The sequence below is a fragment of the Frankia sp. ACN1ag genome (assembly GCF_001414035.1).
GTDB classification, from domain to species: domain Bacteria; phylum Actinomycetota; class Actinomycetes; order Frankiales; family Frankiaceae; genus Frankia; species Frankia torreyi.
Window position 1 is genome coordinate 1 of record NZ_LJPA01000027.1, and the last position, 57671, is coordinate 57671.

Genomic DNA, 57671 nt, shown 5'->3' on the forward strand with positions numbered 1-57671 from the left:
GCGGGTGCCGTCGGGGCTCCAGGCGCCGCCGGTCAGCCAGTCGGTGTGGCCGGTGAAGGACAATATGCGGACGCCGGCTTGCCGCGTGGTCGCGTTCGGTGCCACCAGCCAGCCTCGGCGGCGGGCACCGTCGACCGGGCGGCACAGCAGCGCCTGAGTGGCATATGCGTGGGAGCCGCTCCAGCGTGCGCCGGTGAGATCGCAGCCACGGAACATCGTTCCCGTGAGCTCGGCGCGGCGGAGATCGGCCCCGTCCAGGCTGCTGTCGTGCACCTCAGCGCGGGTCAGGTCCGCATCGGACAGGTCGGCCCCCGACAGGTCTACGTCGCGCACCACGGCGTCGGTCAGCCTGGCCCCGGCCAGAGACACCCCGCGCAGGTCAAGCCGCCCGCCGCCACCGTCGATCTGCCAGCCGGCCAGACCGGCGCCGGTGAGGACGGATCCCGACGGGGCGTGGCTCGGATGGCCCGCCCGGGTCGCCGCCAGGCAGTACGCGAACGCCAGCACTGCCGCCGCATCGGCCCGCCCGCCTGGGGCCTGTGCGGCCATCGAGGCCAATGCCTTCATGCACCGCCCGCGCTGCGCCTCGCCACGTCCCGCCAGCCACTGGCCGAGGAAGTCGAGCGTCTCGGGGCTCGGCACCGGCAACTGCCAGCCGGCCCGAGCCTGCTCCGCGGGCAGCTCCAAGGCCCGGGCGAGATGGCGGGCGAGGAAGTACTCGCGCAGCGACGTGTGCGCGAAACCGAACGTCTCGTCGTCGCGGCGTACCAGGAACGTCGCCGTGCGCAGGTCCTCCTTCCACAGGTCCGGGGCCCGCGCCGGGTAGTGCAGCTCCAGGTCTGGCCGGCCGGCGAGGAACTCCAACAGCCACTGCTCGACCTCGTCCACCTGCCACGTCGCCCGTCCGGAGCGCCACAGCCGCGCAGCAAGGTCCTCCATCAGGAGCTGCTTGTGCGCCGGGAGTAACGAGTGCTTGCCGTCGTCGCGTTCCAGCCACTGNGCGACGAACGACGCGTACAGGTCCACCGAGCGCACGGTGCGGCCGTCGAGCTTCGCCTGCTCCACCGTTCTCAGTTGCTCGGCAACCATCCGTAGGGTCAGCGGGCGCTCGGCGATCTCCCGCAGGTTGTGCACGCTGTCGAGCAGCTCCAGCAGCCGGTCGGCATCGGCGCCGGGCTCGTTCGCCGAGAGATACGCGCGTACCTGATCCTCGCCGAACGGCAGCATCAACAGGGCCAGATAATCGGCGCCATCCGGACCGTCGCGGTGCTGGCCATTGAAGTGTGTGGTCTCGTGCCGGACGGACCGGAAGTAGTGGGTCCGGCAGGACAGCAGCAGCCGGCTCGGCCGGGCTCCCCGCCGGTCGGCCGTCCGAGACTGCCAGGTGTCCTCAGTGGCGCGCCACAACATCCGGGTGAACATCTGGCCGGCGTGCGGCTCCAGGTGCACCAGCACCTCATCGAGTCCATCGAAGATCAGCACGCAGCCGCCTTCGGCCACCATGTCCAGCACCTGCGCGGCCGACGGGCCGGCGCTGGCGCTGGCGCTGCCGGCGTCCAGCAGCGCCTGCACGATCCTCGTGAGACTGGCTCCCTCCCGTGCCACCGCTGGCGGCAGATCCCGCAGATCGAGCAGGATCGGCAGCGGCACCGCGGGGCCGTGCTGCCGGCGGCGGTCCAGCAGCGCCTCGGTAAACAGCTTGACGGTGGTGGTTTTGCCCATCCCGACGTCGCCGAGCAGCGTGCACAGGTGACGGGCGCCCGGCGACTCGTCGACCGCCCAGCTCAGCAGGCGGGCCACCGCCCTCGTCNGTTCGCCCAGGTGCCGCGGCATCGGGTCGCCGGGGCTTCCCGCGGCGAGCGAGGTCTCACCGGCCACGGGGGGCACTGGCGTCACGTCCAGGGGCCGCCGGCTCATCATCTTCCGGGCCCATGCCTCTCGGCCGGAGCGGTCCCAGGCATGGGTGCCGGTGCGGCCCGTTGCCGCCGGCTCGTAACGCGCCCACGCCGGCGCTTCGGCACTGGGCCATGGCTCCTGCCTGGCCGGAAGGGGTTCCCGAAGGCGGTCGTCGACCATCGCCAGGACCGTCGTGACGAAATGCAGCCGGGCGACGCGATCCCGGCACTGGCTGAACGGTCGGTCGGCACACAGTGCGGCGTTCCCGGTGACGGATGCTCGCGGAACGACGCCCTCCAGGGCGAATCGGAGCGGCCGACGAGCGGTCGCGCCCCGCGGGGCATACCTCCGGGCGGCGGCGCTGTCGAGCTCCACCACCACGTCGGCCGCCTCGCGCAGCCGTTGCCGCTCAGCCCCGACGTTGACGCCGAGCGGGATGTCGAGTGGGCTGGTGACTCTGTAGCCGGGGAGCGCGGCGACCTGCTCGGTCAGCAGCTCTATGAACAGCCGTTCCCGCCTGCGGAGCGCCTTGGACGCCTGCGGAGCCGTCTCTACGTGGACGACCGGTTGGAGCACCTCGGATACCGACGCCGCCACCGGCTCGTCGCCGGTTCGTCGCCTCGCCTCTCGCTGGGAACGCTCGGCCAACTCCTCGCCGGTGACGTCGGCGCCCTCGAACCAGCAGAACCGGTCGGCCGGCGGAGCCTTACGTCGGTCGCTGACCAGCCGCAGGTCTACCCCGGCTGCGGACGCCGCCTCGTCGAGGGCGGCCCGGAACTTGCGGAAGGTGTCCTGCGCCTTCACATCACCGCCGCCGGGTGTGGCGACGTCCAACGCCTGCGGCATCGGGATTCGCCCGTCGTCGCCGATCAGGTCGGCCAACGCCCGCAGCCGAGCCAACTGCCGGGGCGTGAGATCGTCGGCGAGTCGATCCAGGTGCCGCAGCACCGCCCGACCGGGCAGCCGCATCAGGCTGCGTCGCTCAGCACGCGACGCCGGATCTCGGTCGCTAGATCCAATGCGAACCTCTCCCGGCTCGGTCCGCGGGTCTCGGTGAAGCAGCGCCCCTTGGAGGTGAAGATGTGCCGGGTGTCGACCCCGTGCAGGTCCCACGAGCCGTCGATCGGGACCCGCTTCAACATCACCGGCAGGACCTTGTCGACGTCCGGTCCGAGCAGCCGGGGGAGCTCCACGTCCAGGATGAAGCGGCTGGCGAAGAAGCCGGGGCTCAGTAACAGCAGCCCGTAGTCGCACTTGGCGAGTTGGTCGAGCGTCTGCCGACGCCAGTCCTCACCGATCTGCAGGTGCGAGTCCTCCCACCATTCGGCCCGCACCCCGGCCAGGCCATCGAGGTGTAGCTGGCCGAGCAGCGCCTGCTTGGCGTCGGCGTCGCTGTGGCACCAGCTNAGGAACATCGAGACCTGGACCCGCTCGCCCATCGAACCGCCCCCGTTCGCATTTTTCCGGATGGCTTCACGATAGGGCGTGATCACATCACTCGATCTTCCGGGGTACCCGCGATCGCGGTTCAGTGGCAGACGTCCAGCCCTCATGGCGCGCTGCGCATCACAGCCGTCTCAGGTGCTGGAGGTTGGATCCGCTTCGGGCGGCGCGGTGGTGGGGAGGGTCCGTATGGCGGTCGGTTCCTTGATCGAGACGCCGCTGATGCCTAACGTGCGCATCGCATCGATCAGGCCGGTGATGCGCTCAACCGCCTTCGCCGGCGGGAGGCCGCGGCGGTGGATGTTGGACAGGAGGTTGCGGTCGGCGTCGGTGTGGCCCGAGCGGGGGCGGTGGGCCAGGTAGGCGGAAAGGCTCTCGGCGGTGGCGAGGCCGGGGCGCTCGCCGATCAGCAGCACGATCACCGTGGGGCGCAGCAGGTCGCCGATGTCGTTCATGATGCCGACGCGGCACTGGCGCACCGCGAACGGCTGGCCGGTCGACCAGCCTGCCTCGGCCGCCGCGGTGAGCAGCGCGGGCAGCAGCGTCGGGACCTGGGCGTCCACCGCCGCCGCGGACAGGCCGTCGCCGATCACGACCTGGAGATCCGCGCCGGGCGGACAGCGGGCGGCGACCTGCGCGCGCCCCTCGTCGGACAGCCGCCGGCCCAGGTCCGGCCGGCGCAGGTACTGGGCGCGGTCGGCGGCGGCCGATCCCACGGCGAACAGGCCGTACCGCTCGGTCGTCGTGGTCAGCGCGGGGCCGGTGAGGTCCAGTTCGGCGTCGACGGCGTCGCGGGCCGCGGCGTGATCGGCCCGCAGTGCCAGCAGGTTCGCCGTTCGGTAAGACGTACCGGTCCGGCCGACGAACACTCGCGCCGGCGTCACTGCCCGGACCCGCTCGGCCAGCGCCGCGAGATCCACCGGCACCACCGTCGACGCCTCGGGTTCCCGGCCCGGCCTGGTCCGGTCGGGGGATGCGGTGCCGGCAGGTGGGATGGCGTCGGCCGGCGTGACGGAGGCGGGGTCGGGGTCGGGGGCGTGGCCGGGGGTCATCGGGTCGGGCCCGAGGGGACGGCGGGTGGAGTGGGGAGGGTGGCGAGGGCGCCGTCGAGACCGGCGGTGAGCAGGGCGGCCACGGGGCCGGTGGGGTCGGCGAGGTGGCCGTCGACAAGCAGGCCGCGGTCGGTGAGCCAGGCGGTGAACTCCGGCGTCGCCTGCAGGTTGAACAGCTCCCGCATGCCGGCGGCGTCGTGGTAGCTCGTCGACTGGTAGCCGAGCATGACGTCGTCGGCGCTCGGGACGCCCATCACGAACGTGCAGCCGGCCGCGACGAGCAGGACGAGCAGGTCGTCGTTGGTGTTCTGGTCGGCGTCGACGTGGTTGGTGTAGCAGACGTCGCAGCCCATCGGCAGGCCCAGCAGCTTGCCGACGAAATGGTCCTCCAGGCCGGCGCGGGTGATCTGGCGGGCGTCGGCGAGGTACTCCGGGCCGATGAAACCGACCACCGAGTTGACGAGGAACGGGTCGAACGCCCGCGCCACCCCGTGCGCCCGTGCCTCGCAGGTGAGCTGGTCGACGCCGTGGTGGGCGTCGGCGGACAGCGCGCTGCCCTGCCCGGTCTCGAAGTACATGACCTGCTCGCCGACGAAGTCGCCCGGCCGGTCCTGGCGATGGTGCGCGAGCACGGTCTCGCGGCCCTCGGCGAGCAGGTCCAGGGTGATCCCGAAGCTCCTGTTCGCCGCCTCCGTGCCGGCGACCGACTGGAACAGCAGGTCGACGGGGGCCCCCGCGGCCAGCGCGGCTAGCTGGGTAGTGAGGTGCGCGAGCACGCACGTCTGCGTTGGCAGCGCCAACGCGTCGACCAGAGCGCCGAGGCCGCGCAGGATCGTCCCGACCTGCTCGACCGACTCGCGCGCCGGGTTCACGCCGAGCACGGCGTCGCCGCAGCCGTGTAGCAGGCCGTCGAGCACCGACAGCAGGATGCCCTCCAGGTCGTCGGCGGGATGGTTCGGCTGCACCCGCACGCCGAGGACGCCCGCCTCGCCGATCGTGTTGCGGCAGCGGGTGACCGTCCGCAGCGGCTTCGCCGCGCAGATCAGGTCCTTGTCGCTCATGATCTTCGCGGTAGCGGCGGCGATCTCGGGGGTGATCGCGCGGGCCAGGCCGTCATCGCGCCAGCGCGCCGGGAACGACGGCGACAGCACGAGCTCGCGGAACTCACCCACGGTGAGCGAGACCAGCGGGGCGAACAACGCGGGGTCGTGGCCGCGCAGGATCAGGTCGGTGACCGCGTCGTCGATCAGCGGCGCGGCGATGATCTCGCCGAGCGTGACGTCGGCGAGCGCGAGCTTCGCCGCGACCCGCTCGCGCGCCGACCCAGCGGCGATTCCGGCGAGCTCGTCGCCGGACTTCATCTCGTTCGCCTTCGCGAACAGGGTCGCCAGATCGGCGAACACATGCCGCTCGCCGCGCAACGTCGCCCGGTAGGCCAACGCGGCCACCTCCCGTCCCCGGCGCTGCCCGCTCGCCGACGCACTCCGCTCGCCGACGCACTCTGAGGCTCGCCGACGCATGTCGCTCGCCGGCACACTCGCTCGCGTAACGGTACGTATCTTTGCCCGGACGGACGATCGAGCCGTATTACGGTGCTCCCCGTGCCGGAGGACTGGAACAGGAACGCGGGCGCCGCTGCGCCCGGCGCGGCGGGGGCAGCGCAGGCGGGTCGGTGGGCGGTGCGATGAGCGCAACCTCGGTGGAGGGGCTCATCGGGCTGGACGAGACCGTCGACGAGGTGCTTGCCGCCTACGATCTTGGCCCGGCGCCGAAGGCCACCCTGCTACACATCTCGGAGAACATCACCTACCGGGTGGACGACTTCGCCGGCGGGCGTCGCTGGGCGCTGCGCCTGCACCGCCCCGGCTACCACAGCCTCGCCGAGATCCACGGCGAGCTCGCCTGGGTGAGCGCCCTGCGCGGCGACGGGGTCGTGCGGACCCCGCCCGTCGTCCCGACCCGCACCGGCGCCTCCGTGGCGACCGCGACCGCCCGACCACAGGGCACCCCGAGTGATGGCGCGGGCGGTGGCGCAGGTGGTGGTGCGGGTGGTGGAGGCGACGCAGACGGCGGCGCCGAGCGGCATGCCGTGCTGTTCGAATGGGTTGACGGCCGCTCGCCCGAGGCGCTGGAACCGGCCGCGCTGCGAGGGGCGTTCACCCAGCTCGGCGATATCACCGCGCGGCTGCATCGGCACGCCCGAAGCTGGGCCCGCCCACCGTCGTTCGCCCGCTTCGCCTGGACGTGGGAGAGCACCCTCGGCCCCGCCGCCCGGTGGGGGAGCTGGACGTCCGGCCTGCATACCGCGTTGGGCGAGGCCGTCGTCATCGGCGCGGATGCAGCAGCGGGCGTGGACGATCCGGGATCGCGGGGTGCCGCCGTGCTGGGATCGCGGGGTGCCGCCGCGCGCGAGGCGGTGGAACTGCTGGGCCGGGCCGCCACCGTCGCCGAGGGACGGCTGTCGGCCTTCGGCAGGGGGCCGGACCGGTTCGGGCTCATCCACGCGGACATGCGCATGGCGAACCTCCTCGTCCCCGACGGCGCCGGAACCATCGCCGCGGCGGGCGCGGCGAAGGCGGACGAAGTCTGCGTCATCGACTTCGACGACTGCGGCTTCGGGTGGTACCTGTGGGATCTCGCGGCGTCGCTGTCGTTCATCGAGCACCTCGACTCCGCTGGTGATCTCGTCGCCGCGTGGCTCGCCGCCTACCAGCGGCGGCTGCCGCTGACCGCCGCGGACGTCGCGATGATCCCGACCTTCGTGCTGCTGCGTCGGTTGCTGCTCGTCGCGTGGCTCGGCACCCACCCGCATTCCGACGCGGTGCCCAGCATCCCGGCGTACGCCCGCGAGAGCTGCGATCTCGCCGAGGCCTACCTGACCGGGCGCCTGCTCGCCGGCTGACTGCGGCCGGGCCTGATGGTGCGCTGGCGCCGACGGCGAGCCGGACCGGACGAGGAGTCGGGACGGAGGGTAAGTCGGGCCGCTTGAACGTCCCGCCCGCCGGGGACTATGCGGACATCACCCCGCATCGACGAAAGGACGTGCCACATGTTCACCTCGGTCGCGGGTCGGACCGTTGTGGTCACCGGCGGGAGCAAGGGGATCGGCAAGGGCATCGCCAGGGTTTTCGCGACGGCGGGGGCGAACGTCGTGCTCAGCGGCCGGGACGTCGTCGCCGCGGCCACCACGGCCCAGGAGCTCGACGAGCTCGGCGAGGGCACCGTCAGCTTCGTGCTCGCCGACGCGGCCAGCGCCGAGGACAACGCGCGGCTGGCCCGGACCGTCGCCGAGCGGCACGGCGGGGTGGACGTCGTCTGCGCCAACGCCGGGATCTTCCCGTCCGCGCCGCTGGCGACGATGACGGAGGCCGACATCGACGAGGTGCTGGGGACGAACGTCAAGGGCGCCATCCTCACCGTGCAGGCGTTCCTACCGGCGCTGGTCGCCTCCGGCCGCGGCCGGGTGATTCTCACCTCGTCGATCACCGGGCCGATCACCGGCTATCCCGGCTGGTCGCACTACGGGGCGTCCAAGGCGGCGATCCTCGGGTTCATGCGCACCGCCGCGGTGGAGCTCGCCCGGGATCGGGTCACCGTGAACGCGGTGCTCCCGGGCAACGTCCGCACCGAGGGGCTCGACGAGCTGGGCGCGGACTATCTGAACTCGATGGAGGCCGCGATCCCGATGCGCCGGCTCGGCGAGGTCGACGAGATCGGTCACGCGGCGCTGTTCCTCGCCTCGGACGAGGCCTCCTACATCACCGGGCAGGCGCTGGTGGTCGACGGCGGGCAGATCCTGCCCGAGTCGCCGGCCGCCCTGCAGATGTCGTGAACGCCGCCCGCGCCGCCGCCGGCGGCGGCTCTCAGGCCGTCACGGACAGCGGGGTGCCACCGGTGACCCGGACGAGCTCCTCGTAGGTCGTCGGGAAGACGGTGTGCGGGGTGCCCGCGGCGGCCCAGATCCGGGGATGGTCCGCGAGCGTCACGTCGACGACGGTGCGCAGCGGTGCCGGATGACCCAACGGGGGGGCCCCGCCGATGGCCTGTCCGGTCGCCTCCCGCACCTGGGCGGCGCTGGCCCGGGACAGGGCTGCCACCCCGAGCCGGGCGGCCAGCGCGCCGGTGTCGACGCGGTGGCCGCCGCTGGTCAGCACCAGCACCGGCCGCGCGGCCTCCGTGACGAACACCAGGCTGTTGGCGATCGCGCCCACCTCGCAGCCGACCGCCGCGGCCGCTTCCGCCGCCGTCCGCGCCGAGTCGGGCAGCTCGCGGATAGCCCGCGCGGACTGCTCCGCCCCGGCCGCGTGCAGCGCTTCGGCGACCAGACGGCTGCGCGGCGGCAGCCCGGCGAAATCGGGTCCGCCCTGGCTTGGGGCCATGCCGGCCGGACCGGTCTCGGTGCCGGCCCCGGTCTCGGTGCCGGCCCCGGGATCGGTGCTGGCCCCGGGATCGGTGCTGGCCGGGGTCTTGGTGCCGGTCTGAGCCTCGGTGCCGGTCTGGGTCACGGTGTGGTCTCCTGACGATCGTCGGCTTCGAGGTTCGGTGCCGTGTCGGAGTTCGGTGCCGTCCGCGGAGCCGGGTGCGAGTATCGCGCGAGCAGTTCGGTTGCGATGCGCCGTAGGTGCGCGGCGACGCCGTCGGGTTGGCCGGGCGGCTCGTCGACGATGACCCGCGCGCCGAACCCGGCGAGGTCGGCCGCGGCGACGGCCGCGCTCGGGAACGAGGCGCACAGCGCCGTCCAGCCGGCGGTGCCGCCCACGGCGCCAAGCGGGTCGGCCGAGTCGACCGGGTTGGCCGAGTCGACCGGGTTGGCCGAGTCGACCGGGTTGGCCGAGTCGACCGGGACAAGCTCGGTGCCGGCGGCGGTGCTCTCACCGGTGGGGGACGACCCGGCCGGCGGTTCGATGCGGCCGCGGGCGCTGAGCACGCCGAGCAGGATCGGGACGATCGCGGGGTCGGCGCGCAACCGGACCCGGTAGGCCCACATCCGTTCCTCGACCGCGCGGCGCGACTGTGCCCACAGGGCCGGCAGGTCGAGGTCGGCGGGCCGGTCCGCGGGCTCGTCGAGTTCGGCGACCGACTCGATGCGGGAGACCCGCAGGGTGCGCGGGCCGGCGTCCGTCCCGGCGACGAGGTACCAGACGTCGCCCTTCTGCACCAGGCCGTAGGGGTCGACGTCCCGGTCGCGGGCGGGCGTGCCGGCCGCGCGGTCGGACCGGCCGGCGTAGCGGACTCGGGCGCGGCGGCCCGCCCGCAGGATGCCGGCCAGCGTCGCGAGCTGGGCGGGCGGTGTCACTGCGGGGCCACCCCAGCGGCCCGGGTCGACGAGCAGGGTGGCGGTGACGGCCTCGGCGTCCGGGCGGGTCGCCGCCGGCAGGGCCGCCAGCAGCTTGCGCAGCGCCGAGTCCACCGCGGGCTCCAGCCCGAGCCCGGGACGCGCCGCCGGACCCGCGACCAGGAACAGTCCGTGCGCCTCGTCGGCGGTGAGCCCCGACAGGTCGCTGCGCCAGCCGTGGACCAGCCGCCACCCACCGCCGTGTCCCCGCTCGGAGTACAGCGGCACCCCGAGTTCGCCNAGGACGTCGAGGTCCCGGCGGACCGTCCGATCGCTGACGCCGAGCCGCCCGGCGATCTGCGCGGCGGTGAGCCGCTCGTGCGCCTGCAGCAGCATGATGATGGCGATCAGCCGACTCGCTCGCACCCGATCACCGTAGGCCGGCCGCGGTGCGCGGCATCGGGCCGGTGCCGGTGCCGGTGCCGGGCTGGTCTGGCGGGGTGGCCCGCGGCCGTGAACAGGACAGCGTGAACAGGACAGGAGGTGACCTGTTCGGTGGCTACCGTCGCCTTCGATCACGCCGCGACGACCGAAGGAGCACCCGCATGAACCCGCTGGATGACCCGCGCCCGCTGCTCGACCGCGCCCTCGACCAGGCGGGGCGGCTCGTCGCCGCCGTCGAGCCGGACCAGATCGCGCTACCGACCCCCTGTTCCGAGTTCGACGTCACCACCCTGGTCGGGCACCTGTTCACCGTGGTCGCGCGGATCGCGGTCGCGGGTCGGGGTGGCGACCCCCGGGAGCTGCCTCTGGTGACAACCGGGGTGCCGTTGGACGGCTGGGCGGAGCGCTACGCGAAGTCCGCCGCCGACCTGCGCGCGGTCTGGTCCGACGACACCCTGCTCGACCGGCCGCTGCAGTTGCCCTGGGCGGTGCTGCCCGGCCGGGTCGCCGCGGCGGCCTACACCCAGGAGCTGACGATGCACGCCTGGGATCTGGCGGTCGCGACGGGCCGCACCGGCGAGCTCGATCCCGAACTCGCCGTCATCTCGCTGGAGATCGCCCGGCGGGCCGTACCGATCGAGGGGCGCGAGGAGATGCCCTTCGGCCCGGTGGTCGAGGTGCCTGCCGACGCGGACGCCTACCGCCGGCTGGCCGGCCACCTCGGTCGTGCCGTGTCCTGACGTGCCGTGTCCTGACGAGCCGCCCCGCGCGGACGGGGCAACACAGGAAAAACCGCCCTTTCCCGATTTCGGATGTGCCGATCCAGGCGCAGGGCACAAGCAGGGTTTCAAACGCCGGACAACGCGGTTCACGTAGTGGCGACGACGTGGCGTACCGACGGTTGTGCGGAGCGTGGCGAGGGTATTCAGCAGGCGCGCCGGGGAGAGCTTCCCGACGGGAGATCCGAACGGTCGGGGTGTCGTGACGGCGCATCTGCCGAAGGGATGGCCATGAAAATCATCAAGCGTTGCAGATCTCTGGTCCTGGCTGTCGTCCTTGCCTTCGCCGCATTCCTGGTGGCCGCGCCCGCCGGCGCGGCCACGCCGTCACCGGCAGGCCCAAGTCCGGCCGCCACCACACCCGCGCCGCCGCCTCCGAAGGCGGTGGAAAAGCCGCACGAAGGCCCCAAGGAACACAAGGGGCAGCACCGTATCTTCCACCCCGGATACTGGGAACCCGGATACTGGATTCCCGGTTACTGGTGGCACCACCACTACTTCCCCAAGGTCTGGCATCCCAAGGAATGGCACCCCGGCTTCTACTACTGGGGTACGTGGCCGACCGCATGACCGGTGGCTGCCCGACCTGCTGACCGCGGGGTGATGCCGCGGCGCGCCGGGTTCCCGCCGTCGGCCTGACCTGAGGGCGGCGGCGGGAACCCGGCCGTTCGCGCGGGCGTGGTCACCCGGCCCGCGGGGTCATCGGGCTCGTGCGGTCATCGGGATCGCAGGGTCATCGGGCTCGCGGGGTCACCCGGCCCGCAGGATCCGCCCGCAGCGCGGCTTGCCGGGCACCGGGACGAACTTCTTACCGTCCTGGGTGACCTGGACGTAGTCGTAGCAGGGCGCGATGTTGGCCACGCCCTTGCTCAGGTTGATCGGCGCCGGCAGCAGCCCGTCGGCGTCGAAGCGGGTCTGGCTGCGCAGGCCGGCGAGCACGCCCGCGCGGGTCGGGCAGGCGCCGGCGGCGGTGATCCCGCGCAGCAGCAGGTCGGCGCTGATCCAGCCGATCAGCGCCGTGCCGTCCGGCAGCGCGGCGGCCTGCGGGGCGTAGGCGGCCATCGCGGCGAGGAACCGCCGGTGCGCCGGGGTGCTGACCTCGAACGGCGTGTAGTCGAGGAACGCGTACGCCCCCGCTGCGGAGTCCCCGAACCGGGCGAGCTGGCTGCGGTCGTAGCTGGTCGGGTTGCCGAGGATCGCCTTGAGGTCGACGCCGGCGTCCTGCACCGCGGCGACGATCTGGTAGAAGTTCGGCGCCGGGACGAAGGCGATGAGACTGTCGGCGCCGGAGTCCCGGACCTCGTCGGCGAACCGGTCGGCGTCGAAGGGCCCGCTGGGCACCTGCAGGTTGTCCGCGACCTTCAGGCCGGCGGCGAGCACGCTCCTGCGGGCGGCGTCGGCCATCGACCGGGTGGCCGAGGACAGCTCGAGGGAGACCGTGACCGCGCGGTGCGCGCCTCGGTTGGCGAGGAACTCGCCCCAGCCGCTGGAGGTGGGTTCCTCCACCGTCGGCCGGGAGTAGCTGAACACGTTCGAGCGGAGCACCAGTGACGGATCGGTGATCTGCCCGTCGACGACGGGCACCCCGGCGGACTCCAGCAGGTGCGCCGATCCGGAGGCCGCCACGCTGAACTGGAGGAGGCCGAGCGCCTTGTCGCGCTGCGCCAGGGCGCGTCCACCGACGGCGTTCAGTTCGGGGGCCGCCTCGTCGTCCTCGATGCTGTAGGAGAGCCGGCGGCCGTAGATCCCGCCCTTCGCGTTCTGCTCGCCGAGGCGGGCGTCCACGCCCGCCCGGAACAGCGCGCTGGGGTCGCCGTCGTACGGCGAGCCGGAGTACAGTAGGCCGAGGCTGATCTTGCCACGGTCGACGCCCGCCGTCGGCGCGCACGGGTCCGCCCCACCGTGTCGGGCCTGGCTCAGGATGTCCCCGCCGTTCCCACCGCCCCCGCCACACGCGGTCACGCCGACGACGATGCTGGCGACCGCGGCACCCGCCGCGACGAATGAACGCAGGCTTCTTCTCATTCCCTACCATCTCTGTGCCTTTGTGCGGCGGACCGACCCTTTCGGGCCCCAGTGCCGGCCCATGGGTGGCGGTCGGACCGGTTCCCGGTCAATGCCGGCGGCCGGGCCAGGAGCAGCACAAGGTATAGGGCAGCACAAAGACGGATTCGTCGTGTTCTGATTCCGGTCGCCGGTGCTACGCCTTTCGGGGTGTAGCTCGCGGCGCGGTGCGGCGTCGGGATGGTCCGGCCCGCGGGCGGTGGGCGCCTCGGCCGGGTGAATGCGTGATGCGTCTCATCAATCGGTGATGGCCGCCGCCCCGGTCGGTGCCATCGGCCCGGCCGAAATACCGGTGTGGGGGCGCGGTGATGCCGATCCGTCCTGCGGACACATGCTGTGTCCCGGGCCCCGGAGATGCGCGGATGCGCGCGGAGGCCGCTGTGACGGCCGCATTCCGGGTTCCGCGTCGGCCTGATTGGCCGCGGGTAAACATTCCTGCATATCGGCTGGCGGCTCGGGCGGCAAATACGCCCCCACCCTCGGTGGGCACCGCGGACCGGGCGGCGCCCACCGGCTGTTCGGCGGGCGCGCCGCGGCGGCCTGGCGCGCCGCCCTCGGTCCTGTTCCGCGCCGAAGCAGGTGACCCGGGTCATGCCCGCGGGGAGCCCCGTCGATCATGCCCGGCGGGGAACTCCGTCGGGCTGGTGCGGGCGTAGAGGAGCCCGGCGGCCGAGGACGACCGAGGCGATGACGATCACCGCCGTCCCGACGCCGAGCGGTGTCAGCGGTTCACCGAGCAGCAGCGCCGCCCAGATCAGCGTCAGCACCGGTTGGGCGAGCTGGAGCCGCCCGACCCGCGCCACCCCGCCGAGGGCGAGCCCCCGGTACCAGACGACGAAGCCGAGGAACATGCTCACCACGCTGACGTAACCCAGACCAGCCGCAGCGCCGGCTGTCACCTGGCGCGGCGGATGCACGGTGAGGCCGATCGCGGTCAGCGGCACCGTGACCGGCAGCGCCGCCAGCAGCGCCCAGCAGATCACCGCCGCGCCGTCGAAGCGCCGCGAGAGCACCCCGCCCGCGGCATAACCGAGGCCGACGAGCGCCACCGCGGCGAGCACCAGCAGGTCGGCCAGCCGCGGCCGGCCCGCACCCTGGACCGCCGCGAAGGCCAGCACCGCGGCGAGCCCGACGCCCAGGGCCGCCCAGTAGGGCGGGGTCGGCCGCTCCCCGGCCAGCACCACCGCGAAGCCGGCCGTCGCCGCCGGCGCCAGGCCCACCACGACGGCGGCGTGCGCGACCGGGACGTCCGCGAGCGCCCACGAGGTCAGCAGTGGGAACCCGACGACCACGGTCGCTGCGATGACGATCGTCGCGACCCGCCCGTCCGGGGGGCGCAGGGGCAGGCCACGGCGGCGCAGCAGGGCCGCCGCGAGGCCGGCGGCCAGCACGGCGCGCCCGGCGCCGACGGTGAGCGCCCCGAAGGCGGGCTCCGCGGCCCGGGTCGCGACCAGCGTGAGGCTGAACGCCACCACCCCCGCGGCGCCCGACACCAGCCCCCGCGCTTCCCCGCTCCCGACGAATGCGCTTTCCTTGGCTTTCATGTACGAGGATATCGGCGGAAGCGCTGACGGGTCAGCGGCCGGGCCGGGCAGCCGTGTGGGAGAGCCGGGCCGCGGGGGAGGGCAGGCGGGGATCGTCGACGAGCTGACCGCGCTGTGTGCCCGCCTGCCCGCGGGCTCGGCGTTGCCGAGCACCCGGGAGCTCCAGCGCCGGCACCGGGCGAGCGCGCTGACCGTGCAGCGGGCCCTCGCGGCGGTCGCCGCCCGCGGGCTGCTCGTCACCACGCCCGGTCGCGGCAGCGTCGTCGCCGAGCCGCCGGCGTCGCGGTCGACCGACCTGAGCTGGCAGACCGCCGTGCTCGGAGCCCGCGACGACCTGCCGCACGACATGACAGACCTCTACTCGCCCGTCCCCGACGGCGTGCTCGACCTCGCCTCGGCCTACCTGGATCCGGCGGCCCAGCCGGTGGGCCTGCTCGCGGCGGNGGCCGCCCGCGCCGCGCGCCGGCCCGGCGCCTGGGATCGCACCCCGGTCGCCGGCCTGCCCGACCTGCGCGGGCTGATCGCCGGCCTGGTCAGTCCCTCCCACACCGCATCCGACGTGCTCGTCACCAGCGGCGGGCAGGCGGCGCTCGCGCTGGTCTTCCGTGCTCTCGGCCGGCCCGGCGAGGCCCTCGCGGTCGAGCACACCACCTACCCGGGGGCGCTGGCCGCCGCGCGGGCCGCCGGGCTCGTCCCGGTCCCGGTGCCGGCGGACGCCGCCGGGGTGCGCCCGGACGATCTTGCCGACGTTCTCGGCCGCAGCGGGGCCCGCCTGGTCTACCTCCAACCACGGCACGCCAACCCCACCGGGGCGGTGCTCGCCCCGGACCGCCGGCCGGCGGTGCTCGCCGCCCTGCGGGACCACCGGGCGTTCTGCGTCGAGGACGACTGGGTGGCGCCGCTGGATCTCACCGCGGTCAGCCCGCCCCCGCTGGCCGCCGCCGACCCGGACGGCCACGTCGTGCACGTGCTGTCGCTGTCGAAGAGCGTGTCGCCGGGCCTGCGGATCGCGGCGGTCACCGCCCGCGGCCCGGTCGCGGCCCGGCTGGCCCGGGTGCGGATCACCGACGACCTGTTCGTCGCCCCGGTGCTCCAGCAGACCGCGGTGGAGCTGCTCAGCACCCCGGGCTGGCGCCGGCACCTGGCGTCGCTGCGCCGGGTGCTGCTGGCCCGCCGGGCGGCGTTGCTCGCCGCGATCGCGCGGGCCCTGCCCGCCTGCGACCCGCCGCAGCCGCCCAGCGGAGGTGTGCACGTCTGGCTGCCGCTGCCGCCCGGCGCCGACGATCGGCTCGTCACCGCGGCCGCCCGGCGGGCGGGCGTCGCCGTCGGCCCCGGCAGCGCCTACACCGTGGGCGAAGCCGTCGCCCCGCACCTGCGCCTGACCTACAGCCGCACCCCGGGCGAGGGTCTCGTCGCCGCGGTCGACCGGCTCGCCGCGGTGCTGCGCGACGGGTGAGGTCCGGGCCCCGGGAACGCCGTGGTCCCGCCTGGTTGTCCAGGCCGGACCCCGGACCGGGGGTCACGCTCAGCAGCGGTCGGGGTGGTTCGGTCGGATCTGGGCCGCCGGACGGGCATAGGTATCGGGGGGCCGAGGGGCGGACCGCCGCGGTGACGCCGCGCTCGGCCGGGTTGGACGGTGACGTTCAGATGGGGGATGAAGCGCGCGCGCCCGCGCGGGCCCGCCCGCCCGGATTCGGGGGGCCACCCGTCGCCCGGTGGTGGCGGCGGACGGCGCTGGGTGTCGCCGTGGTCGCCGTCGCGGTGGCGCTGGCCACGCTGACGCTGCCCGCCCGGGCAGCGTTGATCATGGTGCGGGCCGCCGCGCTGGCATCGACGACGTCCGGCACGTTGGCCTGCTTCGTGACCGCAGCCCGGAGCGAGGGCGCGGAACGCACCTGGCGCGTGCTCGTCGGCGTGATGGTGCTGGCGCTGTCGGGCACGGCGCTCGCCTCGCTGCACGACGTCGTCCATGGCGGACAACCCGTGCCGCACATCACCCTGCCCATGCTGGCGCTGCTGGTGCCGTGGCTGTGCGGCCTGGCCGGAGTGCTGCGCTACCCGACCGATCCGTTCGACTCGCTCGCGCGCGGGACCGCTCGGCAGCGGCGCTGGTACCTGATCACGGTGCTCGACAGCGTCATCGTGACCGGTGCCGTCGCGTTGCTCGCCTGGGTGACGGTGCTGGAGAACGGCATCAAGGAGGGCGATCATCCCGTCTACGACATCCTGCCCGCCCTCGTCGTGACCGCCGCCGCGCTTGTCACCGCCGTGACGATCATCCTGATCGCCACGTTCCGCCGGCCGCGGTCCCTGCTCGGCCTCAGCCTGCTGGGCTCGGGGCTGATGGTCTTCGCACTGGCCATCATGATCTACCTGTACGCAACGACCCGGGACCTCGCCGACCTTCCGCGCATCCTGGACCTGGGCTTCGTGACCGGCCCGCTGCTGGTGGGCCTCGCCGCGCTGTTGCCGCCGGGGCAGCCGCCCCTCGCCGTCGTCCCGGCGGCGCAGTGGACCGCCACGCAGTACCGGCGGCGCTGGTGGCACGTCATGCTGCCCTACCTGCCGCTGCTCGTCGCGGGCGCCGTCGCGGTCGTGCGGGTGGTGGGGACCGATCTGGCCGGGCAGGAGGAGATCTGGGCGTTGCTGTGCCTGCTCGTGCTGGCCCTCCTCCGGCAGATGACGACGATGGCCGACAACGTGCGGCTGCTGGAGCGGTTGGAGGACAACCAGGGGGAGCTGCGCCGGCTGGCCTTCCACGATCCGCTGACGGGCCTGGCCAACCGGGCGCTGTTCGCCGACCGGCTCGACCAGACCCTGGCCCGCTATGCCCGGGTGCCGCACCCGGTCGCCGTGGTCTTCTGCGATCTCGACGACTTCAAGCAGGTCAACGACGCGCTCGGGCACGCGGCCGGCGACGAGCTGCTGCGCGTCACCGCCCGCCGGCTCACCGCGACCGTTCGGGCCACCGACACCGTGGCCCGCTTCGGCGGGGACGAGTTCGCCATCCTGCTCGAATCCGCCCCGGCGGGCGACGCCGAGGACCCGGTGGTGATCGGGCACCGGCTCGCGGAGGCGGTCCGCCTTCCGGTCCGGCTCGCCGACACCACCTACGCCGTCGCAGCCAGTTTCGGGCTCGTCGTCGTCGGCCCCGCCGACACCGCGATCACCGCCGAGACCCTGCTGCATCGCGCGGACCTGGCGATGTACTCGGCCAAGTCCGGCAAGAGCGGACTTCTCACGGTGTACGACGCCGACCTCGGCGCGCCGGACACGATCCCCGCCCTGCAGGCCGCCCTCGCCGCGGCCGCCCGCGACGACCCGAGCGGCGGCCGGCTCGGCGTCTGCCTGCGGCCCGTCGTGGACCTGGCGACCGACGAGGTGCCCGCCTACCAGGCCCGGTTGGAATGGCACCACCCCCGGCTGGGCGTGTTCCGTCCGCAGCGGCTGGCCGTCCTGGGCGACACGGCCGGTGTCGGGCCGGCCCTCGACCGGTTCCTGCTGCGCCACGCCCTGGCGTGGGTCGCCCGCCGGACGCCGTCCGGTGCGCGACCGGCAGCGGTGCACGTGCCGCTGCTCGCCGAGCGGGCCAGCCACGAGGGTCTGCCGGCGGAGATCTCCTCGGCGTTGGCCGACGCGGGGCTGCCGGCCGGTGCGCTCGTCCTCGACATCCGCGGAACGAGCCGGGACCGCGACCCCGACACCACCGCTGAGGTCCTCACCCGGCTGCACCGCGCGGGCGTGCGGATCTCCCTGGCCGAGGTCGGCTCGGCGGACACCACCGTGGACAGCCTGCGGCTGCTGCCCGTCGACATGATCACCCTGCACCCCGCCTACACGGCGCTGTGGGTCGACCGGTCGACCCCGGACCGGCTGCGCATCCTCACCGACGCCTTCCTCGCCACCGTGATCGACCTGGGGATCGAGGTGATCGCCGACGGTGTCGACACCAGGTCGACGGCACGCCGCCTGCTCGAACGCGGCTGCCACCTCGCCACCGGCGACATCGTCGACAACCGTTCCCCGCCACCCGCGACCGCCGCCCGTGTGTGAACCGGACCGCCCGGCGCAGGTCGGGTCGGTCCGGGTCGGTCCGGGTCGGTCCGGGTCGGTCCGGGTCGGGCCGGGTCGGGCCGGGTCACTGCGGCATCCGGCGCGCGATCGATGCCGGTTCCCGGCCGGCGAGTAGCCAGCCGGCGGCCGTGGCCGCCGACGGGACTCCGACGAGGAAGATCAGCGGGTAGATCGCCGGCACGTGGCCGAAGGCCGCCAGATCGCTCCGATACACCGCGACCAGGCCAAGACCGGCGCCGAAGGTGCCAAGCAGCACGCCGAGCAGGGCGAGCCCGCCCGCCGTGGCCGCGGTCAGGGTCCGCCTGATCCCGGCGTCCGCCCCGGTGGCCGTCAGGGTGCGCAGATCGGCGGCGCCTTCGCTGCGGATCAGGCCGACGGTCATGGCCAGGACCGCGAGCGCGAGGACCAACCCGCCCGCCGTGGCGCTCGCCCGGACCGTCTGCACGGCGGCCTGGCCGTCCCGGGATTCGATGGTCAGGCCGGCCCGGGCGGCGATGCGGCGGGCCGCGGCCACCTGCGGGCCGGTGAGGTGCTGCCCGGACTCGATGAGCCAGCCGGCCCGGACCGGCACCAGCTGGCGGCGGGCCAGTCCGCCGACGGTCAGCAGCGTGTCCGGGAGCGAGGTGTACCGGGGTCCGGGAACCCGGATGGTGGGGGGATGCTCCAGGTCGCGGGTCCTGGTCGGCGCGAACATGACCAGACTCCGCGCTTGGCCGGTGACCACGTCGACCGACCTGGGGATCGCGGCCGGATCGGCGCCGGCGAGCCGCAGGAGTGCCGGACTGGCGACGTAGGCCGGGGCCATCGCGAACTCGCTGTCGCCCCTGGCGCTGCCGAGTTCCTGGGCGTGCCGGACGGGTTGACCGGTCGTGGGGCTGAGCTCCGGTGGCGCCGCCGGGTCGTAGGCCAGGTCCAGCGGGAGCACCGTCGAGGCCGGGAGGGCGGCCGCCATCTCGCCGACCCGGTCGGCCAGTTCCCGCAGCCGGCTCGCGGAGCTGATCGGAACGAGCGCCGGCGGGTCGCCGGGCTGCGGGATGCGGACCAGCACCTGGCGATCGCTCAGGTTCCCGGTCGCCGGGGTCGCCTGGGCGGCTGTCGCGACGACGACGGCGGCGACCGGGATGGCCAGCGCCAGGCTGATCGCGGCCACCGCCGCGCCGGATCTCGCCGGGTGTCGGGCCAGGTCGCGCAGGGCCAGCCGGGCGGCGACGGGGGTCCGTGCGCCGGCTGCCGCGAGCAGCCTGATCGCGGGCGGGCCCGCGAACAGGATCGCCAGCGCCGTGGCCACCGTGCCCACGACGATCAGGATCGGGTTCCGCCGGTCGCTCGTCGCCAGGCAGCCCAACCCCACGGCCAGACCGACCGCGGCGAGCGCCGCCGGTCGGTGCGTGGATCTGGGCGCCGGCGGCCGGCCGGAGAGCGCGAGCGTGACCGGGAGGCGGGAGACGGCCCAGGCCGGCCACCAGGCCGCGGCGGCCGACATCGCCATCGCCAGCACCACGATCGCGGCGATCAGCGGCCAGGGAAGGTCGAACCGGTCGATCCGGTGCCCGATCGTGGGCTCCAGCCGGCCGGCGGCCAGGGGCCAGAACAGCAGCCCGACCGTGGCCCCGACCCCGGCCGCGACCGTGCCCACGAGCAGACCGGTGGCGGTGACCACGAGCCGTACCTGCCGGGCGGTGGCACCGATCGCGGCAAGCATGCCGAGCTGGCGGAGTCTGCGCCGGGCGAGGACGGCGAAGCCCGCGGCGGCGACGAACGCGACCAGCAGGAGCAGGACGGTGGTGGCGGCCAGGACCAGGGCGGTGATGACGACCTGGTCGGTGTTGCCCCCCTGCCCCAGCCGCTGGCTCACGGTGGTCAGCCGTGGGCCCTCGCGGCCGTGCCGGTCCCCGAACACCGACACCGACCGCGGCGGCGGCCCCCCGGCGGGCGCCACGAGGACGAAGTCGTCCGTCAGGTCGCTGGGGTTCTCGGCGATGCCGACGATCGTCCGGGGGTGGCCGTCGAGGGCGATCGAACCGCCGAGCCGCAGGCCGAGGAGCTTGGCGGTGCCGGTGGTGACCGCGGCCTCGGTCGCCCCGGACGGATACCGACCGCGATGGATGGCGAGCAGGTGCCCGGTGTGGGTTCCGCCGAGCGGCTGCGCCCGGTAGTCGACCGGCCGGGCGAGCCCCGGGGCCCGTTCCGGGGTGTGGCCGACCATGTCGACGGTCCCGTAGGCCCTGCGCAGCGCGGCGATGTCGGCGGTCATCGCCGGTGGGTCCTGCCCGTTGAGCACCCAGACGTCGCGGGCCGTGCCGAGGGTGGGATCGGCGGGCGGGGGTGCGTGGTAGAGGGCGGTGCCGCCGCAGACGGCCACGGCCACCGCCACGAGGAGCAGGAGGGTCACCAGTATCTGCGACCGCCACTCTCGGCGTAGCATCCGCCAGGCCCACCGCACCATCGCCCGGCGGGCGGGCAGCCCGCCCTCGGCGCGGGCCACCGGCCGTAGGGGTGCCGCGACCGTCATCGCGATGGCTCCGTGCCGGCGGCCAGGAGCGACTCCGGGCCGGCCGGCGGGCGGGACTGGTCCACCGCCACTCCGTCCCGGACGAACACCACGCGGTCCGCCCACGCGGCGAGCTGGGCGTCGTGGGTGGCCAGCACGGCGGCCGCCCCGCGCTTGCAGGCGTCGCGCAGCAGCCGCATGACGCTCTCGCCGGCCTGGGTGTCCAGCGCCCCGCTCGGCTCGTCGGCCAGTAGCAGCCGGCGTTCACCGACCAGGGCGCGGCCGATGGCGATCCGCTGGCGCTGCCCGCCCGAGAGCTCGTCCGGGTAGGCGCCAGCGCGATCCGCCAGTCCCAGTTCGTCCAGGGCCCGCCGCGCCGCCGCGGTCGCTGCCCTCGCCCTGACGCCGTCCAGCTCGAGCGGCAGCGAGATGTTCTCGGTGGCGGTGAGCCCGGGCAGCAGGTTGAAGTCCTGGAAGACGAAGCCGACGTGCCGGCGCCGCAGCCGGGCCCGGTCGGCCGCTGACATGCCCGCCAGGGGGGTGCCCTCGACCAGGACGTCGCCCGTCGTCGGCTGCTCCAGGCTGCCCGCGATGGTCAGCAGGGTGGATTTGCCCGATCCGCTGGGGCCCATGACCGCGACCATCTCCCCGGCGTTCACCGACAGATCGACGCCGGTCAGCGCGTGCACCGCGACCGCTCCCGAGCCGTACACCTTCGTCACGGCGCGCAGTTCGAGTACGGGTGTCATCGGCCGGCCCTCGCGCCCCGCCGCGTCCGGGTGGATGCCGGGGTGGGCGCCAGGGTGGATGCCGGGGTGGGCGCCGGGTCGGCGGCCGGCGGCGGTCGGTGACGCAGGCGGGCCTGTGCGGTGTCCAACCAGCGGACGAACGCCTCCAGCCGGAAGATCTCGGCGTCGGTGACCAGGAGCAGCCCCAGGTCGTCCTCGGCTGCGTCCTCCTTCAGGCGGGTGTAGCGGCTCATCGTCTCGATCAGGTGCCGCCGGTGCGTCTGGAGGAGCTGGATGACATCCACGCCGGGCAACCGCGTCGCCACCAGCACCTTGATGACCAGCTCGTCGCGGGGTGGCACGTCGGCGGCGGGCGGCGTGGCGAGCCAGGCCGCGAGCTCCGCGCCGCCCTCGGGAGTGATCCGGAAGCTCTTCTGCGGGCCAGGTTCCTCACCGTCGTCGGAGGCGACCAGGCCGTCGCGCTCCAGCCGCTGCATGGTCGTGTAGACCTGGCCGACATTGAGCGGCCAGACCTCGCCGGTGCGTGCCTCGAACTCCTNACGCAGTTGCAGTCCGTACTTCGGGCCCTCGCTCAGCAGGGCCAGCAGGGCATGTCGCACGCTCATGAGCACCCGTCCCGTCGGAGAATACCCAGTATCATACTCGGTATAAATCCGCGCCTGGCAAGCCCGTCAACCGCGATGGCACCGCGGGTTCCGTCGGGCCCGGCACCCACTACCTCCGCCGGCCACGTCAGCCGGAGGACCTGTCGTGGAGACCGTGTTCGCCTGGCCCGGGCCGGGAGAATCCGCTGACTCTCCCGGCCCGGGGCGCGGGCTCAGCGGCCGGTGAAGCGGGGGTCGCGGCGCTCGGTGGTGGCCCGCACGCCCTCGGCGAAGTCGGTGGTGGCCCGCAGGATGGCCTGCTCGGACGCCTCGCGCGCGGTGGCGGCCTGGATCGCGGGCACGAGGTCCGCCCACATCGTCTGCCGGATGCTGCGCACCGCCAGGGGCGCGGCCGCGGCGATCTCGGCGGCGAACGCGATCGCCGCGTCGCGCAGCCCCTCCGCCGGAGCGAGGCGGTCGGCCAGGCCGATCTCGAACGCCTCCTGCCCGCCGACCCGGCGGCCGGTGTAGAGCAGGTCCAGCGCCTTCTGCCGGCCGACGACCGCCGGCAGCGTCACCGACAGGCCGAAGCCCTGGTGCAGGCCGAGCCGGGAGAAGTTCGCCACGAACCGGGTCTCGGGGCTCGCCACCCGGAAGTCCGCGGACACCGCGAGCCCCACCCCGCCGCCGATCGCGCTGCCCTGCACCGCCGCCACCACCGGGATCGGGGCGGTGAACAGGCGCAGCGCCGCCCGGTAGAGAGCCGGCGCCCCCTCCTCGGCCGAGACCGCCGCCGCCGTGCTGGTGCCGGCGAAGTCGGCGCCCGCGCAGAAGTGCTTGCCCTGCGCCGCGAGGACGATCGCGCGGACCTCGGACCCGGCCGCGAGCTTGTCGTAGGTGTCGGCGAGCTCCTCGATGAGGTGCACGTCGAAGTAGTTGTGCGGCGGCCGGCGGATCTCGACGACCGCGACGTGGTCGGGCCGGGTCTGGACGGCGACGTCGCCGGACTCGCTCATGCTGATCCTCCGTTGTGCTGGTCGGTGCCGGCGGTTGCCGGGGGCCAGACGCCCCGTCCGACATCCTGGCTGATCCGCCGGCCTGGGGCGCGCCGTACCGGCGGCGTCGAAACCGGGTGACCGTCGCCCCCGCCCGTCCGGCCGGGCTTATACCGCATCCGCCGCATTGCCGGGCGGTGACCGCTTCAATTCCGCCGGTTATGCGTATCGCTGGCGTGTCACCGGCCGATCACCAAGAATAGTTCCCGTCGGCTTCCGAGGATATTCAGTGGCCTCGGAGCCGAGTGCGGTGTGCCCTTCCTGGGCGCTCCGTGCTGTTTATCGGCGATCCACCTGGGGTTTCTTTCGTGGTGGGGTGGATCGGCCCGGTGGAATCCGTGAACCCGTGCCGGGGAAAGGAAGATCATGACTGTTGACGATCTCGACTCGCACACGCTGGTCGGGCGGCCGGCAAGCGCCGCGAACGCTGCGGCGCAGGCACCGGGCCAGCCCGCCCCGGACGGCCGAACCTGGGCCCGTGGGGACTACTCGGTGATCGCCCGCCTGCTCGTCGGTCTCGGCGGCGACCTGGTCCGGGCCGCGGGGGTCGCCCCCGTCAACCGGGTGCTCGACGTCGCCGCCGGCAGTGGCAACGCGGCCATCGCGGCCGCGGAGCTGGGCGCGGACGTGACCGCCTCCGACCTCACTCCCACGCTGATCGAGCGGGGCCGGCAGGCGGCGGCCGAGCGCGGCATCAGCCTGGAATGGCTGGAGGCGGACGCGGAGCTGCTGCCCTTCGCCGACGACGACTTCGACGTGGTGCTGTCCTGCATCGGCGCCATGTTCGCGCCCGACCAGGCGGCGACGGCGCGGGAGCTGGTGCGGGTGTGCCGCCCGGGCGGCACGGTGGCGTTGGCGAACTGGACCGCTGGCGGGGCGATGGGACGGCTGTTCGCGTTGCTGGAGCGGCACGCCCCCACCCGTGCGCAGGGTGCGCCGGCGCCGACCGACTGGGGCGATCCGGACCACGTGCGCGCCCTGTTCGGTGATCGGGTCACCCGACTGGAAACGCACCGCCGCACCGCCCGCCTGGACTTCGCCGGCTCGCCGGCGGAATGGTGCGCGCTCTACCGGGCATGTTTCGCCCCGGTGGTCGAGACCTACGAACGTCTCGGCACGGATCCGAAACTCCTCGCCGCGCTCGACGACGACCTGCTGCGATTCGCCGCCGGCGAGTATCTCGGCCCGCTCGGCGGTCCGGGGCGTTACGAGTTTGAATATCTCCTGGTGTTGGCCGAACCGGCTGCCTGACGGCGCTTTCCAGGTCTCCTCGGCCGGCTCCCCGGCTCCCCGGCTGACTCTTTGACCCGGTGTGGGTTCAGCGGCCGGGGGCGGGCCAGAACACCGCCTGCGGGACCGGAGAGCTCGCCGAGCGGGACGAGCCGACGATGATCCCGGTGGGGGTGACGGCCCACGCGTTGCCGTAGGAGCCGCCGAGGGTGGCGAGCTGGGTGAGCCGGCCGGCCTGCCAGCGGAACGCGCGCGTGGTGCCGTCGGCGGACGCCGTCACCGTGCCGCAGGCGACCCCCCGGTCGTTCAGGTCGACCGGTTCGACGGCGCCGCCGGCCACCCGCAGCGGGGTGCGGCGCCCGGCCTGCCAGAGGAAGGCGCCGTTCGTCGTCCCGTACGAGCTGACGAGCACCTGCCCGGCGTTGTTGATCGCCACTGCACTGGAGGTGGTGTCGCCGGGCAGGGTGCCGAGGTCGATCGCGCGGCCCCGGTCCCACAGCGCGGCGCGGCGGTGGCCATCCGCGGTCTCGCTGTGGCCGACGATCTGCCCGCGCTCGTTGACGGCGACGGCGGTGCTCGACGAGCCGCCAAGGGTGCCGAGGTCGTGGATGGCCCCCCCGAACCAGACGACGGCGTGCGACTGTCCGGCGGCGGTCGCGCTGGAGCCGACGATGTGGCCCGCGGCGTTCACGTCGACGGCTTCGCTCGACGGGCCGCCGAGGGTGCCGAGGTCCTGCGGCCGGGGGTCCCACCACAGGGCGGCGTGCTGCGCGCCGCTGTCGGTGCTGCTGTAACCGACGACGGCCCCGCTGCGGTTGACGGCGTTCGCGCTGCTGCGATAACCGCCGATGGTGTTGGTGCCGCCGAGGAACCCCAGACGCTGGTAGTTCCCGTTGAACCAACGGAACGCCTGGCGGTCGTAGTGGCTCACCACGTCGCCGACGACGACGCCGGCCTCGTTCACGGCCGCCGGATCGTTGCTGCCGTCGAGGAAATGCACGGTCCCGTCGCGCCAGATGCCGCCGATGGCGCTGTACGGGGAGTCGTCCCAGCTACCGGCGAGCAGCCCGGCGGCGTTCCCGGCCCTGAGCCGGCCCGCGCTGTAGGAATTGGGGCCGGGGACGAGCACCGGCGGCCGCCCGAGCGGGGAACGGGGTAGCGGCACCGCGGCCGGCGCGTTCCCGGTCGCGGCGTCGCCCGTTGCTGCCGCGACGGGCGTGACCGCGCCGAGTGCGAGTGGAGCGGTGGCGCCGGCCAGCGCGGCCAGGCGGATGAATGTCCTGCGGTCGTTCGGCATGCGGCCCGCCTTCTCAGTCCGCCCGACGGAGGACCTGGCGTTCTCCACCGCGCAACTACCCTGTGGAGTTGGATGGTGGCGCTAGGTTGTGATGTCGTCAATGAGCGACACGCCCCGTCGGCCGGCGGGACGGGCGGGACGGGGCGGGGCCGGCGGGACGGGCGGTGGTCAGCCGGGCGGGGGTCAGCCGGGACGGGCGGCGGTCAGCCGTGGAAGCAGGGCTCCGACCGCGAAGCAGGCGGCGGCCGAGATGATGGTCAGCGAGACGTCGACGGCGGTGGTGGGCGACAGCAGGCGGGTCGCGGAGAGGGCGAAGACGCCGAACAACCCGACCGCGCAGCCGGCGGGCAGGAACCGCAGCCCCCGCTGCCACCAGGTGGCCGGCGCGGCGTGCCGGCCGAGCGGGAGCAGCGCGACCGCCCACAGCAGCCCCATCAGGACCAGCAGGCCGAGTCCGAACAGTCCGTAGATGGACAGCAGCGAGCCGTGCACGCTCGCGGTTCCGGTCGCCTTCGCGACGGTGTGCAGATCGGTGTCCCGCAGCGCCACCTCGACTGGCATCAGCCCGGTGGCCCGCCCGTCCAGGTCCCGGATGTCGAGATCGACCGTCCAGTTCGCCGAGCCGCGGGCCGGCACCGTCGTGCGGACGCGGGTGTCGTAGTCGAAGAAGGTCAGGCCCAGCACGGCGCCGCTCAGCCGCACCGAGTCGACGTCCACGTCCGACCGGCTCAGGTTCTGCACGCCGACCACCACTCGGGCTACCGCGCCGGCGTCGAGGACGAGATCGCCCCGACCGAGCGGCTGGCCGTCGACGGTCACGGCCAGCTCCACGCCACCCCCCGGCGCCGCACGGGCAGCGGGTGCCGAGGACAACATGAGCCAACCGAGGCACGCCGCCAGGCAAACAGTGCTAAGAATTCTTTCCCGAACCGACCGCCCGGCCGGCATTGCGATTGTCACTACTTCCCCCCGCGACCGGGATGCGCGGCCGGTCGGCTGTTATTCTAACGATCGTCGTATGGTGGGACTTCCGCCAAACGTGCATCACGTGTTTTCGCGGGTCGTGGGGACGGGCCGGCCTCAACGTGTTGCCGGTCGCACCCGGGGGGGCGCACTGGTGTCTGGCCATCGATCGGCTGACCGGCTCATGAGGCGGTCCCGGCGCGGCGTCGTGCCGACCGTCTTTCTCGGTGTTCTGCTCCTTTGTGTGGGAGTGGGGGTGTCCGGCGGCCTGGCCGGGCCACCCCGGCTGGCGGATGTGAACGCCGCCGCGACGGCTACCGACGCCCCGCCTCATTCCGCCGGCGCGCAGGATTCGGCAGCCGCGACGGATTCCGCCGATTCGTCGGGTTCCGCCGCTGTGTCGGGTTCTGGTGCTGTGTCGGGTTCCGGTGCTGTGCCGGGTTCCGGCGGGTCCGGAGGCGTTTCCACCGGCGGCTCGTCGGGTGGCACGTCCCAGTCGGGTGGCACGCCGCCGAGTTCCGGCGGCGCGACCTCGGGGTCTCCGACCACGGATCCCGCGCCGCAGCCCCCGCCCAGGCCGACGACTCCGGCGCCCGCGCCGCAGACACCCGACGGCGAGGGCTCCCCGTCGCCGAGCGGCCCAGGGCCCTCGGCCACGCCCAGTCCTACCGGCCCGACGAACACGCCCTCCGCCTGCCCGAGCGGGACGACCGTCGCCGCCGGCGGGAACTGCACGCGCACGCCCACGGCCTGCCCGGCGCAGGCCGGTGCCGGTGCCTGCCCGACGTCTCCGCCGGTGTGCCCGACCGGCGCCAGCCCCGGCCCGGACGGGAACTGCGAACCCACCTCCCCGCCGCTCTGCCCCTCGCCGTCCCGCGACGTCCCCGCCGGCAACTGCCACGCGCCGCCGCCGCCGACCTGCGGCCCGGCGACCGCGCCCGCGGCCCCGGTCATCGTCGACATAGAGCCGTCCGCCGATCCGTGCTCGACCCCCTGCCCGACCGGATCGTCGCCGGCGCCGGGTTGCGACAAGCGGCCGCTCTGCGCGAGCACGGCCCCGGCTCGCCCCCGCGGCCTGGCAGCGGCCGCCGCCACGCCCTGCCCGTCGCCGACCGCCACCCGGACCGACCAGGCCGCGCCCACGCCGACCAGCGGTTCGCCGTCGCCGCACGCCTCGGTCACCTGCCCGGACGGGTCGGTGCGGGACACCGCCGACCAGTGCCCGCTGCCGCAGCGGTTCTGTGCCGGCTCGCCGGTCGGCGTGCCGGTGGGCGAGGCGTGCCCGGCGCCGACGCCGTCACCGCCGGTCCCGGTCGTCTGCTGGGACGGCTCGGTGCGGGCGGCGACGCTGGACTGCCCGGCCGGGCGGCGGCTGTGCCCGGGGGGCGTCGCGGTGCCCCTCGACGAGCAGTGCGCCGTCCCGGCGCCGCCGCGCTGCGCCAAGGGCACGGTCCGCGTGCTCGGAAAGTGCACCCCGGTGCTTCCCGCCGGGGCACCGGAACCGCCCGTCGGCACCCCGGTGGCGCGGGAGGCGCAACCCGGGGAGCTGTTGTTCGACCGAACCGTCGTCACCGCGGGGGACACCCTGTTCGCCCGGGGCGCCGGCTGCCGACCCGGGGCGCCGGCCGTGCTCACGGCCAGCGGCGAACTCGTCGGGCGGGCCGTCGCCGACCAGGCCGGTACCTTCGAGACTGTCGTCCAGTTCGCCAGCTTCCGGCCGGGTTACCGCCCGGTCAGGGCGGACTGCGGCAAGGACCTCGACGCCGGCATCGACATGGTGCTCGTCTCCGCGGACACCAGCGCGACGGCGCCGTCGGTCCTGCTGCCGCTGTTCCTCGCGCTGTCCTTCCTGGCCGTGCACTACCAGCTCGCGGCTCGGGGGCGGCGCCGGGCCAGGGCGCAGCGCCGCTAGCCGCCGGCCGAGCGTTGGCCGGCTTCCTCCGACCAGGGCGGGAGTGACGCACCGATGTCCCACCCATCCGGTCACGGCGCCACCGCCGACGGCGCGCACGACCGCCGTGGCGGGCCCGGGTCCGGGGAGCCGACCCAGGTCGGCCCCTACCGCCTGCTGCGTCGGCTCGGGGCGGGCGGCATGGGCACGGTCTACCTGGGGGTGAACCCCACCGGCGGGCAGGTGGCCGTCAAGCTGATCCGCCCGGACCTCGCCCGTCTCGCCGAGTTCCGGGCGCGGCTGAAGCAGGAGGCCGACAACGCCCGCCGGGTGGCCCGGTTCTGCACCGCCGCGGTCCTCGACGTCGACATCACCGCCGAGCAGCCCTACCTGATCACCGAGTTCGTCGACGGTCCGACGCTCGCCGAGGCGGTGGTGGGGCGCGGCCCGCTGAGCACGGCGGAGCTGCACCAGCTCGCGGTAAGCATGACGACCGCCCTGATGGCCATCCACCGGGCCGGCATCGTGCACCGCGACCTCAAGCCGTCCAACATCGTGCTGTCCCGGCTCGGCCCCAAGGTCATCGACTTCGGCATCGCCCGCGCCCTGGACACCGCCACCAGGCTCGATCTCGACCACGGCGGGGACCGCCAGCTCGGGACGCCGGCCTTCATGGCGCCCGAGCAGGCCAAGGGCGAGCAGGTCACCTCGGCGGCGGACGTCTTCGCCTGGGGCGGTGTCCTCATCTACGCCGGGACCGGTCGCTACCCGTTCGGCAGCGGCCCGACGCCCGGGCTGCTGTTCCGGACCGTGAACGATCCGCCCATGCTCGACGGGTTCGAGGACAGCCTGCGCCCGCTCGTCGAGGAGGCGATGCGCAAGGTCGCCGCGGACCGGCCGCGCGCCGAGGAGCTCTACGCCCGGCTGCTCGACCTGCGGGCCGACGCGCCGGTCGCGGTGCCGCAGCCGCCGCTGTCGCTGTCCGAGGTGACCGCGCTCATCCGGCCGCTGAACACCACCCCACGGGGCACCCAGCCGCCCCCCACCCCGGCCGCCGCGGGCCCCCTCACCCCCGTCACCCCCATCACGGATCATCAGCCCGTCGGGCCGCCGCCCGACTTCCCGCCGACGCCGGCGCGCGCCGACCTCTCCGGCTCCCTGCCGCCCGCGGACCGGGGCGATCGCAGCGGCCGGTCTGGCCCGCCGGCCGCGACCGCCGGGCCCGCACCGTCCGGGCCGGTCGGGGAGGCGTCCCCGTCAGGTCAGCATCCCGTCTGGCAGCCGGCCGAGCGATGGCGGGCGAGCTCGCCGGACGCCACCGACGGCCTGGTCACAGTCTGGACCGAGGCCGAGTCCCGCGGCGGCGTGGGCGAGCGCCTGGCGGGCGACGCGGCCGGCCACACGCCGGCCGGCGTCGCCCGAACTCCAGCGCCGGACCCCGGCCCCGCGCCCGCGGCCAGGGCCGCATCCGGGCTCGGGGCCGCATCCGGGCTCGGGGCCGCATCCGGGCTCGGGGCCGCATCCGGGCTCGAGGCTGGATCCGGGGCAAGAGCCGGGGCCGGCGGTGGGGACGTCGCGGGCTGGCCAGCCGACGGTGCGTCCGGTGCGGGCGCCGAGGACGCGGCACCGGCGTCCGCGCGTGGGCGGCGTCGCTCGGGGCGGCCGTGGCTGATCGTGGCGGCGGTGGCGGTCATCGCCGTCGCCGCGGGCCTGATCGTGGTCCTCGTCGGCCGCGGCGGGAACGGGTCGGCCGCGTCGAACGTGCCCGACTCGGTCGCCACCCGCGCGATCACGCTCCAGGACGACGACAGCGGGCTTGCCCGCCGCCTGGCCCTCGCCGCCTACACCGCCGCGCCGAGTTCGCCGGCCACCCGCAGCGCGATGATCGCCCTGTTCGGCGCCGACGTCGCCCCCACCACCGTCGACGCCGGGCCCGGCGCCGTGCTGTCGGCGGCGGTCAGCCCGGACGGGAGCCGGATCGCCACCGGCGGGACGGACGGCGTCATCACCCTGTGGGAGGTCTCCGAGCGGACCAGACTCGTCCGGCTCGGCTCGGTGCGGAGCACCGGCTGGATCGGGGCGCTGGCCTTCAACGGCGGTGGCGACCTGCTCGCCTCCGGCGGCACCGACGGCGCGGTGCGGCTGTGGAACGTGCACGACCCGGCCCACATCCGCCGCTGGTCCGTCGCCAGCCTGCACACCGACACCGTGCGCACCGTCGCCTTCAGCCCGGACAGCAACACCCTCGCCTCCGCCGGGGCCGACGGCGTCCTCGCGCTGTGGGACGTCACCGACCCCGCCAACCCGACGCAGCGCTCCCGCGCCGACACGTCCACCGGCGGGGTCTACGCCGTCGCGTTCGCCCCCGCCGGCCGGACCTTGGCCCTCGCCGGGGAGGACGGCACGGTGCGCCTGTGGGACATCCGGGATGCGGCCCACCCCACGCCGGGCGCGGTCCTGCGCGGGCACAGCCGCGCGGTGCGCGCCGTGACCTTCAGCGGTGACGGTGGCCTGCTCGTCACCGGCGGCGTCGACGCGACCGTCCGCCTGTGGGACGTGCGCGACTCCGGGCATCCCGTCCCGCAGGCGACCGTCGCCGGGCAGCTCGGCGGGGTCTCAAGCGTGGCCCGTGGCGCCGCCCCCGCGCTCGTGGCGTCCGGTGGCGACGACGAGACGGTGCGCCTGTTCGACGTCACCGACCCCGCCGCGCCGGTCACGCTGACCCAGTGGCACGGGCACACCCGCCCGATCAGCACGGTCACGTTCGTCGCCGGCACCGGCGTCGTGCTGTCCGCCGGGTACGACGGCACGCTGCGGCTGTGGGAGGCCGACCCGGGCCGGCTCGCCCGCGCCGCCTGCGCCGACCCGACGAACCGGATCACGCAGGGGGAGTGGGCCGATGCGTTCGCGTCGATGCCCTACCACCAGTCCTGCACCTGAGGCGGTCCTGCACCTGAGGCGGTCCTGCAGCGGACGCCGACCAGCCGGCCCGCGCGCTTTCGGCGCCCGGCCGGTGTTCAGACACGGGTCGGGTGCGAAAGACTGCGGGTGTGAGCGCTGAGATGGGGCCATCGGTGATGACGGTCGAGGACTTCGGGCCGGCCTGGCAACCGGGGCGGTTCGAGCTCGGCACGGATGGCCCGCGGGCGATCCTCGCCGGCGTGGACGGCTCTCGCACGGCGATGCGCGCGGCGGCGTTCGCCGCGGGTCTCGCCCGGCGGCAGACGTCCCGGCTCGTGGTCGTGTACGTGGCGTCGCCGTCGGTCTGGGCGGCGCTGTCTCCGGCCCCGGCCGGGGAGGCGGTCCAACAGGTCATCGACTCGATCGCCGACGAGGTGCGCTCGTCGATCCAGGAACGCTCCGAGGAGCTCGGCGTGCCCATCCGGTTCCTCGTGCGCGCCGGTGACCCCTTCGACGGGATCAAGCGGAGCGCCACCGAGGTGCAGGCTGACATGGTCGTCGTCGGCGCGTCCGAGAGCGCCGGGCACCGGCTCATCGGCTCCCTGGCGAGCCGACTGGTCCGCAGCGGCCTGTGGCCGGTGACGGTCGTCCCGTAGGCGGTCCTCCGGTAGCCCGTCGCCTCTCCGGTAGCCCGTCGCTGCCGGCCCGCTGCTCGCGCCGCGTCTGCCGTCGGCTCTCGCCCGGCCGTGCCCCGTCAGTTCCGGGCGACTCGTCGGCGCGGGCGCGGCCAGGCGCGGGTGTCGCGTGGTTCCACGTACGGTTCGACGCCCTCGTCGAGGCCCGCGGCGATCGCCCGCGCCCGGGCGATCTCGGCGTCGAACTCCAGGCCGAGCAGGATCGCCAGGTTCGACAGCCACAGCCACACCAGAAACACGATGACGCCGGCGAGCGTCCCGTAGGTCTTGTTGTACGACCCGAACGTGGCCACGTAGACGGCGAACGCCCCCGACGCGATCAGCCAGATCACGACGGCCAGCACGCTGCCCGGGGTCAGCCAGCGAAAGCCGTGCGGTCGCACGTTGGGCGTGCTCCAGTACAACAGCGCGATCATGGCCGTGACGATCAGCACGAGGACCGGCCACTTCGCGAACGACCAGGCGGTGATCGCCTCGTGGCCCAGGCCGATCGCGGTGCCGGCCTGTTCGGCGAGCGCCCCGCTGAACACGACGATCACCGAGCTGACCGCGAGCAGCACCACCAGGGTGATCGTGATGAGCAGGCGCAGCGGGGCGATCTTCCAGACGGGTCGGCCCTCCGGCATGTCGTAGACGGCGTTCGCGGCGCGGATGAACGCGGCGATGTATCCCGAGGCGGACCACAGCGCGCCGGCCAGGCCGAGGATCGCGACGACCCCGCCGGACCCGGCGCTGTCGCGTAGCCCGGTCACGGCGTTGCGCAGGATGTCGCGTGCGGCGCCGGGCGTGAGCTGCTCGATGTTGTCGAGCAGGCGGTCCGTCGTCGACCTGCCCAGTAGTCCGACCAACGACACCAGCACGAGCAGCGCGNGGAAGACGGCGAGCACCGCGTAGTAGGTCAGCGCGGCGGCCCGATCGGGGAGGTCGTCGTCCATGAACTCGCGGACCGTGCGGCGCAACACCCCGAACCAGGAGCGCCGGGGCAGCTCGGTGACCTGCCCCGACTCGTCGGCCGCCCGCACGGCCGCCACCGCCTGATCCCGCAGCACCGCCTGGTCCGGCACCAGCACCGTTCCCGGTGCCTGTCCGGTTCTGGCCTCCGAGCCGGTCCCGATCGCGGACGGACCGCCGACCTCGTCACCGGCACCGGGGTCCGGTGCGGCGGCGGCACGCTGGCCGGTGTCCCGGTCGTTCCCCTGGCGCCCTCTCATCGCGCGTCGGTCACCGGGCCGAGCGGTGCAGCAGCCTCTTGGCGGCCCTGCCGGCCGGCGGATCCGCGGTGACCGGTCGATCGTTCGAGCCGGTCACGCCGTTCGAGCCGGTCACGCCGGCCGAGCCGGCCGGCACGGCCGCCGTGCCGCGCCGGGCCACCTTGCGGAGCTGGATCATGCGGCCGACGCCGGGGATCGCGACGAGAAGCGCGCCGGCGACCGCCGAGAACAGCATCGCGACGGCGAGCGGGATCGACCCGTGCGCCCCGAGGAACGACAGCTTCACATCGTCCTGGTTTTGCAGGATGAAGATCAGTAGAAGGATGAGGACGAGCGCGAACAGCACCAGCGTCGTCCAGACGCGGCTGGTGCGGGTCACCGGGATGTGCGTCCGCTCGGCGCGCCCGCCCCGCCTCGGATCCGACCGCCGTCCCGCACCCGGCGAGGGGGTCGGCGGGGGCGATGATCCTGGCGCGGTCGCCGGCGAGGTCGGCGAGCCGGGCGCGGCGGGCGCGGCGGTCGGCGGCGGGTACTGCCCGGGCGCCGCGCCGGGCGGGGGCGCCTGGCCGTACGGGGCGGCGCCGGGCTCGGGCGGCACCGGGAACGCGGCGGCCGGCGGCGGCGCGCCGGTCGGCGGCTGGGTGGCGGGAATCGGCTCGGTCGTCGACACCGGCGTGCCTGGAGGGCTCGGCACAGGTCGCTGGGCACCGCCCTCGGGCGATGCGGGGGTGGGCGGTGTGGTCATGGCCGGTCTCTACCCAACCGAACGGTCCATATCCCACTTTCGGGTGGCCATGCGTGGTCTTTCCATAGTCTGACGTCGTGCGACTACGGATGGGGTCGGGTTACGGCTGGGTGGTCGTGCCCGACGAGCCGAGGCCGAGAGTGGCGGTGGGTGCCGGCACGGTGGCGCCCGGCGTCGCCGTGGTGCCGTCCGATCGCAGGCCCGAGCCGGTGTCAGCGGTCGCGGTCGGGGAGAGGGGGGTCGACGGCGCGGTGGGGATCGCCGTGGCCGCCGGATCCCCGGTGGCGGTGGGTGTCGGGGTCGGCGTGGGCGTCACGGAGCCGGTCGGCGTCGCGGTGGCGCGATGCGGCTTGGGCGTCCTCGCCACGCCGCTGCCGTCCGACCCGCCGGTCACGGTCGACTGCGTGGTCTGCGCCGAGCGGCGGCTCTGCACGACGCGCTCGGGCGTCGGGCGGACCAGCAGGTACAGCGCGACGGTCAGCAGGAAGAACACCACCAGGGCGATGGTGGAGCGGCGCATGTGGATCGACTGCAGGAACTGGACCGGCCGCAGCGAGGACAGCGTTGTCAAGCTCGGCACCGCCTGATCGGATCGGGGCGCGCCGTGGGGCCGCCGCGGGTCATGAGGCTGGGGCGGGTCATGAGGCTGGGGCGGGTCACGAAGAGGTGGGGGCGGCGGTGTCGAGATCGGTGGGCACGATGATGCCCTCCCGCAGCAGGGCGGTGCCGATGCGCGCTCGCAGCGTCCGGCCCACCTCGAACTGCCGGCCCGGCTGGGTGCGGGCCACGACCCTGATCTTGAACTCGTCGAGGTCCATGCTCTCCACGCCCATCACGGTCGGGGCGTCGAGGAGCAGGGCGTGCAGGGTCTCGTCCGCGTAGGCCTCGGCGCCGACCCGGTTGAGCAGGTCGCTGACGGTGGTGAGGTCCGCGGTCGCCGGGATGGGCACGTCGACGATCGCACGGGCCCAGTCCCGGGACAGGTTGATCACCTGGACGATCTGCCCGTTGGACGTGGTGACCACCTCGCCGCTGGTCGTCCGGATCCGGGTGATGCGCAGCGTGACCTCCTCCACCGTGCCGGTCGACCCGGCCGGCGGACCGCCGGCGACGAGCAGGCGGACCAGGTCACCGAACCCGTACTGGCGTTCGGCGATGATGAAGAACCCGGCGAGGATGTCCTGCACGACCCGCTGCGCACCGAAGCCGAGGGCGACACCGACGATCGTCGCCGGCGCGACGAAGNCGGTCAGGGGCACGCCGAAGCGCTGCAGTACCAGCACCGCCGTCAGGCAGTAGACGATGACGAGCACGACCCAGGTGACGACCTGGGCGACGGCGTGCCGGTGCTTGGCCGCCTCCGTGCGCACCACTCGGTCCGTCCCGGTGGCGGGCACGTCGATCCGGCTGGTGACGCGGTCGCCGAGCCAGGTTGCCAACCGGGTGAGCAGCACCGCCCCCGTCACCAGCAGCACGACCTCCAGGCCGCTGCCGCGGGCCCAGTGCCCGATGTCNCTCAGTGGAGCGGAGGCCGTGATCACGGTCGTGGACGTGCCGGCGGCGCCGATCATGCGGCTCGACGAGGCGGGCGCGGGCCGTCCGGGTAGATCACCCACGCGGGCGACTGCCGGCCCGGATGAGGGGCGCGCGCCGCTGACCGTCCGCCCGGGCCACACCCTGGGGTGGGCGGCCGCACGCGGGTCGTCGCCGGCGGCGCCGGCCGGGGCTGTCGAACTCCGCTCACCTCCCCGAACCTACCCTCGGTCTACCCAACGGGTACACACCGGCTTGAGGTCACACGAGCGTTCCCCACATGCCGGTCCGCGTCGACACCGGCCGGGAGATCGGCGATCCTGGACGGGTTGCCAGGTGGAGAGGGCGGTCGGGATGTTCGGAAGGTTCGGCCGCAACCGGCTCGGCGCCGCCGCCGATGCCCGATCGGACTATCCCGCGGGCGTCCCCGCCGGCCACCGCGAGCCGACCCCCGGGCCCTACGACCTCGCCGACGCGCCGAACGACCGGGTTCGCCGGCTCGATCTGGGCTCGCTCATCGTCCCCGTGCCGGCCGGCGTCGCCGTCGACCTACGAGCGGATCCGGGCACCGGCCGTGGCGTCGCGGTCGAGGTGAGCGCCGGTCGGGCGGCGATGACGCTCGCCGCGTACGCCGCGCCGAAGAGCCAGGGTCTGTGGGAGGGGACACGCGCCGAGCTGCGCGCATCGCCCGCCGAGCTGCTCGCGGACCTCGTCCCCTGGATGGGGCCGAGGACCTGCGGGCCGGTCGTGGAAACCGTCGGCGACTGCGGGGCGGAGCTTCGACTCACGGCCGAGACGGCGCCCGGTGNGGAGACGGCCCCCAGCGCGGAGACTGCGCCCGATGCGGAGACGGCACCCGATGCGGAGACGGCACCTGGTGCGGAGACGGCATCTGGTGGGGCGGCGGCATCTGGTGGGGCGGCGGCGTCCGGCGCGGGGGCGGGAGCTCGCGGGGAGGCCTGGCTGGTGCGCGTGCTCGGCTTCGACGGGCCGCGCTGGCTTCTGCGGGCAGTGGTCACGGCGCCGGCCGCCGCGTCGGCCGATGCCGACGTCCTCGTCGACGAGGTGCTGCGTGGGGTGATCGTGCTGCGGGGCGGGCGGGCGGCCCCACGCGGCGCGGCCCTGCCGCTGCGCCGGCCCACCGACCGGGACGGCGATCCACCCATCGTCCCCGGCGCCGCCCGCCGCGGTGCCGATGGCGATGCCGGCGCCGAGGACGCCCCCGGCGGCGACCGCGCCGGCGCCCCCGGTGCTTCCGGCGGCGGCACCGACGGCGACCCAGACGGCGACCCGGACGGCGAGCTCGGTCGGATCCGACCCTCCGGCGCCATCGTCCTGGACACACGGGGGATCAGCCGGGAGGTGATCGGCGCGCCGGTCGGTGGCCTCAGCCGCAACCTCACCACCTGGGGCTGACCCGGGAAACGGCCCTCAGGGCGGGGCCCCTGCCGCGCTCCGCCTCCTGGGCGCCTCACCACCCGGGCTGGCGTCCGAGCGCCGCGGGCCGCCCGCCGTTTCGCGCGCGCTTGTGCTGATCGGCCCGTGGGTGTCGGGTTGTTCCGCCTGTACACAGGGGCCTTCGGGCGGCCGATCCGGAGCGTGGCAGCAGCGATGCTAACAGGGTCGGATCCGACCGTGTTGGGAGGCAGCGATGCTCCGTCACAGTTCGACGCCCGCGCAAGTCGTGGTGCGCGATCTGTCCGCCGACTTCGTCACGGAGGACGGTGCGCGCGCCTCCGTGGCGGGCACCCTGCGTTACGACCCGGCAGATCCGTTCGCGGTGGAGCTGATCCTGCGCCCCGGCCGGGAGTCCATCACCTGGATCTTCGCGCGCACGCTGCTGGCGGAGGGGACGCAGGGCCCCACCGGCACCGGTGACGTGCGGATCCGGCCGACCCGGTCGGAGGGGCGAGCGGTCGTCACCGTCTCCCTGTCCAGCCCGTCCGGGCACGCCGACCTCGAACTGCCCCGCTCGATCGTCACCCGGTTCCTCGCGGAGATCGAGGAGAAGGTGCCGGCGGGCCGGGAGGGCGAGGGCATCGACTGGAACGCGGAGCTGCGCACCCTCCTGCGCACCCGCAACCCCTGACGGCCCGAGCCCCCGCTCTCCTGACGGCTCGAGCCCCGCGCCTGACGGCCCGAGCCCCCGACGGTCCGGGCTCTTGACGGTCCGGGCTCTTGACGGTCCGGGCTCTTGACGATCCAAGCTTCTGGCGGCCCGCCTGCTCAGGCGGGCGTCCCGGCCGGCTTCGCAAGGAACATCATCTCGATGCCGCCGTCGACGGCCCGCCCGGTCTCCCGGTACCCGCGGCGAGTGTAGAGGCGGATGTTGTCGACACTGCGGGCGCCCGTGAACAACTCGAAGCGGGCGGCGGTGGGATGGCGGAGTTCGATCTCGGCGAGCAGCCGGCTGGCGAGCCCCCGGCGGCGCAGCCGCGGATGGGTGACGAGCCGGCCGACCCGGCAGATGTCGCCGTCGAGCCGCCCGCGCACCGCCGCCACCACCTCCCAGCCGCGCCGCGCGACGAGGACGACCGTCGCGCCGTCGCTCCGCCCGTCCCCGCCTGCTGCGAGGATGCCGCGCAGCTCGGCGACGGTCTCCGTCAGCGGCGCGATGGAGTAGTCGCCGTACAGCTCGGCCTCGGACTGGTAGCAGAGATACTGCAGCTTGACGATCTGGTCCGCGTCCTCGTCCCGGGCAGTTGCGAGGGCGATCCCGTCCTCCGGCGGCGAAGCCGGAAGCGCGGCGGCGGCGGGGCGTGGATCGGGAACGGGGCGTGATCCGGTGTCGGGCACGACCGTCATCCTCCCAGCGCTGCCGGCAGGCGCGGGGAGGGTGCCGGGTGGCTCAGGGTGCTTCGGGGGCGCCCTCGGTCGGTTGCCAGAAGGGGATCTCGGGCGGGTCGACGACTCCGGCGTCCCGCATGAGGATGTCGAGCGCGGGCGGGTCGATGAAGAACTGGTGGAAGGCCTCGGTGGGCCGCCAGACGTCGAGCACGATGAGCTGACCGTCGCCGGCAACGAAACGATGGGGCACGACGCCTACCTTTTGCCGACTATGCGATGGGTTCCCGGCCGAGGTGACGAAACGTCCGGTCGGCCGGTGGCCCGTCCCGGCGCCGTCACGACTGCCGTCGCTCGATGATGCCCCGCAGAAACGCCGCCTGGCCGACATGCTGGAGGTCGTCTGAAACGACGCTGATCAGGCGGACCCCAAGGGTGACGGGTGGTTCCCACCGTTCGTCCACCACGCGGTCGAAGTCGCCGCCGGTGAGCGTGGCGAGGTAGCGGACGGTCTGGTCGTGGACGGCCTGGTGGTAGCCGACGAGCAGCGCCGGATCGGCAACCCGGACCGCGTCGACCTCCTCGGTCGTGTGCCCGTAGCCGATCGACGCGACGGGCAGCGCCAGCGCGAACCGGTCCGCGAAGCCGCCCGCGGTCCAGACCTGCTCGAGCCCGGCGACATCGGCGACGTGGTCGTCCTGAACCCGGGTCAGGTGCCACACCAGCCAGCCGATGGAGTTGGACGTCCCGTCGACGCGGTCGGCGAGTTGGTGCGCGTCGAGCCCGGCGACGGCGTCGCGCACCTCGTCCTGGATCCGCCCGAAGGCATCGGCGAGAAGATCGGAACCGTTCATCGCGCGGGCTCCCTCACGTGGTCGATGCGACGCCGACGGCGCCGGTCTCGATCTTAGTGAGGACGGGTCGGTCCCGGCGCGCCGCCGATGCTCGTCGGCCGGCCAGGGCGGGTCAGGAGTCCGCCTTCCTTGCCCTTCTGGAGGCTTCGGCGTCCGTTTGTCACTCCAGAAGGGCAAGGAACGTGGGGTCGTTACATCGGCGTGAGGTCAGCCGGCACGGCGGCGGGAGGCGGGGCGCAGCGAGGGGTTGCCGCTGTAGTGCTCGATGCCGGCGACGTCGGTGCCCGGCGGGACGACCTTGTCGATCGCGTCGAGCGTGGTCGCGTCGAGGGTGACGTCGGCGCCGGCGAGCACGTCGTCGAGCTGGGCCAACGTCTTCGGCCCGATGATCGTCGACGTCACCGCCGGATGGCTGTCCACGAACGCCAGCGCCAGGTGGGTCAGCGAGATCCCGGCCTGCTCGGCGATGGTGGCGAGCCCCTCCACCGCGTCGTAGCGGGCCGGCGTGCTCGGGTCCTCATCCAGCCCGGCACCGCCGCGGCGGCGGGCGAAGACCCCCTCCGACCCGAAACGCGAGCCCGACGGGATCTCGGCGTCGCGGCGGTACTTGCCGGTCAGCCAGCCGCCGGCCAGCGGGCTCCACGGGATGACGCCCACGTCGTGGCGCAGCGTCGCGGGCAGCACCGCCTCCTCGATCGACCGGGCGAAGATCGAGTACTGCGGCTGCTCGCAGACGAACCGCTCGCTGTTGCGGCGGCGCGCGGCCCACTGCGCCTCGACGATCCAGTCGGCGGGGTACGACGACGAGCCCAGGTAACGGACCTTGCCCTGGCGGACGAGGTCGGTCAGGGCGCCGAGGGTCTCCTCCAGATCGACGTCCCAGTCGTGCCGGTGCACCTGGTAGAGGTCGATGTAGTCGGTGTCGAGCCGGCGCAGGCTGTCCTCGACGGCGCGAATGATCCAGCGCCGGGAGCCGCCGCGGTGGTTGCGCTCGTCGCCCATCGGGGTGAAGCACTTGGTGGCCAGGACGATGTCGTCGCGGCGGCCCTTGATGGCCTTGCCGACGATCTGCTCGCTCTCGCCCTGCGAGTAGACGTCGGCGGTGTCGACGAAGTTGATGCCCGCGTCGAGCGCGTGGTTGATGATGCGTTCGCACTCGTCGTGGTCGGTGTTGCCGAAGGCGCCGAACATCATGGCGCCCAGGCACTGGGTGCTGACCTCGACGCCGGTCCGGGCGAGCTTGCGGTACCGCATGGGTGAAGCCTCCTGCACTGTCGTCGCTGACCCTGCATGTGTCGCGTGACTCTGCATGTGTCGTCGCCGATCCCGCGCGGCCGCGACCTCCCCGCACTGCCTGTCCGGATGGAGGCAACGGACATCGCGGGCTTCGGACAAGCAGGGCTCGTCGCCCCGCAGCCGACCGTAACGATGAGAGCGCACTCGAAGTCAACCCGGTTGGCGAGGCCCGGTTCGGGGGTCGAGCCTGGCGCCGATGTGTCGAAGTCTGTGGACGTAACGTGACGGCGTCAATATTGTGATGGCTGCCACATTCGGATCCGCTCGAATGGCCACGCCGCATCGGCATCAGGGAGAGCGCATGTACCCGGGGGTGTTCGCCGAGCAGTCTCCCCACAAGCCGGCCGTGATCGTCGCCGGCACGGGTGCCGTGCTCACCTATGGCGAGCTGGAGGACGCCTCGAGCCGGCTCGCCCGCCGCCTGCACGAGGTTGGTCTGCGCCGCGGGGATCATCTCGCCCTGCTCACCGACAACGACCCGCGGGCCTTCGAGGTCTTCTGGGCGGCGCTTCGATCGGGTCTGTACATCACTGCCGTCAACCGGCACCTCGTCGCGGACGAGATCGCCTACATCATCGACGACTGCGGCGCGCGCGGCCTCGTCGTCTCGGCCGCCCTGCTCGACGTGGCCGAACAGATCGTCGAGGCGACCCCCCAGGTCGGGATCCGGCTGGTCTACGGCGCGGACGCGGGTGCGTCGAGTACGTATGGCTCGTACGACGAGGCGCTGGCCTCGGTGCCTCCCGGCCCGCTGCCCCACCAGCCGTGCGGCACGGACATGCTGTACTCGTCCGGCACCACCGGCCGGCCCAAGGGGATCCGGGACGACCTGCCCGAGCGCGAGGTCCACGAACCCGGCGACCCGCTGGTCACCCTGTTCGGGTCGATGTACGACTTCGGCCCCGACACCGTCTACCTCTCGCCCGCACCGATCTACCACGCCGCGCCGCTGCGGTTCGGCGGCTGGGTGCACCGTCACGGCGGGACGGTCGTGCTGATGGACCGCTTCGACGCCGAGGGCGCACTCGCCGCGATCGAGCACCACCGCATCACCCACAGCCAGTGGGTGCCGACGATGTTCGTCCGCATGCTCAAACTCGCCCCGGCTGTCCGGGAGAAGTACGACCTGTCCAGCCACCGGGTCGCCGTCCACGCGGCGGCGCCCTGCCCGCCCGAGGTGAAACGCGCGATGATCGACTGGTGGGGGTCGATCATCTACGAGTACTACTCGTCGACGGAGAAGGCCGGCGCCACGTTCATCACGACCGAGGAATGGCTACGCAAGCCAGGCTCGGTCGGCCGCCCCGGGATGGGGATCGTCCGGATCTGCGGCGACGACGGCGCCGAGCTGCCCACGGGCCAGGTCGGCACGATCTTCTTCGAGCGGGACGTCCCCGCGTTCGAATACCACAACGATCCGGCGAAGACCGCCGCCGCCCGCCACCCCGACCACCCCACCTGGTCGACCACCGGCGACGTCGGCTACCTCGACGAGGACGGCTACCTGTTCCTTACCGACCGCAGGGCGTTCACCATCATTTCGGGCGGGGTCAACATCTACCCGCAGGAGATCGAGGACAGCCTGACCCTGCATCCCAAGGTGCTTGACGTCGCGGTCATCGGCCTGCCCGACGAGGAGATGGGGGAGCGGGTCGTCGCCGTCGTCCAGCCCGCCCCGGCCGCCGTCCCCGGCCCTGAGCTGGCCGCCGAGTTGCTGGACTTCCTGCGCCCCCGCCTCGCCGGCTTCAAGATCCCTCGTACGGTCGACTTCGTCGACGACCTGCCGCGCACCCCTACCGGCAAGCTGGTCAAGCGCCAGCTCCGCGACCAGTACCTCAACACCGTCTGAAGCCGTGACCGGGCGGGTTCACCGGACATCCCGTCGGCCGCGGAATCCCGGCGATACCGGGAAAAGACGAGGAGTCACCCAGATCGGCCCGGGATGATCGTGGCCGGACGCGGGAGCGGAGGCCGGGCGGCATCCGTGTCAGGGCGCAGCCGTGTCAGGGCGCATCCGTTTCTGGGGGTACCAGGCCGGCGGCGGGCGGCCTCGGGCTCGGGGTGACGCGCCTGCGCCGGCCCGGGGGGATTCGGCGTGGCTTCGGGGGCGCGGTGAGCGTGGTGGCGGACGGCACTCTCGCCGTCGTTCTGGACGGTGCGGCGGCGCCGCGGTCGGTCGCCGTCGTGACCGGGCTCCTCGCGCTGCTGGCGGTGCTGGTCAGCAGCGTCCCGGAGCATCTCGACACCGCGGTCCACGAGGGCGGCCATGCCTTCGCGGCCTTTCTCGCCGGCCGGCGGGTGGGCGGCGTCTGGGTGGAGTCCGACGGGAGTGGCCTGACCTATTCGTTCGGTCGGCGCCGCGGCGTGGGGTTGTTCGCGACGCGGGCGGCAGGTTACGTCTTCCCCTCCCTGATCGGGGTCTGCTCGGCGCGACTGCTGGCGGCGGGCAAGGTGACCGCCGTGCTCATCCTGGCGGTGGTGGCGCTCGCCGCGTTGCTGCTCGTGATGCGCAACGGCTTCGGGGAACTGGTCGTCCTCTCGGTCGGCGCCTCGCTGGTCCTCGCCGGCCGGTACGCCCCGGGCTGGGTCCAGCTCTGGTACGCCTATCTGCTCACCTGGGTGCTGCTGTTCTCCGGCCCGCGGTCGGTGCTGGTCCTGCACCGGGCCCGCCGGCGCGGCGCGGTCGGCTCGGACGCCGACAAGCTCGCCGAGAGCACCCACCTTCCCGCGCTGTTCTGGGTCCTCGCCTTCGCCGCTTTCAGCCTGTGGTGCGCCCTGAAGGGCACGGTCCTCCTGCTCGCCTGACCTCCGGGCAAGCGGAAGGTGTCCCGTCAGCCGGCCAGGGCACCGCTGTCCGGGGCACCGCTGTCCGGGGCACCGCTGTCCGGGGCACCGCTGTCCGGGGTGCCGCCGGCCGCGGCCGTCTCGACGCGGGCGAAGTGGTCGTCGATGGCGGTCAGCCACGCGAGCGGACGGCTGACCTGGGGGCTGTGATCGGCGCCGGCGATCACGGCGAGATGGGCCCCCCGGATGTCGTGTGCCAGGGTCTGCGCACCCGCCCGCAGCGTGGAGTCGTGCTCGCCGACGATGACGGTCGTCGGCACGGTGATCTCGCCGAGCCGGGGAACGAGGGAGGGATAGCCGCCGAGTTCCCGGCCCAGCGCGGCGAGCGCCTCCGGGTCCGCCTGGCCCAACCCCGCCACCTGGCGCTCGGCGGGGTTGCGATGGTCGTGGACCGCGCCCACGCTCTCGCCGCCCTGCGTCGCACCACCGCCGCCCCGCGCCGCACCACCGCTGCCCGACGCGATCGCCGCCGCTCCCTCCAGCACGGCCGCCACGATTCGCCTCGCGACCGGACCGGTGGCGGCGGCCGGCGCGGCCGCGGTGTCGACGAGCACGAGAGAACGCACCCGGTCCGGATGCTCCAGCGTGTACCGCAGCGCGATCACCCCGCCCAGCGAGTGGCCGACGAGATGGACCTTGGCCGGCCCGAGCGCCGCAACCAGGGCGGCGAGGTCGGCGAGGAGCAGGTCGAAGGTGTAATCCGCCCGACCGCCGGGTGCCCGGCCGCTCGCGCCGTGCCCCCGGTGGTCGTAGGCGACGACGCGGCGTGACGCGGCCAGCTCGGATGCCACCGCGGCCCAGTCCGCGGTGCTGCCGGCGATCCCGTGGACCAGCACGACCGGGCTGCCCCAGCCGCCGGCCCCGGTGTCTGGGGCCCCCGGCGCACCAACCTCGGCCGGTGGTACGCCGACCTCGGTAGGCGGGGCATCCGCCAGAGCCGTCACGCCGGGCGGGTGGTCGTCCGGCCGCACGTCCTCGACGTGCAGCTCCAGTCCCGCCACCACCGGCAACCGCCACCCGCTCGCACTGACCACGCGCACATCCTCCCTGGTTGGGCCCGCTCACCTGGTCGGCCGGTTCCCCTCGTTGCGCTCGCTCACCTGGTCGGGTTGGCCCGGCGGTCGGCGGGGCGGTCCCGCGGCGGCGCGATGTCGTAGGGTTCGGTCTCGCCGGCGGTGATCACCGCGTCGAGCACCCGGCGGGACGCGGCGAGATCGTCGATTCGCGCGTCGATCCGGGCCCGCTCCCGGGAGAGGTCCGCGACCAGGCCGGCGCACGGCACCAAGCGGCCCCCGTCCTCCCGCACGCAGGGCAGCACCTGAGCGATCAGCGTCGTGGGCAGGCCGGCGGAGAGCAGCGTCCGGATCCGGCGGACCTGATCGACGTCCGATTCGGCGTACACCCGGTAGCCGCTGGGCAGCCGCGCCGGACGCAGCAGCCCCTGCTCCTCGTAGTAGCGCAGCAGCCGCTCGCTCACGGCGGTGCGCCGGGCCAGTTCCCCGATGCGCATCGGTGATCCTCTTCTCTCGAATCGGCCGGCTTGACTCTCACACCGATGTCAGACTTTAGCGTCGCGCTCATGAGCAGCGCACCGATCGAATCCGCCGACTCTGCCTCCAGGCCGCCCACCGCACCGGCTCCGCCGGCGGCGGTCCGTGATCCGTATGTCTCGCCTCTGGCCGGCAAGGTCGCCGTGGTCACCGCCGCCTCCCGCGGAATCGGCCGCGCCGTGGCGCGCCGACTCGCGGCGGACGGCGCCGCCGTCATCGTCAACTGGCACACCAGCGCCAGCGCGGCCCGCGAGGTCGTCGCGGGCATCGTCGACACCGGTGGCCGGGCCGTGGCCGTCCGCGCCGACCTGGGCGATCGCGGCGGGCCCGAGACGCTGTTCGCCGCGGCCGAGGAGGCGTTCGGGGGAGTGGACATCCTGGTCAACAATGCGGGCATCGGGGCGGTGGCGCCGACGGCCGATGTCGACGAGGACGCCTTCGACCGGCTGTTCGCCGTCAATGTCCGTGGCACGTTCCTCGCCCTGCGCCTGGCCGCCCGCCGCCTGCGTGACGGCGGGCGCATCGTCAACATCTCCACCGGTTACACCCGGGCCACCTTTCCGAACGTCGGCGTCTACGCGGGGACGAAGGCGGCCGTCGAGCAGATGGCGCGTTCGCTGTCCCGTGAACTCGGCCCGCGTCGGATCACCGTGAACACGGTGCTGCCCGGGCTCGTCGACACCGACGGTCTGTCCGCCGACGTCCGGGCGAATCTCGACGCGTTCGTCGCCGCCACGCCGCTCGGCCGGATCGGCGAGGCCCGCGACATCGCCGACATCGTGGCCTTCCTGGCGGGGGACGACGCCCGGTGGGTGACGGGGCAGGACATCGTCGCCGCGGGTGGCCTGGTCTGAACCGCTGAACCGCTGAACCGCGAGGAGAGTCTGAACCGCGAGGAGATCCGACCTGGTGGCGCGGCCCGGCGAACAGCGGTCCGGTGAACAGTGGCCTGGCCGGAGGCGTTCTCCGGCATCCCGGCCACCGGGCCAGTAGGGTGAGGCCGCCGCGTCCTCGACCGGAAACGGCCAGTTTGGCCGGAGCGGGGCCAGGTCCGTCTGGGACTGGCCAGCCGACAGGTCTGGTCCAGGCCAGGCCCGCGGGGGCGGGTGGTGGCTGACGTCGGTCCGCCCCGTGCGGATGACGCCCGGGGTCGGGCCCGCACGGGCGCGCGGGGATGGGAGGGACGCGGTGACAGCCGAGAAGGCCACGACCGAGGGGACGACGGCCGGGGGGACGGCGGCGGACTACCGGCCGCGCCGGTCGGTGCTGTACATGCCGGGGGCGAACGAGCGGGCGCTGGAGAAGGCGAAGGGCCTGCCGGCCGACGCGCTCATCCTCGACCTGGAGGACGCCGTCGCCCCGGCCGCCAAGCAGGACGCCCGCGCGCGGGTCTGCGCCGCCGTGGCCGCCGGCGCCTACGGCCGCCGCGAGGTGGCGATCCGGATCAACGGCCGCGACACCCCCTGGCACGCCGACGACCTGCGCGCCGCCGCCCAGGCGGGACCGGACGCCGTCGTCGTGCCGAAGATCGGCTCGCCCGAGGACGTGCACGCCGTCGAGCGGGATCTGGCCGCCGCCGGGGCCTCGGCGCGCACCCTGATCTGGGCGATGGTCGAGACGCCGATCGCGATGCTGCGCGCCCTGGAGATCGCCCAGTCCTCGCCGCGCCTGGCCGTGCTGGTCATGGGCACCAACGACCTGGCCAACGAGCTGCGCGCGGAGCATGTGCCCGGCCGGGCGCCGCTGCTGACCGGTCTGGGGCTGTGCCTGCTGGCGGCGCGGGCCAGCGGCAAGGCGATCCTCGACGGCGTCTACAACGACGTCCGCGACGCCGAGGGTTTCGCCGCCGAGTGCCGGCAGGGCCGTGAGCTGGGGTTCGACGGCAAGACCCTGATCCATCCCGGCCAGGTCGAGCCCTGCAACCAGGCGTTCTCGCCGTCCGCCGAGCAGCTCGCCGAGGCCGCGGAGATCGTGCGGGCCTGGGCGGAGGCGGCGGCCGCGGGCCGGGGGGTCGTCACCGTCAACGGGCGGATGATCGAGAACCTGCACGTCGACAACGCCCGCCGGCTGCTCGCCGTCGACGCCGCCATCGCCGAGCTCACCGCCGCCCGCTAGCGGCCGTCCGCGGGCCGCATCGCCGCCCTGCGCAGAGGCCCCGACGGAGGTGCGGCCCCGGATCGGTGGACGACGCAGGACCGCAGGACCGCATCGCCGGGTCGACCGGCGATCCCCTCAGACCGCTCGGACAAACCCCAGAATGGTCTTTTTGCCCGAGCCGCGGCCGGTGGAGGGCTGCCAGACATTGAGCCTCACGCGCGAGGAGCGCGCGAACTCCCTGTTGGTGCGGCCGGTGCCGCCCCAGTCACCGTCCGCCGTCACCACCACGTCGTTGGGTTGGACGTCCACGACGAGACCGGTGTGGTGGGAATAGATGACCGCGTCTCCGGGCGCGAGAGCGGACAGGTCCGTCGACCACCGCTGATGCTTGCGTCCCCACGCTGCCAGACTCGCCACCCAGGCGATGCGGTCGATGTCGATGCCCGCGCGCTGCCAGGTGTAGGTGACGAAGTCGGCGCACCACAGCTCGGGCGGTCCGGGCACGCCCCACCGCTCACCTCCCGCACCGCGGTAGTCGAGGCCGACCCAGCCGAGGGCGAGTGCCGCCGCCCGTCGGCCCCGCGTCGACGATCGTCGGCCCCGCGTCGACGCGGCCGACGATCGAGCCCGGTACCGGACGTGGCCGGCAGACGTTGCGTCGCCGAAGGCGTAGACCCTGCCGTCGACGGTGGACAACCAGTAGCCGTCCCCGCTTGACGTCCGACAGATCGCGTTGACACCTCCCGTCGGCGCGCTGCCCGACGCCGCGTCCGCCGGCTGGGCATCCCCGAAGGTGAAAACCTCGCCTGCGATCGTGACCAGCCAGTATCCGGCGCCGGACGGGGTCGCCGCCATCGCGGTGACCGGATCCTTGGGCGGTTGGCCGCCGAGCGAGCCGTGGAAGTCCAGCGCGCCGAAGGTGAACACGCCACCGTCGCCGGCGACCTCCCAGTATCCCTGCCCGGCCGGGGCGGCACTGATCCCGGTGACCGAAGCATTCAGGGGATGCCGCGCCATGCTGCCCCGGAACTTCGCGTCGCCGAAGGCGAAGATTCCGCCGTCGGCGGCGGCCAGCCAGTAGCCGTCCCCGCTGGGGGTGGAGGCAATGCCGACGATGGGCGAGTCGAGACGCCTGCTACCCAGCGAGCCGTGGAAGTCGGCGTTTCCGAAGGAGAACACGCCGCCGTCGGCGGCGGCCAGCCAGTATCCTTTGCCGCCGGGAGTCGCCGCGATGCCGACGACGGGCATGTTCAGATGCTTGCCGCTCATCGAGCCATGGAAGCCGGCGTCTCCGAAGGAGAACACGCCGCCGTCCGAGGCGACCTGCCAGTAGCCCCTGCTCGACGGAGTGCGGGCGATACCCACCAGCGGAGCGGCGCTGGTGGGAACCTCCGACGCCGTGTCGGCCAGGGCCGGGGACGCCCGAAACGCCGCCGCCGTGGGAAGGACCCCGACGGCGGCGGCACCGGCCGTACCGCGTAAGATTTCTCGACGAGACACGTGTATCATGGCGCACCTTTCCTGAGTCGGCCGCCCCCGTTCAGCCGGCAGCCGCGCCGGACACGTCTCGGAAACGCCGCGGCTCTGCTTCGAAACGCCGCCGGTGAAATCGTGACGCGTTGAATCTGATCCTAGCGCGGCCGGCGCGGGAAGAATGTCGATCGCCGCTAGCGGCTATCGGCTATTGGCCGATCGGCTGTTCGGCCACGCCTCTCCCGGTTTCCGTTCAGCCGCTGCGATCCCCGCCGTCGATCGGCTCCGCGGTGCCCGGGGCAATGACGGGATTGTTTGGATAGTCTGCCCCGGCCACGGCGAGCAGCCGCCGACGCCCATCCACGACCCGGCCCAGCCGCAACTCGTGGCTCATCTGTGTCCAGTACTCGAACGGGCTCAGGGTCGCGTCGAAGACGGGCAGCTGCTCCGCGGGCATCCCGGCCCGCCGGAACAGGATCGCGCATCGGGTCGCGGTTGGGTAGGCGGCCGCGAGCATCGCGATCTCCGCGTCGGAGAGCCCCGCCGGGGGCCCTGCCCACTGCACGGGAAGGGGTCCGGCGAGGGGGTCGGGGGCGGGACGGCGGCTCAGGTCGCCCGACCGGCCGCCGTCACCGCGAGGCCGGGCGTGGTCGGCCGGGACGCCGTCGTGGAGCCGGACCGCCTCCGCCAGCGCGGCGAAGTCGGCGTCGGCGGTGAAGTCGGCGTCGGCGGTGGAGTCGGCGACGTCGACGGACAACCGCACCACCACCTCACCGGATTCGGCGCGTAGAACGGTGACGACCGGCCTCGGGCCGTTTCGGCCCCGGCGGGTCCGCAGCCAGCTGACAAGGACGTACTCCAACGTCCGCACCGCGGCCGCGCCGGTGATGCTGAGCAGCAGCATCCCCAGCTCGCCGCCCATCTCCCCGGGTGCCGGCGGCCGTTCCAGCCGCCTTATGCGGCCCCGGAACTCGGGCTCGTCCACCAGCCACTGCCGCAGGCTGTGAAGCTGGTCCCCGGCCACGTCGCTGACCATGATTCCGATTTCCATCAGCCCCCCGTTCCCCGCCTCGGGAAGGCTCGGGAGCCGGCCGGGTCCGGAGCCGTCGGGGCTCCCGTACGGTTCCACGCGGTCCGTGGCGACGTCACGACAAATCATCGCATACTTCTGGTACCGCCCGTCTGGTGGTTTACTAAAGTCGGGATGGCGGTGAGCTCACGTCGCCGGCAAACGCGGCGTGAGCGGGCGGCGGGGGGCGCACGTCGGCATGGTCGATCTGTCCGGTAGTGGAACTCGTGCTCTGATCGTGGCGACGGCCCGCCATAATCCAGGTTCGCGTTTGCTGAACCTCCCGTCGGTTCGACGATCCGCGGAAGATCTTGCTGCGATTCTGGTGGACCGCTGCGGGATGACGCCCGAGAATATCGTCGTCTGCCATGACCCCGGCGATCCGATCTCGCTCGCGGATACGATCGGGAATGTTGCCCGGCAGGCGGACGACGTCTTCCTGATGTGGTATTTAGGCCATGGTGTGCTGGGGTCGGACCGCGGGTTGCATCTCGCCACTGCGGCAACCGCCGAGGTGTATGCTGACTTCCGTTCGCTGCCGTACCGCGCGGTCGGCGAGGTGCTGCTGGAGACCTGCGCGGCCAAGTCGATCGTGATGGTGCTGGATACCTGCCATGCCGGCGGGGCGGCATCGTCGGGGCCCCTCACCGGTCGGCTACCGGCCCCGGTCGGTCGCTCCGGCCGCGGGTCATTCCTACTCGCCGCCGCGTCCGAGGACGAACGGGCCCTGGCGCCGGTCGACGCCGACCACACCGCCTTCACCGGCGCGGTGCTGCGGGTGCTGGTTTCCGGCGACGAGCAGGCCGGCCCGACGCTGACCCTGGACCGGGTCGCCCGGGTCGTCGCGCGCGATCTGGCGGCCCGCAGGTACCCGCCGCCGCAGTGGTGGTCGAGCATCGAGATCGGGGATCTGGTCCTCGCCGACAACCCGGCGTTCATCCCTCCCACCCTGGAGCCCGACTCTCTCCCGCCCCGGCCGCGTCGATACGCCGCCGATGGAACGCGGATCAGCCCCTATCCCGGCCTGCGGCGCTTCGATGTCGACGACGCGGCTTTCTTCCACGGTCGGCGGGAGTCGTGCGGCCAACTGCTCGCCCGGGTCAATGACCGGCTGCGCGGCGCGGGGCCGCTGTTCGTCGTCGGTGCGTCGGGATCCGGCAAGTCCTCGCTGGTCCGGGCGGGACTCCTGCCGGCGCTGGCACGAGGAGACGCCGCGGGCGGGGCGTCGTCGTCGTGGCCGGCGGTTGTCCTGACCCCGGGAAGCGATCCGGTGGCCGCGCTCGCGGCAGCACTGGCGGGACCGTCCGCGACGGGCGGGGACGTGCGGGAGGCGGGTCGCAGGATCCGGGCCGACCCGGTCGCCGCGGTGGAACTCGCTCGCCGGATGGTCTCGGGCGCCGCACCTGAGCCGGAGGCATCGGCATCGTCGGGGTGGCTACCCGGCAGGTCCGCCGACGGGCGTCTGGTGATCGTGGTCGACCAGTTCGAGGAGTTGTTCACGCAGTGCGCTGATCCGCAGACACACGCAGCCGTGCTCGCCGCCCTCGTCGCCCTGAGCGCGGCGCAGGACACCGGTGCGGCACCGGTCGCGATCGTGGTGCTCGTCGTGCGGACCGACTTTCTCGATCAGACCACCGGCCATCCGGAGCTCGCCGACGCGCTGGCCAGCGGGCTCGTCATGGTGCAGGCGATGAGCCGCGCGGAGGTGCGGGAGGCCATCGAGGAGCCGGCGCGGGTCGCCGGCCTCGCCCTGGAGCGCGGCCTCGTCGATCTGCTGCTGCTCAATGTGCGGGCCGCCGGCGCCGAGCAGGGCTACGACGCCGGCGCCCTACCCCTGCTCGCCCACACCCTGTACGAGACGTGGCGCCGGCGGGAGGGCCGGATGTTGACCGTGGCGGGCTACGGCGCCACCGGCGGCGTCGCCGCGGCGGTCAGCCGGTCCGCGGAAGAGGTGTACGAGCGGCTGGACGAGGACGGAAGGCGCATCGTTCGGCAGGTGTTGGTCCGGCTGGTCCGCTCGGAGGACTACACGCGTCGGCGCGTGTCGCATGCGGCGGTCGTGCCGGGCGGGCAGGACGCCGCGGTGGTCTGGCGGGTCGTCGACGCGCTCGCCGCCGCCCGCCTGGTGACCATCGGCGAGGACGAGGTGGAGATCACCCACGAGGCGCTGCTGCGCGGCTGGCCGCGGCTGCGCCGCTGGGTGACGGCGGATCGCGGCTTTGAGAACCTGCAGCAGGAGATCGAGGCCGACGCGGCCCGCTGGGCCGACGAATCCGAGTCGCCCGACCTGCTCTACCGAGGTCGGGCGCTGGCCGCGGCGCAGGTCGGACTCGCGGGCCGGGAACTGAGCGATCCGCGCTCGGCCGCCTTCATCCGTGCCAGCGAGCGGCACGCGGTGCGCGTCGCCCGGCGGCGGACCGCGATCGTCGCGTCCTTGGTGGTCCTGTCGTTGTTGTTGGCGGGTGTGACGGTGGCGGCAGTGCGTCAACAACGGCTGACCGCGGCGCAGAAGGCGGATGCCATCAGCGGGCGCCTGACCGCGCTCGCCGGGAGGGTGGGCGAGCGGGACGCCGTGACGGCGCTGAAGCTCGGCGTGGCGGCCAACGGCATCCACGCCGACACCGACAGCCGCACCGGACTGGCCGCCACCGTCGCCGCGACCGGCTTCGCCGGCCTCCTGCCCGGCCACACCGGGCCTGTCCGGGCCGTGGTGGCGTTCCCGCGCCAGCCCGTGGTGGCCACCGGGAGCGAGGACGGCACGGTGCGGGTGTGGGACGTACGGGACCAGGATCGACCGCGTCCGTTGCGTGCGCCGCTGCCGGGCGGCGTGGCGAAGATCCGCGCGCTGGCGCTGTCCCCGGACGGCAAGCTGCTCGCGGTCGGGGGTACGAACGGCCTGGTCACGCTGTGGCGGATCGATCCGGCGGCGCAGGCGCACCGCGTCGCGGACGTTGCCAGCGGAATCGGCGCGGTGTTCGCGCTGGCGTTCGCCCCGGCGGGCGCGCGGCTGCTGGTCGGTGGCAGCGGCGGTGACCTCGCGCTGTGGGATCTGACGACCTCCGGGCCCGAAGGCGACGTCGTGCGGTCGACGCGGACGGCATCGCTTGTCGAGCACAAGGTCGCGGTGAACGCGGTGGCCTTCGAGCCGGGCGGCGCGGGCTTCGTCGCCGCCGCCGACGACGGCGAGATCTCGCTGTGGCGCTTCGACGGGCACCCGGCGCCGACGTTGCGCACGAGGTTCCTCACGGACGGAGGCTCGCTGCGCACGGTCGCCTTCGCCGACGACGGGAACCTCCTCGTCTACGGCGGCGTCGCCCACGAGGTGAAAATGATCGACTTCGCGGATCGGTCCGATCCGGACTTTATCGACGCCGCCCTCACCGGGTTCACCGACCGGGTGTCCGCGGTGGCGTTCCTGCCCGGCGAACGTACCTTGATCACCACCAGTCATGATCGAGCGTTGCGGCGGTGGGACCTGACCACCCCGGGCAACCCGCGGCCGGTCGGCAACCCGATCTTCGGCCACAACGGTGCCATCTGGGCGCTGGCCGTGTCCGCGGACGGCCGGATGGTGACGACCGCCAGCGACGACCGGACGGCGATGCGGTGGGATCTGCGCGCCGTCGGTGCCCCGCGGCCGATCGGCGCCCCGCTGGCCGGCGGCTCCGGGGCGGCCGATGTCTCGATGCACGGCCACCTGTTGGCCACCGCGAGTCGGCCCACCAATCAGGGCGGGCGGGGCGGCCTGCTGTGGGACATCGACGACCCGGCCCGGCCGGTCCTCGTGGCCGAACTCGACACCGGCGGGGCCGTGGCCCTGAGTGGCCCCCGGTTCAGCGGGGACGGAAAGCGGCTCGTGGCCCGCGCCGCCACCGCCGTCATCCTGTGGGACCTGCGCGACCCGCACCGGCCGAGACGGCTCGTCATCCACGACGACGCGACGAAGGACCTGTACAGGGTTGCGATCTCGAGGGACGGCCGGCGGATCGCGGCCGTGGGCTGGGACCGCTCCGTGACCGTGTGGAACGTCGTCGGCGACGGGTCGGCCGTCCACAGGCTCGGCGTGACCCGGCGGGACCACACGGACAACGTCTACGGCGCCGCCTTCGCGCCCGACGGGCACACGCTGGCGACCGGCTCGGCGGACCATCACGTGATCCTCTGGGACCTCGACGCGGCTGACGCGCCCCGGCGCCGCGCGGTGCTGAGCGGATCCACCGGATCGATCAACGGCCTCACCTTCTCCCCGGACGGGCGGCTGCTCGCCACCGGCAGCGGAGACCGGACCATCCGACTGTGGGACGTGCGCGACCCATCCCGGCCCAGGCAGCTCGGTCAGCCGATCGCCGGACACACCAGCATGGTCGCCGCGCTCGCCTTCTCCCCGGACGGTGCTCTGCTGGCCAGCGGTAGTTACGACGGAACCGTCCGATTGTGGGACGTGCGCAACCTCGCGGACCTGCCGACCGTGGCCATTCCCCTGGAACCGATCGGCAGCCCCCTGCTCGACGTGTCGATCACCTCCGACGGCGCCTCCCTCGTCACCGCCACCCTGGACGGTCCCGTGCGCGTCTGGGACCTCACGCTGGTCACGCGGCTGCTGGCCGACCCCGTCCCCCGCATCTGCACGCTGCTCGGCGGGGGACTGCCGCCCGAGGACTGGAAGATCTACGTTCCGGACCTGAAGTACCGCCGAACATGCCCCCAGTGATGATCTTTATGGTCGCGACGCGCGGTACGTCGCGGAGTCGGGGTCGGGATAACCCGAAGGCCGGTGGTGGGCCAGCCGGCTGGGAACGCCGAGGGCACGGCGGCAGGCTCGGAGGCGTCCCCACGGGGACCGGGTGTCCCGCGGAAACCGTGTTTCCGGGCGACCGAGCCGTGACACATTGCTCCCGAAGGCGCCGATGACCATGACGACCCCACCGCCCCCCATCCCCTCGCCGGAGCCTGGACCACCGCGCCGGCCGGTGGCCGCCGGTGACCACCCACCGGAGGGTGAGCGACGGGACGGTCTCCCGCTTGCCGGTGAGCAATGGGACGGCCCGCGGGATGGTGAGCGACGGGGCGGTCTCCCGCCTGGCGGACGCCCGCCGCGCTGGCGGGTGCACCGGGAGTTCGCCTACACCCTGGTCGGCCTGCCGCTGGGCATTCTCAGCTTCGTCTACGCGGTCGTCGCGATCTCCGTCGGCGCCAGCCTCGCCGCCACCGTCGTCGGCCTGCCGCTGCTGGCGGCCCTGATCGTCGGCGCCCGCCGGCTCGGCGAGGCGAACCGGCGGCTGGCCGTCGCGCTGCTCGACGCGGGCGTCGCCGCGCCCCGCCCGTTCCGGCCGCGCCGCCCCGGCGCGTCCGGCTGGATCCGGGCGGGGCTGGGCGACACGGTCGGCTGGCGGGCCCTTGCCTACCTGCTGCTGAAGTATCCGCTCGCGGTGGCCAGCGGGGTCGTCTCGATCACGCTGTGGGGCTACGCGCTGGGCGGGGTCACCTACGCGGTCTGGCGGCCGTTCCTGCCGTTGCAGCACGACAGCGACGGGCAGGGCCACCGCGGCGCCTCGTTCGGCACCGACTACTTCCTCGACACCGCCCCCCTCATCGCCGCGGTGACCGTGACGGGGCTGCTCCTGCTGCCCGTCGCCCGCTGGACGGTGCGCGGGCTGGTGCACCTGGACGTGCTGCTGATCCGCGGCCTGCTCGGCCCGACCCGACGATCCCTCACCGCACAGCGGGTGCGCGACCTGGAACGCACCCGCGCCGCGGCCGTGGATGACTCGGCCGCGGCGCTGCGCCGCATCGAACGCGACCTGCACGACGGGGCGCAGGCCCGGCTGGTGGCGATGGCGATGAACCTCGGCATCGCCCGAGAGCACCTCGCCGCCGCCGGCGACGCCGTCGATCTGGACGCCACCCGCACGCTGGTCGACGCGGCCCACCGCGACGTCAAGGAAGCCCTCGTCGAGCTGCGCAACCTCGCCCGCGGGATCCACCCGCCGATCCTCGACCGGGGCCTTGAGGCCGCGCTTGCGAGCCTCACCGCTGGCAGTGCCCTGCCGGTGCGGGTGAGGGTCGACCTGCCGGACCGCCCGTCGGCGGCGATCGAGACGATCGCCTACTTCTGCGTCGCCGAGCTGCTGGCCAACGCCGCCAAGCACAGCCACGCCGGCGAGGCACACGTCAGCATCATCGGGCGGGCCAGACGGGTGCGCGTGGTCGTCGGCGACGACGGTGCCGGCGGGGCGCGCATCGACCCCGAGGGCGGCGGGGGGCTCGCGGGCCTGGTGGATCGGGTCCGCACCGTGGACGGCTGGCTCGCCGCCACCAGCCCGCCCGGCGGCCCGACCGCCGTGACCGTGGACCTGCCGCTACACGCCTGACCGGCCGTGCCCGGAAGATCCGGTAGCCGGGCGCCGCGATACCGGAGTCCGCCGCGATCCGACTTCTCCGGGGTCTGTGGAGTGCCCCGATGACGGAATACAGTCGTGGCTGTTCCGTGCCTACGGACGCACCGATTGTGATTTTCGACAATTGGATGGGATGGGATTGCATGGTTGACGGACAGCGCGAGGTCCTCGAGGGGACGCCNGCGTCGGCGCAGCCTCATGATGCCGCCGAGACCATTGCCGGCGGCCCTTTGCAGGAAGAGGGTCCGGGTTCTCTCGAGCCGCTGCGTAACGGCCTCATCGCCTCCGTCGCCCTGATCGCCGTCGTCATGATTCTGATGTGCAGCTACGCGAGTGCCTTCGGGAAGGTCTCCCCGCACGAGATCAGCTTTGCGGTGGCGGCACCGCAGGCGGTCGCCGATCAGCTCGACGCGTCGCCCGCACTGGCCGTACGTCAGGTTGCCGACCTGGCCGCGGCGCGGCGGGCGGTCGAGCATCGTTCCGTGTACGGAGCATTGGCCTTCACCGGGGCGGACTCGGCCACCTTGCTGGTCGCGAGCGGGGCCGCACGCTCCGTCCAGACGGCACTGGTCCAGGTGGGCGAGCGGTTCGCCGCCGCGAGCAAGACAAGGCTGACCATCACGGACCTGGCCCCGACCGCGCCGAACAATCCCAGCGGAACGATCGAGTTCTACGCCATCGTCTTCCTGGCGATCGGCAGCGCGCTGGGCGCCACGGTGCTGGGGCGGGTCCTGGGAACCGTTCGTAATCTCCGGCACATGGGGCTGCGGGTCGGATTCCTGATGTTCTTCACCGGCCTGCTCAGCCTGGCGGCCACGGTGTTCGTGGACGGGGTGTACGGCGCGCTCGCCGGCCATCCCGTGCCGCTGTTCGCCGTGCTCTGGGGATACACGACGGCGATCTGTCTGGCCTGCACGGGCGTCGCGGCGCGGTTCGGAACGCTGGCCTCCATCGTGCTCACGCTGACGCTGACGGTTCTCGGTAATCCCAGCGCGGGCGGGCCGGTGGGCCGGCCGTTGCTCAACGATTTCTACGCCGCGCTGACCCCGTACTTCCCCCACGGCGGCGGCCTGTCGGTGCTGCGCGGCGTCCAGTACTTCGACGGCCGCGGCATCGCCTCCGGCGTCATCTGCCTCGTCGTCTGGGCGGCCGTCGGACTGCTGCTCCTGGCAGGTGCGGCCTTCCGCACCGGGTTGGGGACGCGGGCGGGCCAACCTGCGCCCGCCGCCGCTTAGCCGATACCCGGGTGACCGTGCGGCAGATCTTGCGCACGGTCACCCGGATCAGGTCGGTGGCCGCCGAACGTTCGTCAGGGGGTCTTCGCGGCCTCGAGCNCGTCGAGGAGCTTCTGCCAGGGGAACAGGGCCTTCCACGCCTCGATGTCGGGGAT

General features: G+C 73.8%; 46 protein-coding genes and 9 pseudogenes (1 of these 55 running past the window's edge). 21 read left to right on the plus strand and 34 right to left on the minus strand.

The genetic code is table 11. From position 1 onward, the window contains the following. The 6 genes and pseudogenes from UK82_RS39405 to eutB all read right to left on the minus strand — a co-directional run. Window positions 1-999, minus strand: a 999-nt coding sequence (locus UK82_RS39405) for a pentapeptide repeat-containing protein (RefSeq protein WP_236706274.1), incomplete at both ends; no start/stop codon positions are given. A gap of 1 nt (window position 1000) precedes the next feature. Further along, window positions 1001-1800: pseudogene (locus UK82_RS39410) on the minus strand (NACHT domain-containing protein); the annotation flags it as partial. An 11-nt stretch (window positions 1801-1811) separates the two neighbouring features. Then, window positions 1812-2865, minus strand: a pseudogene (locus UK82_RS43075) (hypothetical protein); the annotation flags it as partial. Next, window positions 2865-3302 (minus strand): toll/interleukin-1 receptor domain-containing protein (locus UK82_RS21960; RefSeq protein ID WP_236706275.1); only part of this gene is annotated, 438 nt, incomplete at its 5' end. The pseudogene UK82_RS43075 and the gene UK82_RS21960, both read right to left, overlap by 1 nt. A 171-nt stretch (window positions 3303-3473) precedes the next feature. Continuing rightward, window positions 3474-4391 (minus strand): ethanolamine ammonia-lyase subunit EutC, encoded by a 918-nt coding sequence (eutC, locus tag UK82_RS21965; RefSeq protein ID WP_082122224.1) that lies wholly within the window; start codon window positions 4389-4391, stop codon window positions 3474-3476. After that, window positions 4388-5830, minus strand: a complete 1443-nt coding sequence (gene eutB, locus UK82_RS21970; RefSeq protein ID WP_044887761.1) for an ethanolamine ammonia-lyase subunit EutB — start codon at window positions 5828-5830, stop codon at window positions 4388-4390. The genes eutC and eutB overlap by 4 nt, the downstream gene beginning before the upstream one ends. A gap of 245 nt (window positions 5831-6075) precedes the next feature. Here eutB and UK82_RS21975 point away from each other — a divergent pair, with 245 nt between their 5' ends. Together UK82_RS21975 and fabG are read left to right on the plus strand one after the other, a co-directional pair. Then, window positions 6076-7293: a phosphotransferase enzyme family protein gene (locus tag UK82_RS21975; RefSeq protein ID WP_044887739.1), complete on the plus strand. Its 1218-nt coding sequence runs from the start codon at window positions 6076-6078 to the stop codon at window positions 7291-7293. A gap of 147 nt (window positions 7294-7440) precedes the next feature. Then, window positions 7441-8223 (plus strand): 3-oxoacyl-ACP reductase FabG, encoded by a 783-nt coding sequence (gene fabG / locus UK82_RS21980; protein WP_044887740.1) that lies wholly within the window; start codon window positions 7441-7443, stop codon window positions 8221-8223. Between the two features lie 31 nt (window positions 8224-8254). Here the strand turns inward: fabG and UK82_RS21985 are convergent, their stop codons facing one another. The 3 genes and pseudogenes from UK82_RS21985 to UK82_RS43080 form a co-directional block, all read right to left on the minus strand. Further along, window positions 8255-8770, minus strand: coding sequence for a YbaK/EbsC family protein (locus UK82_RS21985; RefSeq protein WP_055409111.1), 516 nt, complete (start codon window positions 8768-8770; stop codon window positions 8255-8257). 122 nt (window positions 8771-8892) lie between these two features. Next, the coding region (locus tag UK82_RS21990; RefSeq protein ID WP_236706277.1) for a YafY family protein at window positions 8893-9966 on the minus strand (1074 nt) is incomplete at its 5' end. Between the two features lies 1 nt (window position 9967). Then, window positions 9968-10245, minus strand: a pseudogene (locus tag UK82_RS43080) (HTH domain-containing protein); the annotation flags it as partial. Between the two features lie 26 nt (window positions 10246-10271). Here UK82_RS43080 and UK82_RS21995 point away from each other — a divergent pair. Both UK82_RS21995 and UK82_RS31790 read left to right on the plus strand, forming a co-directional pair. Beyond that, window positions 10272-10850, plus strand: a complete 579-nt coding sequence (locus tag UK82_RS21995) for a TIGR03086 family metal-binding protein (protein WP_044887741.1) — start codon at window positions 10272-10274, stop codon at window positions 10848-10850. Window positions 10851-11120: 270 nt separating this feature from the next. Continuing rightward, window positions 11121-11459 (plus strand): hypothetical protein, encoded by a 339-nt coding sequence (locus UK82_RS31790; protein WP_082122230.1) that lies wholly within the window; start codon window positions 11121-11123, stop codon window positions 11457-11459. A 180-nt stretch (window positions 11460-11639) separates the two neighbouring features. Here UK82_RS31790 and UK82_RS22000 read toward each other — a convergent pair whose 3' ends face one another. Together UK82_RS22000 and UK82_RS22005 are read right to left on the minus strand one after the other, a co-directional pair. Then, a complete protein-coding gene (locus UK82_RS22000; protein ID WP_055409038.1) occupies window positions 11640-12914 on the minus strand; it encodes an ABC transporter substrate-binding protein in 1275 nt (424 codons plus the stop codon). A gap of 653 nt (window positions 12915-13567) precedes the next feature. Next, window positions 13568-14497: a DMT family transporter gene (locus tag UK82_RS22005; RefSeq protein WP_055409040.1), complete on the minus strand. Its 930-nt coding sequence runs from the start codon at window positions 14495-14497 to the stop codon at window positions 13568-13570. Here UK82_RS22005 and UK82_RS39415 point away from each other — a divergent pair. The 3 genes and pseudogenes from UK82_RS39415 to UK82_RS22015 form a co-directional block, all read left to right on the plus strand. Continuing rightward, a partial coding sequence (locus tag UK82_RS39415; protein WP_236706278.1) for a GntR family transcriptional regulator occupies window positions 14496-14940 on the plus strand: 445 nt, incomplete at its 3' end. The genes UK82_RS22005 and UK82_RS39415 overlap by 2 nt on opposite strands. Window position 14941: 1 nt before the next feature. Then, window positions 14942-15953: pseudogene (locus UK82_RS39420) on the plus strand (PLP-dependent aminotransferase family protein); the annotation flags it as partial. Window positions 15954-16144: 191 nt separating this feature from the next. After that, window positions 16145-18550 (plus strand): diguanylate cyclase domain-containing protein, encoded by a 2406-nt coding sequence (locus UK82_RS22015; RefSeq protein WP_055409042.1) that lies wholly within the window; start codon window positions 16145-16147, stop codon window positions 18548-18550. A gap of 85 nt (window positions 18551-18635) precedes the next feature. Here UK82_RS22015 and UK82_RS22020 read toward each other — a convergent pair whose 3' ends face one another. The 5 genes and pseudogenes from UK82_RS22020 to UK82_RS22035 form a co-directional block, all read right to left on the minus strand. Further along, the gene (locus tag UK82_RS22020) at window positions 18636-21083 is read right to left on the minus strand and encodes an FtsX-like permease family protein (RefSeq protein WP_055409045.1); all 2448 of its coding nucleotides are present in this window, start codon (window positions 21081-21083) and stop codon (window positions 18636-18638) included. Further along, the gene (locus tag UK82_RS22025; protein ID WP_044887746.1) at window positions 21080-21811 is read right to left on the minus strand and encodes an ABC transporter ATP-binding protein; all 732 of its coding nucleotides are present in this window, start codon (window positions 21809-21811) and stop codon (window positions 21080-21082) included. Before UK82_RS22025 ends, UK82_RS22020 begins: the two co-directional genes overlap by 4 nt. Then, on the minus strand, window positions 21808-22349 hold a 542-nt coding region (locus tag UK82_RS22030; protein WP_236706279.1), incomplete at its 5' end, for a PadR family transcriptional regulator. The genes UK82_RS22025 and UK82_RS22030, both read right to left, overlap by 4 nt. A 1-nt stretch (window position 22350) precedes the next feature. Next, window positions 22351-22416: pseudogene (locus UK82_RS41630) on the minus strand (PadR family transcriptional regulator); the annotation flags it as partial. Window positions 22417-22628: 212 nt separating this feature from the next. Continuing rightward, complete coding sequence (locus tag UK82_RS22035; protein WP_055409049.1) at window positions 22629-23411, minus strand: enoyl-CoA hydratase/isomerase family protein; 783 nt, start codon at window positions 23409-23411, stop codon at window positions 22629-22631. Between the two features lie 405 nt (window positions 23412-23816). Here UK82_RS22035 and UK82_RS22040 point away from each other — a divergent pair, with 405 nt between their 5' ends. Further along, window positions 23817-24701: a class I SAM-dependent methyltransferase gene (locus UK82_RS22040; protein WP_201784232.1), complete on the plus strand. Its 885-nt coding sequence runs from the start codon at window positions 23817-23819 to the stop codon at window positions 24699-24701. Window positions 24702-24768: 67 nt separating this feature from the next. Here UK82_RS22040 and UK82_RS22045 read toward each other — a convergent pair whose 3' ends face one another. The 3 genes from UK82_RS22045 to UK82_RS22055 all read right to left on the minus strand — a co-directional run bounded on the left by UK82_RS22045 (window position 24769) and on the right by UK82_RS22055 (window position 28149). Beyond that, window positions 24769-25977, minus strand: a complete 1209-nt coding sequence (locus UK82_RS22045; RefSeq protein ID WP_044887749.1) for an HAF repeat-containing protein — start codon at window positions 25975-25977, stop codon at window positions 24769-24771. 183 nt (window positions 25978-26160) lie between these two features. Further along, complete coding sequence (locus UK82_RS22050) at window positions 26161-26796, minus strand: hypothetical protein (protein ID WP_052681434.1); 636 nt, start codon at window positions 26794-26796, stop codon at window positions 26161-26163. Between the two features lie 474 nt (window positions 26797-27270). Continuing rightward, window positions 27271-28149, minus strand: coding sequence for a hypothetical protein (locus tag UK82_RS22055; RefSeq protein ID WP_152989977.1), 879 nt, complete (start codon window positions 28147-28149; stop codon window positions 27271-27273). Here UK82_RS22055 and UK82_RS22060 point away from each other — a divergent pair. The 3 genes from UK82_RS22060 (at window position 28139) to UK82_RS22070 (ending at window position 32388) form a co-directional block, all read left to right on the plus strand. Further along, window positions 28139-28852 carry a hypothetical protein gene (locus tag UK82_RS22060; RefSeq protein WP_236706300.1) on the plus strand — a complete coding sequence of 238 codons (714 nt, stop codon included), beginning with the start codon at window positions 28139-28141 and terminating at the stop codon, window positions 28850-28852. The two genes, UK82_RS22055 and UK82_RS22060, sit on opposite strands and share 11 nt — an antisense overlap. A 54-nt stretch (window positions 28853-28906) precedes the next feature. Continuing rightward, window positions 28907-31771 (plus strand): WD40 repeat domain-containing serine/threonine protein kinase, encoded by a 2865-nt coding sequence (locus tag UK82_RS22065; RefSeq protein ID WP_055409053.1) that lies wholly within the window; start codon window positions 28907-28909, stop codon window positions 31769-31771. A gap of 137 nt (window positions 31772-31908) precedes the next feature. Continuing rightward, complete coding sequence (locus UK82_RS22070) at window positions 31909-32388, plus strand: universal stress protein (RefSeq protein ID WP_044887753.1); 480 nt, start codon at window positions 31909-31911, stop codon at window positions 32386-32388. 98 nt (window positions 32389-32486) lie between these two features. Here UK82_RS22070 and UK82_RS22075 read toward each other — a convergent pair. The 3 genes and pseudogenes from UK82_RS22075 to UK82_RS31795 form a co-directional block, all read right to left on the minus strand. Further along, a partial coding sequence (locus UK82_RS22075; RefSeq protein ID WP_236706281.1) for a YihY/virulence factor BrkB family protein occupies window positions 32487-33297 on the minus strand: 811 nt, incomplete at its 5' end. 1 nt (window position 33298) lies between these two features. Further along, window positions 33299-33638 (minus strand): annotated as a pseudogene (locus tag UK82_RS39425) (ribonuclease BN); the annotation flags it as partial. Window positions 33639-33648: 10 nt separating this feature from the next. Further along, window positions 33649-33984, minus strand: a complete 336-nt coding sequence (locus UK82_RS31795; protein WP_236706282.1) for a lipopolysaccharide assembly LapA domain-containing protein — start codon at window positions 33982-33984, stop codon at window positions 33649-33651. Here UK82_RS31795 and UK82_RS34155 point away from each other — a divergent pair. Continuing rightward, the gene (locus UK82_RS34155; RefSeq protein ID WP_173667340.1) at window positions 33962-34456 is read left to right on the plus strand and encodes a hypothetical protein; all 495 of its coding nucleotides are present in this window, start codon (window positions 33962-33964) and stop codon (window positions 34454-34456) included. The genes UK82_RS31795 and UK82_RS34155 overlap by 23 nt on opposite strands. 27 nt (window positions 34457-34483) lie before the next feature. On the opposite strand, the gene UK82_RS22085 is transcribed toward UK82_RS34155, so the two are convergent. The 3 genes and pseudogenes from UK82_RS22085 to UK82_RS42060 form a co-directional block, all read right to left on the minus strand. After that, window positions 34484-34963 carry a hypothetical protein gene (locus UK82_RS22085; RefSeq protein ID WP_236706283.1) on the minus strand — a complete coding sequence of 160 codons (480 nt, stop codon included), beginning with the start codon at window positions 34961-34963 and terminating at the stop codon, window positions 34484-34486. 76 nt (window positions 34964-35039) lie between these two features. Then, window positions 35040-35628, minus strand: a 589-nt coding sequence (locus UK82_RS39430; protein WP_236706284.1) for a mechanosensitive ion channel family protein, incomplete at its 5' end; no start/stop codon positions are given. A gap of 1 nt (window position 35629) precedes the next feature. Beyond that, window positions 35630-35897: pseudogene (locus tag UK82_RS42060) on the minus strand (mechanosensitive ion channel family protein); the annotation flags it as partial. A 373-nt stretch (window positions 35898-36270) separates the two neighbouring features. Here UK82_RS42060 and UK82_RS39440 point away from each other — a divergent pair. The 3 genes and pseudogenes from UK82_RS39440 to UK82_RS22100 all read left to right on the plus strand — a co-directional run. Next, window positions 36271-36724 (plus strand): DUF3710 domain-containing protein (locus tag UK82_RS39440; protein ID WP_236706285.1); only part of this gene is annotated, 454 nt, incomplete at its 3' end. 1 nt (window position 36725) lies between these two features. After that, window positions 36726-37332, plus strand: a pseudogene (locus UK82_RS39445) (DUF3710 domain-containing protein); the annotation flags it as partial. 235 nt (window positions 37333-37567) lie between these two features. Continuing rightward, window positions 37568-38005 carry an SsgA family sporulation/cell division regulator gene (locus tag UK82_RS22100; RefSeq protein ID WP_052681433.1) on the plus strand — a complete coding sequence of 146 codons (438 nt, stop codon included), beginning with the start codon at window positions 37568-37570 and terminating at the stop codon, window positions 38003-38005. Window positions 38006-38142: 137 nt separating this feature from the next. Here UK82_RS22100 and UK82_RS22105 read toward each other — a convergent pair whose 3' ends face one another. The 4 genes from UK82_RS22105 to UK82_RS22120 all read right to left on the minus strand — a co-directional run bounded on the left by UK82_RS22105 (window position 38143) and on the right by UK82_RS22120 (window position 40808). Continuing rightward, window positions 38143-38712, minus strand: a complete 570-nt coding sequence (locus UK82_RS22105) for a GNAT family N-acetyltransferase (protein ID WP_173667341.1) — start codon at window positions 38710-38712, stop codon at window positions 38143-38145. A gap of 52 nt (window positions 38713-38764) precedes the next feature. Next, the gene (locus tag UK82_RS22110; RefSeq protein ID WP_044887756.1) at window positions 38765-38953 is read right to left on the minus strand and encodes a hypothetical protein; all 189 of its coding nucleotides are present in this window, start codon (window positions 38951-38953) and stop codon (window positions 38765-38767) included. A gap of 85 nt (window positions 38954-39038) precedes the next feature. Then, window positions 39039-39554 carry a mycothiol transferase gene (locus UK82_RS22115; protein WP_044887757.1) on the minus strand — a complete coding sequence of 172 codons (516 nt, stop codon included), beginning with the start codon at window positions 39552-39554 and terminating at the stop codon, window positions 39039-39041. Window positions 39555-39761: 207 nt separating this feature from the next. Further along, complete coding sequence (locus tag UK82_RS22120; RefSeq protein WP_044887758.1) at window positions 39762-40808, minus strand: aldo/keto reductase; 1047 nt, start codon at window positions 40806-40808, stop codon at window positions 39762-39764. A gap of 343 nt (window positions 40809-41151) precedes the next feature. On the opposite strand from UK82_RS22120, the gene UK82_RS22125 reads away from it, so the two are divergent. Both UK82_RS22125 and UK82_RS22130 read left to right on the plus strand, forming a co-directional pair. After that, window positions 41152-42699, plus strand: a complete 1548-nt coding sequence (locus UK82_RS22125) for an acyl-CoA synthetase (RefSeq protein ID WP_055409057.1) — start codon at window positions 41152-41154, stop codon at window positions 42697-42699. 263 nt (window positions 42700-42962) lie between these two features. Continuing rightward, window positions 42963-43655, plus strand: a complete 693-nt coding sequence (locus UK82_RS22130; protein WP_236706286.1) for a M50 family metallopeptidase — start codon at window positions 42963-42965, stop codon at window positions 43653-43655. A gap of 26 nt (window positions 43656-43681) precedes the next feature. Here UK82_RS22130 and UK82_RS22135 read toward each other — a convergent pair whose 3' ends face one another. After that, window positions 43682-44728 carry an alpha/beta fold hydrolase gene (locus tag UK82_RS22135; protein ID WP_236706287.1) on the minus strand — a complete coding sequence of 349 codons (1047 nt, stop codon included), beginning with the start codon at window positions 44726-44728 and terminating at the stop codon, window positions 43682-43684. A gap of 62 nt (window positions 44729-44790) precedes the next feature. Continuing rightward, the gene (locus tag UK82_RS22140; protein WP_044887002.1) at window positions 44791-45204 is read right to left on the minus strand and encodes a MerR family transcriptional regulator; all 414 of its coding nucleotides are present in this window, start codon (window positions 45202-45204) and stop codon (window positions 44791-44793) included. Window positions 45205-45273: 69 nt separating this feature from the next. On the opposite strand from UK82_RS22140, the gene UK82_RS22145 reads away from it, so the two are divergent. Both UK82_RS22145 and UK82_RS22150 read left to right on the plus strand, forming a co-directional pair. Continuing rightward, window positions 45274-46098, plus strand: a complete 825-nt coding sequence (locus tag UK82_RS22145) for a glucose 1-dehydrogenase (protein ID WP_236706288.1) — start codon at window positions 45274-45276, stop codon at window positions 46096-46098. Window positions 46099-46432: 334 nt separating this feature from the next. Further along, window positions 46433-47359, plus strand: a complete 927-nt coding sequence (locus tag UK82_RS22150; protein ID WP_236706289.1) for a CoA ester lyase — start codon at window positions 46433-46435, stop codon at window positions 47357-47359. A gap of 117 nt (window positions 47360-47476) precedes the next feature. Here UK82_RS22150 and UK82_RS22155 read toward each other — a convergent pair whose 3' ends face one another. Beyond that, a complete protein-coding gene (locus tag UK82_RS22155; RefSeq protein WP_055409061.1) occupies window positions 47477-48706 on the minus strand; it encodes a hypothetical protein in 1230 nt (409 codons plus the stop codon). Between the two features lie 361 nt (window positions 48707-49067). Beyond that, window positions 49068-49865: an effector-associated constant component EACC1 gene (locus tag UK82_RS22160; RefSeq protein ID WP_152989980.1), complete on the minus strand. Its 798-nt coding sequence runs from the start codon at window positions 49863-49865 to the stop codon at window positions 49068-49070. 358 nt (window positions 49866-50223) lie between these two features. Here UK82_RS22160 and UK82_RS22165 point away from each other — a divergent pair, with 358 nt between their 5' ends. Continuing rightward, window positions 50224-54594 (plus strand): caspase family protein, encoded by a 4371-nt coding sequence (locus UK82_RS22165; RefSeq protein ID WP_396230613.1) that lies wholly within the window; start codon window positions 50224-50226, stop codon window positions 54592-54594. Between the two features lie 394 nt (window positions 54595-54988). After that, the gene (locus UK82_RS22170) at window positions 54989-56254 is read left to right on the plus strand and encodes a sensor histidine kinase (protein ID WP_063897542.1); all 1266 of its coding nucleotides are present in this window, start codon (window positions 54989-54991) and stop codon (window positions 56252-56254) included. A 1362-nt stretch (window positions 56255-57616) separates the two neighbouring features. On the opposite strand, the pseudogene UK82_RS22180 reads toward UK82_RS22170, so the two are convergent. Next, window positions 57617-57671, minus strand: a pseudogene (locus UK82_RS22180) (flavoprotein); its annotated part runs 489 nt beyond the window's last position; the annotation flags it as partial.

Excerpts from the sequence above, each read along its gene's own strand:
- eutC (WP_082122224.1), bottom strand. The coding sequence starts at position 4,391 with ATGACCCCCGGCCACGCCCCCGACCCCGACCCCGCCTCCGTCACGCCG.
- UK82_RS21975 (WP_044887739.1), top strand. The coding sequence starts at position 6,076 with ATGAGCGCAACCTCGGTGGAGGGGCTCATCGGGCTGGACGAGACCGTC.
- fabG (WP_044887740.1), top strand. The coding sequence starts at position 7,441 with ATGTTCACCTCGGTCGCGGGTCGGACCGTTGTGGTCACCGGCGGGAGC.
- UK82_RS21985 (WP_055409111.1), bottom strand. The coding sequence starts at position 8,770 with ATGGCCCCAAGCCAGGGCGGACCCGATTTCGCCGGGCTGCCGCCGCGC.
- UK82_RS21995 (WP_044887741.1), top strand. The coding sequence starts at position 10,272 with ATGAACCCGCTGGATGACCCGCGCCCGCTGCTCGACCGCGCCCTCGAC.
- UK82_RS31790 (WP_082122230.1), top strand. The coding sequence starts at position 11,121 with ATGAAAATCATCAAGCGTTGCAGATCTCTGGTCCTGGCTGTCGTCCTT.
- UK82_RS22000 (WP_055409038.1), bottom strand. The coding sequence starts at position 12,914 with ATGAGAAGAAGCCTGCGTTCATTCGTCGCGGCGGGTGCCGCGGTCGCC.
- UK82_RS22005 (WP_055409040.1), bottom strand. The coding sequence starts at position 14,497 with ATGAAAGCCAAGGAAAGCGCATTCGTCGGGAGCGGGGAAGCGCGGGGG.
- UK82_RS22015 (WP_055409042.1), top strand. The coding sequence starts at position 16,145 with ATGGGGGATGAAGCGCGCGCGCCCGCGCGGGCCCGCCCGCCCGGATTC.
- UK82_RS22020 (WP_055409045.1), bottom strand. The coding sequence starts at position 21,083 with ATGACGGTCGCGGCACCCCTACGGCCGGTGGCCCGCGCCGAGGGCGGG.
- UK82_RS22025 (WP_044887746.1), bottom strand. The coding sequence starts at position 21,811 with ATGACACCCGTACTCGAACTGCGCGCCGTGACGAAGGTGTACGGCTCG.
- UK82_RS22035 (WP_055409049.1), bottom strand. The coding sequence starts at position 23,411 with ATGAGCGAGTCCGGCGACGTCGCCGTCCAGACCCGGCCCGACCACGTC.
- UK82_RS22040 (WP_201784232.1), top strand. The coding sequence starts at position 23,817 with ATGACTGTTGACGATCTCGACTCGCACACGCTGGTCGGGCGGCCGGCA.
- UK82_RS22045 (WP_044887749.1), bottom strand. The coding sequence starts at position 25,977 with ATGCCGAACGACCGCAGGACATTCATCCGCCTGGCCGCGCTGGCCGGC.
- UK82_RS22065 (WP_055409053.1), top strand. The coding sequence starts at position 28,907 with ATGTCCCACCCATCCGGTCACGGCGCCACCGCCGACGGCGCGCACGAC.
- UK82_RS22070 (WP_044887753.1), top strand. The coding sequence starts at position 31,909 with ATGACGGTCGAGGACTTCGGGCCGGCCTGGCAACCGGGGCGGTTCGAG.
- UK82_RS34155 (WP_173667340.1), top strand. The coding sequence starts at position 33,962 with ATGAGGACGAGCGCGAACAGCACCAGCGTCGTCCAGACGCGGCTGGTG.
- UK82_RS22100 (WP_052681433.1), top strand. The coding sequence starts at position 37,568 with ATGCTCCGTCACAGTTCGACGCCCGCGCAAGTCGTGGTGCGCGATCTG.
- UK82_RS22115 (WP_044887757.1), bottom strand. The coding sequence starts at position 39,554 with ATGAACGGTTCCGATCTTCTCGCCGATGCCTTCGGGCGGATCCAGGAC.
- UK82_RS22120 (WP_044887758.1), bottom strand. The coding sequence starts at position 40,808 with ATGCGGTACCGCAAGCTCGCCCGGACCGGCGTCGAGGTCAGCACCCAG.
- UK82_RS22125 (WP_055409057.1), top strand. The coding sequence starts at position 41,152 with ATGTACCCGGGGGTGTTCGCCGAGCAGTCTCCCCACAAGCCGGCCGTG.
- UK82_RS22140 (WP_044887002.1), bottom strand. The coding sequence starts at position 45,204 with ATGCGCATCGGGGAACTGGCCCGGCGCACCGCCGTGAGCGAGCGGCTG.
- UK82_RS22145 (WP_236706288.1), top strand. The coding sequence starts at position 45,274 with ATGAGCAGCGCACCGATCGAATCCGCCGACTCTGCCTCCAGGCCGCCC.
- UK82_RS22160 (WP_152989980.1), bottom strand. The coding sequence starts at position 49,865 with ATGGAAATCGGAATCATGGTCAGCGACGTGGCCGGGGACCAGCTTCAC.
- UK82_RS22165 (WP_396230613.1), top strand. The coding sequence starts at position 50,224 with ATGACGCCCGAGAATATCGTCGTCTGCCATGACCCCGGCGATCCGATC.